The organism is Labilibaculum manganireducens, assembly GCF_002843385.1.
GTDB classification, from domain to species: Bacteria; Bacteroidota; Bacteroidia; order Bacteroidales; family Marinifilaceae; genus Labilibaculum; species Labilibaculum manganireducens.
This window is the reverse complement of the sequence record NZ_MVDE01000002.1, coordinates 1-57,671: the sequence shown is the minus strand read 5'-3', so window position 1 is coordinate 57,671 and position 57,671 is coordinate 1. Positions and strand designations below refer to the sequence as shown.

Annotated in this window: 50 protein-coding genes and 1 tRNA gene (1 of these 51 running past the window's edge); 23 read left to right on the top strand and 28 right to left on the bottom strand. The window is 36.1% G+C overall.

Annotated elements, in window-relative coordinates:
- From BZG01_RS01590 to BZG01_RS01560, 7 genes are all read right to left on the bottom strand, one after another.
- On the bottom strand, nt 1-1,018 hold the 5' portion of the coding sequence (locus tag BZG01_RS01590; protein ID WP_143470805.1) for a hypothetical protein. It extends 29 nt beyond the left edge of the window; the window shows 1,018 of its 1,047 coding nt (coding positions 1-1,018); the start codon lies at nt 1,016-1,018; its stop codon lies beyond the left edge, outside the window.
- Nucleotides 1,019-1,204: 186 nt separating this feature from the next.
- Nucleotides 1,205-1,720, bottom strand: a complete 516-nt coding sequence (locus BZG01_RS01585) for an outer membrane beta-barrel protein (protein ID WP_101308075.1) — start codon at nt 1,718-1,720, stop codon at nt 1,205-1,207.
- Nucleotides 1,721-1,776: 56 nt separating this feature from the next.
- Complete coding sequence (locus tag BZG01_RS01580) at nt 1,777-3,000, bottom strand: hypothetical protein (protein ID WP_101308074.1); 1,224 nt, start codon at nt 2,998-3,000, stop codon at nt 1,777-1,779.
- A 2-nt stretch (nt 3,001-3,002) separates the two neighbouring features.
- Complete coding sequence (locus tag BZG01_RS01575; protein WP_101308073.1) at nt 3,003-3,614, bottom strand: hypothetical protein; 612 nt, start codon at nt 3,612-3,614, stop codon at nt 3,003-3,005.
- 57 nt (nt 3,615-3,671) lie between these two features.
- Complete coding sequence (locus tag BZG01_RS01570) at nt 3,672-4,334, bottom strand: hypothetical protein (RefSeq protein WP_101308072.1); 663 nt, start codon at nt 4,332-4,334, stop codon at nt 3,672-3,674.
- A gap of 65 nt (nt 4,335-4,399) precedes the next feature.
- Complete coding sequence (locus tag BZG01_RS01565) at nt 4,400-6,121, bottom strand: OmpA family protein (protein ID WP_180327167.1); 1,722 nt, start codon at nt 6,119-6,121, stop codon at nt 4,400-4,402.
- Between the two features lie 1,124 nt (nt 6,122-7,245).
- A complete protein-coding gene (locus BZG01_RS01560; protein WP_180327166.1) occupies nt 7,246-10,119 on the bottom strand; it encodes a tetratricopeptide repeat protein in 2,874 nt (957 codons plus the stop codon).
- A gap of 434 nt (nt 10,120-10,553) precedes the next feature.
- On the opposite strand from BZG01_RS01560, the gene BZG01_RS01555 reads away from it, so the two are divergent.
- Complete coding sequence (locus BZG01_RS01555; RefSeq protein ID WP_101308069.1) at nt 10,554-11,216, top strand: phosphoadenylyl-sulfate reductase; 663 nt, start codon at nt 10,554-10,556, stop codon at nt 11,214-11,216.
- A gap of 39 nt (nt 11,217-11,255) precedes the next feature.
- Nucleotides 11,256-12,173 carry an NAD-dependent epimerase/dehydratase family protein gene (locus tag BZG01_RS01550; RefSeq protein ID WP_101308068.1) on the top strand — a complete coding sequence of 306 codons (918 nt, stop codon included), beginning with the start codon at nt 11,256-11,258 and terminating at the stop codon, nt 12,171-12,173.
- A 93-nt stretch (nt 12,174-12,266) separates the two neighbouring features.
- Here the strand turns inward: BZG01_RS01550 and BZG01_RS01545 are convergent, their stop codons facing one another.
- The 7 genes from BZG01_RS01545 to BZG01_RS01515 form a co-directional block, all read right to left on the bottom strand.
- Nucleotides 12,267-13,367 carry an AI-2E family transporter gene (locus BZG01_RS01545; protein WP_101308067.1) on the bottom strand — a complete coding sequence of 367 codons (1,101 nt, stop codon included), beginning with the start codon at nt 13,365-13,367 and terminating at the stop codon, nt 12,267-12,269.
- 125 nt (nt 13,368-13,492) lie between these two features.
- Nucleotides 13,493-15,946, bottom strand: a complete 2,454-nt coding sequence (gene lon, locus BZG01_RS01540; protein WP_101308278.1) for an endopeptidase La — start codon at nt 15,944-15,946, stop codon at nt 13,493-13,495.
- A gap of 189 nt (nt 15,947-16,135) precedes the next feature.
- Entirely contained in the window at nt 16,136-17,326 is a 1,191-nt protein-coding gene (locus tag BZG01_RS01535; protein ID WP_101308066.1) for a GlmU family protein, read from the bottom strand.
- A gap of 102 nt (nt 17,327-17,428) precedes the next feature.
- Complete coding sequence (locus BZG01_RS01530; RefSeq protein WP_101308277.1) at nt 17,429-17,692, bottom strand: type B 50S ribosomal protein L31; 264 nt, start codon at nt 17,690-17,692, stop codon at nt 17,429-17,431.
- 86 nt (nt 17,693-17,778) lie between these two features.
- Nucleotides 17,779-18,993, bottom strand: coding sequence for an N-acetyltransferase (locus BZG01_RS01525; protein WP_180327165.1), 1,215 nt, complete (start codon nt 18,991-18,993; stop codon nt 17,779-17,781).
- A 49-nt stretch (nt 18,994-19,042) separates the two neighbouring features.
- Entirely contained in the window at nt 19,043-19,792 is a 750-nt protein-coding gene (locus BZG01_RS01520) for a Bax inhibitor-1/YccA family protein (RefSeq protein WP_101308065.1), read from the bottom strand.
- Nucleotides 19,793-19,921: 129 nt separating this feature from the next.
- On the bottom strand, nt 19,922-20,596 hold the full coding sequence (locus tag BZG01_RS01515; protein ID WP_101308064.1) for a DNA alkylation repair protein: 675 nt from the start codon (nt 20,594-20,596) through the stop codon (nt 19,922-19,924).
- Nucleotides 20,597-20,731: 135 nt separating this feature from the next.
- Between BZG01_RS01515 and BZG01_RS01510 the strand changes: the two genes are divergently transcribed.
- Nucleotides 20,732-20,807 (top strand) — tRNA-His (locus BZG01_RS01510).
- A gap of 526 nt (nt 20,808-21,333) precedes the next feature.
- Here BZG01_RS01510 and BZG01_RS01505 read toward each other — a convergent pair.
- Complete coding sequence (locus BZG01_RS01505; protein ID WP_101308063.1) at nt 21,334-21,603, bottom strand: hypothetical protein; 270 nt, start codon at nt 21,601-21,603, stop codon at nt 21,334-21,336.
- A gap of 142 nt (nt 21,604-21,745) precedes the next feature.
- Between BZG01_RS01505 and BZG01_RS01500 the strand changes: the two genes are divergently transcribed.
- Nucleotides 21,746-22,138: a terminase gpP N-terminus-related DNA-binding protein gene (locus BZG01_RS01500; RefSeq protein ID WP_101308062.1), complete on the top strand. Its 393-nt coding sequence runs from the start codon at nt 21,746-21,748 to the stop codon at nt 22,136-22,138.
- A 386-nt stretch (nt 22,139-22,524) separates the two neighbouring features.
- Here the strand turns inward: BZG01_RS01500 and BZG01_RS01495 are convergent, their stop codons facing one another.
- Both BZG01_RS01495 and BZG01_RS01490 read right to left on the bottom strand, forming a co-directional pair.
- The gene (locus tag BZG01_RS01495) at nt 22,525-22,749 is read right to left on the bottom strand and encodes a helix-turn-helix domain-containing protein (RefSeq protein ID WP_101308061.1); all 225 of its coding nucleotides are present in this window, start codon (nt 22,747-22,749) and stop codon (nt 22,525-22,527) included.
- A 12-nt stretch (nt 22,750-22,761) separates the two neighbouring features.
- A complete protein-coding gene (locus tag BZG01_RS01490) occupies nt 22,762-23,400 on the bottom strand; it encodes a DUF2975 domain-containing protein (protein WP_101308060.1) in 639 nt (212 codons plus the stop codon).
- Between the two features lie 380 nt (nt 23,401-23,780).
- Here BZG01_RS01490 and BZG01_RS01485 point away from each other — a divergent pair, with 380 nt between their 5' ends.
- The 10 genes from BZG01_RS01485 (at nt 23,781) to BZG01_RS01440 (ending at nt 36,104) form a co-directional block, all read left to right on the top strand.
- Nucleotides 23,781-24,287 (top strand): YkgJ family cysteine cluster protein, encoded by a 507-nt coding sequence (locus tag BZG01_RS01485; protein WP_101308059.1) that lies wholly within the window; start codon nt 23,781-23,783, stop codon nt 24,285-24,287.
- Nucleotides 24,288-24,342: 55 nt separating this feature from the next.
- Entirely contained in the window at nt 24,343-25,368 is a 1,026-nt protein-coding gene (porQ, locus tag BZG01_RS01480) for a type IX secretion system protein PorQ (protein WP_101308058.1), read from the top strand.
- A gap of 148 nt (nt 25,369-25,516) precedes the next feature.
- A complete protein-coding gene (cmk, locus tag BZG01_RS01475; RefSeq protein WP_101308057.1) occupies nt 25,517-26,209 on the top strand; it encodes a (d)CMP kinase in 693 nt (230 codons plus the stop codon).
- A 23-nt stretch (nt 26,210-26,232) separates the two neighbouring features.
- Nucleotides 26,233-28,080, top strand: coding sequence for a 6-phosphofructokinase (gene pfkA, locus BZG01_RS21945; protein WP_101308056.1), 1,848 nt, complete (start codon nt 26,233-26,235; stop codon nt 28,078-28,080).
- Between the two features lie 95 nt (nt 28,081-28,175).
- Nucleotides 28,176-30,650, top strand: a complete 2,475-nt coding sequence (gene priA, locus BZG01_RS01465) for a replication restart helicase PriA (RefSeq protein WP_101308055.1) — start codon at nt 28,176-28,178, stop codon at nt 30,648-30,650.
- A gap of 137 nt (nt 30,651-30,787) precedes the next feature.
- Entirely contained in the window at nt 30,788-31,789 is a 1,002-nt protein-coding gene (locus BZG01_RS01460; RefSeq protein WP_218972978.1) for a bifunctional heptose 7-phosphate kinase/heptose 1-phosphate adenyltransferase, read from the top strand.
- 215 nt (nt 31,790-32,004) lie between these two features.
- On the top strand, nt 32,005-32,808 hold the full coding sequence (locus BZG01_RS01455) for a ParA family protein (protein WP_101308054.1): 804 nt from the start codon (nt 32,005-32,007) through the stop codon (nt 32,806-32,808).
- A gap of 15 nt (nt 32,809-32,823) precedes the next feature.
- Complete coding sequence (locus tag BZG01_RS01450; protein WP_101308053.1) at nt 32,824-33,702, top strand: ParB/RepB/Spo0J family partition protein; 879 nt, start codon at nt 32,824-32,826, stop codon at nt 33,700-33,702.
- Nucleotides 33,703-33,731: 29 nt separating this feature from the next.
- Nucleotides 33,732-34,391: a DUF5683 domain-containing protein gene (locus BZG01_RS01445; protein ID WP_143470804.1), complete on the top strand. Its 660-nt coding sequence runs from the start codon at nt 33,732-33,734 to the stop codon at nt 34,389-34,391.
- 9 nt (nt 34,392-34,400) lie between these two features.
- Complete coding sequence (locus BZG01_RS01440) at nt 34,401-36,104, top strand: lytic transglycosylase domain-containing protein (protein ID WP_101308051.1); 1,704 nt, start codon at nt 34,401-34,403, stop codon at nt 36,102-36,104.
- A gap of 383 nt (nt 36,105-36,487) precedes the next feature.
- Here the strand turns inward: BZG01_RS01440 and BZG01_RS01435 are convergent, their stop codons facing one another.
- The 3 genes from BZG01_RS01435 to BZG01_RS01425 are packed head-to-tail and all read right to left on the bottom strand — an operon-like array spanning nt 36,488 to nt 39,668.
- Nucleotides 36,488-38,002: a GldG family protein gene (locus BZG01_RS01435; protein ID WP_101308050.1), complete on the bottom strand. Its 1,515-nt coding sequence runs from the start codon at nt 38,000-38,002 to the stop codon at nt 36,488-36,490.
- A 10-nt stretch (nt 38,003-38,012) separates the two neighbouring features.
- Nucleotides 38,013-38,732: an ABC transporter permease subunit gene (locus BZG01_RS01430; RefSeq protein ID WP_101308049.1), complete on the bottom strand. Its 720-nt coding sequence runs from the start codon at nt 38,730-38,732 to the stop codon at nt 38,013-38,015.
- A 6-nt stretch (nt 38,733-38,738) separates the two neighbouring features.
- Nucleotides 38,739-39,668, bottom strand: coding sequence for an ABC transporter ATP-binding protein (locus BZG01_RS01425; protein ID WP_101308048.1), 930 nt, complete (start codon nt 39,666-39,668; stop codon nt 38,739-38,741).
- Between the two features lie 168 nt (nt 39,669-39,836).
- On the opposite strand from BZG01_RS01425, the gene hxpB reads away from it, so the two are divergent.
- Nucleotides 39,837-40,490 (top strand): hexitol phosphatase HxpB, encoded by a 654-nt coding sequence (gene hxpB / locus BZG01_RS01420; RefSeq protein WP_101308047.1) that lies wholly within the window; start codon nt 39,837-39,839, stop codon nt 40,488-40,490.
- Here the strand turns inward: hxpB and BZG01_RS01415 are convergent.
- The 6 genes from BZG01_RS01415 to hpt all read right to left on the bottom strand — a co-directional run bounded on the left by BZG01_RS01415 (nt 40,477) and on the right by hpt (nt 48,047).
- Nucleotides 40,477-40,989, bottom strand: a complete 513-nt coding sequence (locus BZG01_RS01415) for a shikimate kinase (protein WP_101308046.1) — start codon at nt 40,987-40,989, stop codon at nt 40,477-40,479. The two genes, hxpB and BZG01_RS01415, sit on opposite strands and share 14 nt — an antisense overlap.
- Before the next feature lie 48 nt (nt 40,990-41,037).
- The gene (locus BZG01_RS01410; protein WP_101308045.1) at nt 41,038-43,629 is read right to left on the bottom strand and encodes a DNA gyrase/topoisomerase IV subunit A; all 2,592 of its coding nucleotides are present in this window, start codon (nt 43,627-43,629) and stop codon (nt 41,038-41,040) included.
- 50 nt (nt 43,630-43,679) lie between these two features.
- Nucleotides 43,680-45,512, bottom strand: coding sequence for a DNA topoisomerase IV subunit B (locus tag BZG01_RS01405; protein ID WP_101308044.1), 1,833 nt, complete (start codon nt 45,510-45,512; stop codon nt 43,680-43,682).
- A 380-nt stretch (nt 45,513-45,892) separates the two neighbouring features.
- Nucleotides 45,893-46,882, bottom strand: coding sequence for a GTPase ObgE (gene obgE, locus BZG01_RS01400; RefSeq protein WP_101308043.1), 990 nt, complete (start codon nt 46,880-46,882; stop codon nt 45,893-45,895).
- Nucleotides 46,883-46,898: 16 nt separating this feature from the next.
- Nucleotides 46,899-47,504 carry an adenylate kinase gene (locus BZG01_RS01395; RefSeq protein WP_101308042.1) on the bottom strand — a complete coding sequence of 202 codons (606 nt, stop codon included), beginning with the start codon at nt 47,502-47,504 and terminating at the stop codon, nt 46,899-46,901.
- The gene (hpt, locus tag BZG01_RS01390; protein WP_101308041.1) at nt 47,505-48,047 is read right to left on the bottom strand and encodes a hypoxanthine phosphoribosyltransferase; all 543 of its coding nucleotides are present in this window, start codon (nt 48,045-48,047) and stop codon (nt 47,505-47,507) included.
- A 294-nt stretch (nt 48,048-48,341) separates the two neighbouring features.
- Here hpt and purE point away from each other — a divergent pair, with 294 nt between their 5' ends.
- The 4 genes from purE to BZG01_RS01370 all read left to right on the top strand — a co-directional run bounded on the left by purE (nt 48,342) and on the right by BZG01_RS01370 (nt 52,595).
- Nucleotides 48,342-48,848, top strand: a complete 507-nt coding sequence (gene purE / locus BZG01_RS01385; RefSeq protein WP_101308040.1) for a 5-(carboxyamino)imidazole ribonucleotide mutase — start codon at nt 48,342-48,344, stop codon at nt 48,846-48,848.
- 286 nt (nt 48,849-49,134) lie between these two features.
- Nucleotides 49,135-49,947, top strand: a complete 813-nt coding sequence (locus BZG01_RS01380; protein WP_101308039.1) for a PorV/PorQ family protein — start codon at nt 49,135-49,137, stop codon at nt 49,945-49,947.
- Between the two features lie 99 nt (nt 49,948-50,046).
- Nucleotides 50,047-51,996, top strand: a complete 1,950-nt coding sequence (locus BZG01_RS01375; RefSeq protein WP_180327164.1) for a helix-hairpin-helix domain-containing protein — start codon at nt 50,047-50,049, stop codon at nt 51,994-51,996.
- 125 nt (nt 51,997-52,121) lie between these two features.
- Complete coding sequence (locus BZG01_RS01370) at nt 52,122-52,595, top strand: PaaI family thioesterase (RefSeq protein WP_101308037.1); 474 nt, start codon at nt 52,122-52,124, stop codon at nt 52,593-52,595.
- 2 nt (nt 52,596-52,597) lie between these two features.
- Here BZG01_RS01370 and BZG01_RS01365 read toward each other — a convergent pair whose 3' ends face one another.
- Nucleotides 52,598-53,503 carry an RluA family pseudouridine synthase gene (locus BZG01_RS01365; RefSeq protein WP_101308036.1) on the bottom strand — a complete coding sequence of 302 codons (906 nt, stop codon included), beginning with the start codon at nt 53,501-53,503 and terminating at the stop codon, nt 52,598-52,600.
- A 362-nt stretch (nt 53,504-53,865) separates the two neighbouring features.
- Here BZG01_RS01365 and ybaK point away from each other — a divergent pair, with 362 nt between their 5' ends.
- The 4 genes from ybaK (at nt 53,866) to BZG01_RS01345 (ending at nt 57,041) form a co-directional block, all read left to right on the top strand.
- Nucleotides 53,866-54,354 carry a Cys-tRNA(Pro) deacylase gene (gene ybaK / locus BZG01_RS01360; protein WP_101308035.1) on the top strand — a complete coding sequence of 163 codons (489 nt, stop codon included), beginning with the start codon at nt 53,866-53,868 and terminating at the stop codon, nt 54,352-54,354.
- Nucleotides 54,351-54,989 (top strand): HAD family hydrolase, encoded by a 639-nt coding sequence (locus tag BZG01_RS01355; protein WP_101308034.1) that lies wholly within the window; start codon nt 54,351-54,353, stop codon nt 54,987-54,989. The genes ybaK and BZG01_RS01355 overlap by 4 nt, the downstream gene beginning before the upstream one ends.
- A gap of 51 nt (nt 54,990-55,040) precedes the next feature.
- The gene (locus tag BZG01_RS01350; protein WP_101308033.1) at nt 55,041-55,694 is read left to right on the top strand and encodes a DUF5020 family protein; all 654 of its coding nucleotides are present in this window, start codon (nt 55,041-55,043) and stop codon (nt 55,692-55,694) included.
- A 66-nt stretch (nt 55,695-55,760) separates the two neighbouring features.
- Nucleotides 55,761-57,041, top strand: a complete 1,281-nt coding sequence (locus BZG01_RS01345) for an NCS2 family permease (RefSeq protein ID WP_245870231.1) — start codon at nt 55,761-55,763, stop codon at nt 57,039-57,041.
- Nucleotides 57,042-57,324: 283 nt separating this feature from the next.
- On the opposite strand, the gene BZG01_RS01340 is transcribed toward BZG01_RS01345, so the two are convergent.
- The coding region (locus BZG01_RS01340; protein WP_143470803.1) for an IS66 family transposase at nt 57,325-57,671 on the bottom strand (347 nt) is incomplete at its 5' end.

The following is a 57,671-nucleotide window of genomic DNA, read 5'->3' as shown; positions in this document are numbered from 1 at the left end:
GCATCTCCGATTTAGTCTGAACAGAACTGGACACAAGTATAATATATGTATCGTAATCTGGAATTTCGATGATTAAAGAAATACCTTCGTCTCCTTCCATTTTACCATACATACACTTTTTCCCACTGTGTGTAAAAACATCCAAATTTCCTTCCTGTCCTGGATTGCCGTTTTTACGTGAAGTTGCAGCTACTCCCAAACTACCGTTCATTCCTTTCATAAACATGGCGCTATAGGTTCCTTCCATATTCATTACCATCATTTTATGGTAATTATTAAAGCTAAAACCATTTGCAATTTTCTGAAACTTTTCATAAGGATACTTTACAGGAACTAAATCTATTGCTTCATCGCCATCACTGTCATCGCTAAATCCTTCGCTCATGCCACCAAATATTTCCTGCTGATACTGATCCTGATCTTCGTATTTAATGTTGGTGGGAGGAGTAAATTTTGAGGCAGACACAGAACTGTTTTTGTCAAATCTGGTTGCTGTTTCAATTGCTTCGATTCCTAGGATCTTGGCTTCCGATTTTAAGGTAACACCTTCGTATATCCAACATTTCGCTCCCATTAGCTTTACTACTTCGCACTCATTCCCCAAAACTTTTTCTTTGCCAACAATCTCGCCACCAAATGCTTCCAACAGATCTTTTCCCATCTTCTTCTTCTCAGCATCGGTCATATTATCAGTGATATTCTGAAAAGGAACTGTTCCTTTCTGCCCTTTATTCTCAATTAAATTAGCAGACCAAAACTGTCCTCCCTTTATAATTGAAATATCATGTGTTTTGGTTTCACTCTTAATTCCAAACATTTTAGTTACGCTTACCGATTTGGTTTCCGTAAAAGATGAATTCCCATAGTTGTCCCACCAAACAGATTTGGTGCCAGTAGTATTTCCGCTGAGTTGATACTCAACATGCCCCGATTTGATGGCATATATTTGACTCTTTTGTTGAGCTGTAGCAACATGCGTCATTAGCAAACACGTTACTATAAGAATAATCTGTTTCATCAGTGAATGAATTTGAATTAAATGTTCTGGTTTATTTGTAAGCATTAAGAAAAAATGGTTGGTGAAAATTTGATTAGAAAGACTTCCTGTTCGGGACTTTTTTATTATGGTTGTTTGGTTGTAAAGTGAATTGGTTGATTGCCCAAACAGGAAATACTAACTAAATGTATCTAATCAAATAAAACTCTAGAAATGGTATAACAATCCTACCCCTGCTGACAAGTAGTTGGTGCTACCAATGGTATATTTCAAATCAGCATTAAAATACATCTTGTCAGAAATTGCAAAGCGACTACCCACACCAATATTTAAACCAACATTACTGTCGGAAACAGAACCACTATCAGATCCAAACCCTTCAAGAACTTCATAACCCTCATAAGTATACTTCAAGAAAGTCATATTCAAACCTCCAATGGCATAAAATGTATTCTTATCATCTGCAGAAAACACATAATGTGCATCAAAATCTAATGTAGACCAATTCAGATTATTTTTCTTTAGATAATAAGTGAATGCAGGAGCAATTTCCCATGTATCACTTGCTAAATAAACACCTTTAGCTTCAATACCCATAGTACTGATATCTGTTGCATACTTAAGACCAGCTCCGGCCAAAATTTTTGAGTCTTGTGCTTTGGTAGTCAGGCTAAAGAATACAGAAAGCACGGTTGCGAATACTAAAATTAACTTGTTTTTCATTTTGTTTACTTTTTACTGGTTTTTAAAAAATTAATTAAGGTTTATTGAATAATAAGCTATTTCGCTTCTATTATTTTATTTAATTCATACATATAATAATGACCAAACATGCCTTCTTTGTCTTCAATTATCTTGGCATAAACTCCAGGTTTATCATTAATCATCCATAGTTTATATTTTTCTTCGGAAGTGCCGACAGACTCAATTACGGTACAATCGAAAGTGCCCGATGGCGTTGTGAGTTTTTCTTGTCCAGCTACCCGAAACGAATTCTCTTGTAATGGATACAGGCGATTGTAATAATTGAAATCTAAAACATTGGGTGGTAATTCCGTTTCATCAGGCAAATTGTATCTGTCGTATCCATAAAAAATAAAATCGATACTTACACTTTGCTCCTCTTTATCGGTCTTAACATCGGCGGTCAGTTTTTTAGTTTCAAAAACGTTTGTCCCCTCTACCAATGTCGAAAAATTATATTCCAATTGACTCGTATTTACTAAAGACATCAGCATTTCGAAAGGATCAGTCCAAGGCAATTTGTTCTCTTCCCCATCATACTTGTAATCTCCATTTGCATCGAAGAAATCGGCTTCGGTAAAAGTTAATCTTTCGATATTTTGAGAATTAGCCTCTGATTTAAGCAAGACTGTTTCTACTCCTGCATTTTCTAAAACCAGTTCTGTTTTACTGATTGTAAGAATTTTATTTTTACCGCCAATCTGGTCTATCCGGCCAATCAACAGCAGGCTTTGTTCTTTTGGATTAAAAATCCACATTCCTCCAGTCCTACCTTCCATTCCTGGCTCTTTCTCGATAAAACTAAAACTATCCGGAGCCTCAAAGATCAATACTCTCGTCACATCTGTATTTTCCTCATCGGCAAATTTCCAAGAACCTATTAAGCCCGATTCTGAATTATTCTTGGCTATTTCATCCATATTTAGTCTGGATAGGAACCATTTCTGATCACCCTTTTCAAAGTTTAGCTCTTTCTGATTCAGATTCATAATTTTACAATCTCCTCCAAAATCTTTATCCATATCCGAGCTCATAATCAATTTCTCTTCTTTCTGATTATGCGACCACGATCCTACATCAATTCCCTGAGTTATAATAGATCCATCAGCTCTGTAATCGATAACAAATAATGGTTCATCAACTTGATCGCCCACCACTATTTTAGTAACCAGCCAGCTTCCACTTATTTTTGAATCCTGAGCATTTGTCACTTTTATCAGCGACAGCAAAACGATAAGAATAATTGTTGCTTTTTTCATTTTTATTTGGATTTAGATGGGTTACCTAACACTTTCACAACTTCATTATAAGCATCTCTAATTTCACTCTCGCTCAAATCAGGCTTCCTTTGTTTGGCTCGTTTTCTGAAATCTTCGTAAGACATAAAATTGGTTTGCTTTTGGAGCTTTTCAAATTCCTTTTCGGCTTCTTTCAGCATTCCTTCCAGTTCGGGACTGGCTTCATCGAACTGCTTTTCAGCCTTTTTCAGTTCCTGATCCAATTGACTTTCCGGCACTGGCTTGTCTGATTTTTCGTCTTCTTTTCCAATAGCTTTATCTGCATTGATGTATGCATTGATGAACTGGAAAGCATCCTCTTTTGTCAAACCACTCTGATCATTCTTCACCTCTTCCAGTATTCCCATTTCGTTCAGCATCTGATCGAAATCGCTTTGATTGGGAGCCTTTAAACTATCTTTCTCATCATACTTTAAGAAAAAATCAATCATGGGTTTGGTCGAATCAATCATATTTTTGTTTGCCTTCATGTAGGTTTCCAGCATCACATCTACTCCTTCTTTTTCCACTTTCCCCTGAGCCAACAAGGCCGAATTGGCGACAAAACAGAGCACTATGACTAAAATTTGTTTCATGCTTTTTTTGTTTAATGATGAATAAATGATCTACCTGTATTATTATGAGTGATTAATTTACAAATCAGAAATGTCCTTGTGAGGAAAATTAGGAAGCTCGAAATAGCTGTCGGCTACAGAAACATCAAACTTGATACTTGTGGCTTCCTTTATGATGGTGATTCCCGCCATACTTGTTACAATCTTCAGCGTTAATCCTTTGTAAATCCATTGTTTAACCCCAAGAAGATCCCATACTTCACAGTCGTAACCAAGAACATCTTCATTATCCATTTGAACTCCACCCATACTTATCATGGTCTCTTTCCCAGCTTCCAGTGCATCTAAATTATTCTGACGCATATAATCAATTAATGGATCTTCTTTTGTGTAAATTATGCTGTGTTTATAATCAACCACATAAATTTTCTCATTATCAATTTTATAAGCATTGCGGGCATTCGTAGTTGTCGATTCTTCTATTCCATTAACATTAATAATGGTGATCGTTTCCGATTTATCCTCAAAATTCATTTCCAAAGCGCCCCATTTTTTAAAATACAGATCTTCTGTTCCTGATCCATTCACATATGGGCCTGATATTGAAGTTTCGTAGTGTACAATGCCAGTCTCCACATTGTAGCGTTTTATGTCTTTACTCTGTAAATCATCGTCCTTATCGCAAGAAAACAACGCGATGCTAAATACAACTAGTGTTAAATACTTTAATCTATTTTTCATGTCTTTTATTTTTTACTTTAAAGTGCTAATCAAGAAGATTACCCTCTTACTATTTTTCGATTTTATTAATTTGGAATCAAATAGAATCCAGTGTTCTCTCGCTGTACAATTGTTGTGGATTTCGCATCCGATCTGCCCAGCCAAAAATCTTCTTCCGATCTCATCATGTCACCGGTATTTCCTTCGTCCAAATCGCAGGTATAAGTACCTCCAATTTCCAAATGATCCGATTTGCTGTGAACAGAACCATCATCATTATAGGTTACATACTTAACTGTCAACCTGTAATTATCACTTTCATCAACATTCAAAACTTCCATCTTACCCAAATTTCCATCCGATGATCCATAGATGATGGTAGTCCCATTTTTTAGCAGAATTCCCGATTGATCGGAAACCGGGATATTCCCATTTGGTAAGCTTTCCATTTTAGTATCAATCGCTTTACGATCCAAAGAATCAAAAATTGAATTGCCTGATGTATTGGGATTGGCAGATGCAGTATTCCCCTCTGTTTTCACGAACTCTACTCTTCGATTGTTCGCTTTTCCCTCTGGTGTGCTGTTGTTATCCAATGGCTTGCTTTCTCCATAACCGGCATAACTCAATCGGTTCGATGAAATTCCCATTTCGATCAATTTCTCCATCACCACTTTGGCTCTTGCTTCCGATAAACTTTTGTTTGAAGCATCATCTCCATCGCTGTCGGTATGACCTTCAACACTGAAATTTAGGTCGGGCTGTTTTTGTAAGAGTTGGAATATTTCATTGATTGGCCCCATCGATTCAGGCTTTAAACTTGCCTTGTTAACATCGAAGCGGATTCCATTACAAATAATTTTACCATCTTGAAGAACGCGATCGTAATATTTTACTCCTCCTTTTGCAATGCGAACATTTTTCACATAGTATGCTTTGTCGTCGGCTAATTTAGCCCAATAAGCCTGCAGGCTGATTCCCGTTGGATTTGCTTCATAATGTGGAATATTTATCAAGCGGGTGTCATCCATATACACTTTCAACTTGCCTTTTGTATAGGCTATCGATACATGAATCCAACGCGCTTTATCATTCCATGTATAATCCAAATCCGGGTGTTCTCCTGAAACGTCGCTATTCTCAACAGAAATATGTTTGTAGCCTATTTCAATTTCCTGACCACTATTCTTCTGATTTTTCAGATCGTATAAGTATACCGAAAATCGATTGCCATTCGCTGGCTTGTAAAAATCAAACTCAACCGTAAAAATTTCAGGAAGATAATCTTCACTTGCATTCTTCAGATATGGAACAACCGTAGGGGTTCCATCCATAAACATCATCACATTTTCGCCATTTACACTTGCTATTTCAACCTGCCCTTTCACCAAATCCCAACGACTAGGAAATTCACCATTCTCCTCTGTTACTGCAGGACTATCTTCAAAAATCACTACATCACCTGGAACGAAATCGAATTTATTCCAAACTACATTTGGCTTTTTAGCAACTTGCTTTTCTACTCTCTCGTTACTATTATTCCCATCATTTCCATTTGAGTCTTCTTTCTTATCTGAGGTATTTTTTGGCTCTTCGTTCGCAGCTTTCTTTTTCTTCTTCTTTTTACCGAATAAACTTCCAATACCTTCTTCCAGTTTATCGAAGCCTTTATCTACGCCTCGTTCTATTTTATTATTAGCACGACGTGTACCTTGTTTCTTTACTACTTTTTCCGGCTCTACAACTTGTCCGTTTACCAAACTAAAGCTAAGCGCAAACAAAAACGTTATGAATATTCCTTTTTTCATGTTTCCTATTTTTTGGTTTCGATTACATTGTAAATGTATGGCGACAATCATTTTTTAAATAGGTGTATTGTTCCATTCGTATGGTTAGATGTTCTACACTTTGATTATCTGACACTTAACCTTTTGGATTTTGACATAAAACAATTATTCTCTACTTCCATAGGGGATCTAATTAAGAGAAGAAATAAGCTTGCTGGTAGCGGAGAAACCTATTAATCAAAAGGTGTTTTAAACAATAAAAAGATAGAGTTTACAGGCATTACCGCCGATAGGAGATTTGTTTTTCGGGGCTTGATGTTCCCTTAAATCTGGATTTAGAATTGCACGAATGAAAACATCAGTATAAGAAATGTTCCAGAATCTGCTATAAATGTTCCAATAGTAGTATAACCTTCTGATAATATGCTTTATATCATCTAAATATAAAACAACTTATTCTTTAAGATTGTAGTGCTTTGTGTTTTAAATATTCGCAAAAATATCTTTTACCGATAATTTTTACTTTTTTCATTTAAAAGGAGGCTATTTTAAAATGTGAAATTTGGCTTGAAGATAGGCAAGTGGTAAAATTTAGGTAAGTACAATTCACAGTCTACTTTCTCGAGTTGCCTACTGCATAATTCCCTTACGAAAAAAAACAATCCGAGTAAGTCATTTTGCTTTCCTAGTTCAACTCTGCAAGCGAATTCCCTTACTCGTGAATATAAAAACTCTACTCGGATACTCGAACCATTTACTCGTAAAGCAAAAAACAGCTACTCGCTCTACTTATTTATTACTAGGCTTACAATTTAGCTTACTCGATAAATGAAAATAAATACTCGCTAAGTAGATTGCCTCGCCATACTATAAAACTTTTCTTTAAAAGCGAAGGCTATTCCATTTTAAATCGATCATAAACTATTACGAACATTATAGGTATAATGCCTTGTGAAGAAAGAAAAATAAAATGAGGGTGTCCAAAAAGTATAGTTCCATTGTCATTCTGAGCTTGCCGAAGAATCTTTCACTCTGAAAAACAGATGTTTCGACTTCGCTCAACATGACAATCCGATACAAAATATTACTTTTTGGACACCCTCAGTATTATACTATTTAGTGTCGCACCTAGCTTATTATCGAGTTTAGATACATGTTTCGCTATGTGATTTCACATATTCAGAAGGAGTGCAGCCTTGAATCTCTTTAAAACATTTGGAAAAATACGAGGTGTCGTTAAATCCGGTGGCAAAACAGATATCACTAATAGTCACATCTGGCTGTAATAGCATTTCCGCTGCCACTTTTACCCTTTGAGTTCGAATAAAAGCGGTAGCCGACAGTCCGGTTAATGCTTTTAGTTTTCGATGAAGTTGAGTTCTACTCATAAGCGCAAGTTCGCAAAACTGATCGACACTAAAATCGGGATTCGCTAATTGATCCTCCAAAACTTGCTGTAATGTTCTGGCAAATTTTTCTTCTTCGGATGGAAACACAATATTTAAAGGACTGATAACTATTTCATTTTGATACTTTTTCTGCATCTCTTTTCTTGTGGCAATTAGTCTTTCCACCTTAACGATTAAAGCCTGAGCATTAAATGGTTTTACGATGTAATCATCTGCGCCGGATTTAAGACCATCCAATTCATTGTCATCACCAACTTTGGCAGTCAATAAAATAATGGGTATGTGATTGGTTTTTACATCTGCTTTTAAGCAGGAACAAAGTTCAACACCACCAACTTTTGGCATCATTACATCCGAAATAATCAAATCAGGAATATATTCGATTGCCATCTTAACACCAATTTCCCCGTCATCAGCTTCTAAAATTTTGTATTTATGAATAAAGTACGTTTTGATGTATTTCCGCATATCTAAATTATCCTCAACAAGCAACAATACGGGCAAATCTTCAATTTTCACCTCGTTTTCTTCTTCCGGGTTCAAATCTGAATTTACTTCATAAAACTGCTCCTCTTTTTTTGCCAGAGGCAAAAGTGATATTTCGTTTGCCTTAAAATGATCTTTAGATGTTGGCAACAACAATTCAAATTGAATGATTTGATTATTGGAACAACTAACCTTTATGGGGGCGCGGTAAAGAGTACACAGTTCCTTCACTAAAGAAAGTCCAATTCCCGTTCCCTGCGTTTCATTTTCACCGGCACGGTAAAAACGATCAAAGATATGCGGCAATTGCTCTTTGGTTAATGTGCAGCCTGAATTACTTACGGTGATTTTAATATGATCATTAAACGCAGCAAGCTTCAGTTCCACATTGCCATTTCCAGGAACAAACTTAAATGCATTGGATAATAAATTGGTAATTATTATTTCGACAATATTCGTATCGAACCAAACATCTCCTGATTCATTTATTTCCAATTGATAATTTATCTTTTTCTCAGATGCCTGATAAGTAAACGAATTTGAAATTCCTTTTAGTAATGTTGACAAATTGCCTTCCTGCGCAGCAATAGCAAAATGACCTGCATCAATTTTAGAAAGGTTTAACAGTTGATCAACCAATGCAAGTAATCTATTGGTATTACGCAGAATCAGTTTCATCTCTTCCTGCTCCTCATTACAATGAGGCCGTGCCAAGTGCTTTTCTACCGGACCTGTAATTAAGGTTAAAGGTGTTCTAAATTCATGGGAGATACTGCTAAAGAATTTTGATTTCATCTGGTTAACAATCTGTAACTCTCTTGAAACCTTTTGTTTGTTCTTGTATAAATAATAAAAAAATGCAGCCAATCCTCCAAAGAGCAAAAGCAGAACTCCAAACTGATTTCTCTGCATTTTTTTTGATTCTCCAATCAATTGATTTCTGGTATTCAACAGCTCAATCTGGTGTGTTTTATTTTCCGATTGATATTTAAATTCCAAATCATTCATTACGCGAACTGATTCGCTGTTGTATAACGAATCGGTATAATTTTTATGCAATAACAGAGCATCACTTGCCTCCCTATATCTTCCTGTTGCATAATAGATTTCATACAAAATCTTATTCGCAAACATGAGATTATCAACAGAATGAATTTCTTTTGAAATTAATCTTCCTTCCAACAAATTCTTTTCAGCTTCCTTGTATCGTTTTAACTTCGAACAAACATTACCATGTTGAATTAGTATCGTACTTAAGTAACGCTTATCATTTCTTGTTCGTTGCAAAGCGAGTGCCTGCTCAAAATACACATAAGCTTTCTCATATTCATTTTGAAACATTTTCACTTGCCCCAAAAGCTGATAACAAATTCCCTCACCAATAGGATTCCCACGTAATTTTGACAGCTCCAGCGATTTATTAATATAGTAATTGGCCGAATCAGCTTCCTGCAAATCGAGATAGGCTTCGCCAACATTCCCATAACTAATCTCCAAATGATATTTGTTGTCGCTGCTTAAGCCATATTTTAAAGATTCCCGAAAATAGGATAAGGCCTTTTCATATTCTTTTTGCACCAAATAGATATTTCCAATTCCGTTTTCGGCGATGGCTTTTCCATAAAAGTTGTCGGTGTATTTTGTAGTATTAATTGACGAAACAAAATAATTAAGAGCCTCTTCATTCCGATCCGTTTTTCGACAGACAACCCCCAACTCATTATAGATTCTGCCTAATTTATAGTAATCTTTTATTTTATGAGCAAAGGGCAGTGACTTTTGATAGTAATATTTAGCAGAATCGTAACCGTGTGTATATCGATGGTTTACTCCTATCCGATAATAAATTTCTGCCAGGCCGGTAGTATCCTCATCAGTTTTAATTTTATTCAAAAGCAGATGCAAATAAGACGGATATTCATCTTTTAAAATTTTCCGGTTATCAGATACAAGGCCAATTACACTATCAGAATTTTTCATTTTTCCTTCAACCATAACCAGCCCATTTATGGTTGCTTTCAAGCTGTCTAAATCATGAAACCGGGCTTTCTTATAATCATCCTTAGCATAAGCTTCAGTAATTAATATCGTGAAAAGAAAGAAAAGAAAAATTTGTTTTATCATATTATCAATTATAAATCTTCTTAAAAAAACGACTAAAAAATATCCGTTAAATATAACACCAATCCTAAAAAGCAACCAAACTCCGTAAAAAATTGCCCTAAACATTCTGAATGAGTGAATTTAAGCCAAAAATAATGCACATGCAAATATACGACAGAACTTAACAAAACAATAATCTTAGTGTGAGTTTTAAACCTAAAATACTCCAAATTCATCAAACATTAATCCTAATTAAATATTTACCCCACTACTTTTAATAAAATTGACTGAAACCTTACACTGCAACTTATTTTATAAGTTCAGATTTTACCGGTTACCCGAACTTACTCTCCGATCAAAATCTCCCTGATTTGGAATATTTATTAGTATCTTTACCATCCTTTACATACACATTTACCCGCCTTAGGATATAGCAAGGCAAAAGGACTTTTACAATGGATTTTGAAAGCATAAAAAGGAAACTGAAACAATACAAAGCCGAAGGAAAGACGATGTTTACCACATCTTCTTTTCAATCGCACAGTCTTGTTTTACTTCATATCATCAGCCGAATAGACAATACAATACCTGTTTATTTTATCAATACCGGATTTTTATTCCCTGAAACCATTCAGTTTAAAGATCAAATCGCCGAAGAATTTGGATTGAAAATTATCGATGCAAAATCTTCAATACCAAAAGCACAACAAAAAGATGCGAAAGGAAATTTTCTTTTCACCTCTGATCCTGATTACTGTTGTTTCCTAAATAAAGTGCAACCTCTGGATGGTGTTTTGGCTGATCACGATGTTTGGATCAATGGTGTTCGGGCAGATCAGTCGGCTGTTCGAAAAGCGATGAACATAGAACAGGATGCTCCTCATGGTGTCATCCGGTTTCATCCAATGTTAGACTGGAGCAAGCAGGAAATTTACAAGTACATTAAAGAGCACAATCTTCCCCGTCATCCGCTCGAAGCAAAAGGTTACGACAGCATTGGCTGTGAACCCTGCACACGAAAAATGACTTTGGGAGATGATCGGTCGGCACGATGGTTTGGAATGAAAAAAACCGAATGCGGTTTAAATACCGATTTGGTGATTAAAAAAGACAAATAATAATTGAAGCTAATAATCCGAAATTAAAACACAGATACAATGAGAGTATTAATTACAGGTGGTGCCGGTTACATTGGCACCGAATTATGCATAAAATTGAATCAGAACCCTGATGTAAAAGAAATTATTGTATTGGATAATCTGCATCAGGCCAACTTCAATCTGTTTTTACACTCCCAAATAAAACCTGGTAAACTAACTTTTGTTAGAGGTGAACTTTTGGATTCAAGAACTCTCGATAAAATTATTAAGGATGTAGATGTTGTTTATCATCTTGCTGCTGAAAATTCGGACAACGATAAGCTTCATCATCTTCATGAACAGGTTAATAACTGGGGAACCGCTGAGTTGGTTTATGCCATAGAAGAAAGCAACGTAAAACAGTTGGTATACGTTAGTTCAACAGCTGTTTACGGTTATTCTGATAATGAATTTGATATTTATTCAATTCCTGAACCAACTACTTCGTTGGGAAGTTCTACTTTAAGAGGCGAACAGCATGTTGAACGAATCATGTCGAAAATAAACACTCAGATTATTCGTTTGGGAAATGTTTTTGGTTACGGCGTAAGTATGAATATGAAAGGGATTCTAAACAGCTTACTTTTCGATTCTCACTTTGTTGGTCGTATTTCTATCCACGGAAGCGGGAACCAAAAACGTCCGTTTATTTCTTTGGAAAAAACCAGTAGTATTTTAGCCAACCTTTTGGGTGGAAAATTAGATTCAGGAGTTTACAATTTGGTGGAATACAACAAATCAATTATGGATTTAGTGGAAGTGATGCAAGTGCAAAATCCAGACATGGAAATGATTTTCACCAACCAACATCTTGAACTTCCACAACAATTGGTTACTGTTGATGAGCGAATTATGAAATTGTACGAAGGAGAAAAATTAGGATTTGAAGAAGAACTAAAAATACTAAAAGAGCATTTTGAGGCTTCAAGCCTATAAAAGCTATTGATATACCTTTGTTGTCAGATACAAAAAAGCTTGATTCGAGAATGAATCAAGCTTTTTTTGTTTTATGGATAACCTGCATCCCAACTAAATTTTTTCCGTCAGTTTCTTTACAAACCGGTATTTGTTAAAAAACTCTTTTGCAATAACACGCATAATTGTGTAAGATGGTATTGCCAGCATCATTCCTAAAATACCTGCCATACTTCCTGCCATGATAATCACAATAAATATCTCGAGAGGATGAGCATTTACACTATTGGAATAAATTAAGGGCTGAAACAAAATATTATCGATCACCTGAACCGTTGCAAATACAATCGCCATATATCCTAACAAAGGAACAATTCCTGTATAAAAATCAACATCTAAATTGGTCGCAATTCCAATAATCATACCAAAACAGGCTCCGATGATTGGCCCAATGTAAGGAATCACATTCATGATACCTGCAAACAAGCCGATTACAACTGCGGTACTAAAAGGCAAACCAACAATGGTAAGACCAATGGTTACCATAAAGCCAACGAGTATCACTTCAAAAAACAGTCCTACAAAATAGCGCATTAACAATTTTTTGATCGAATCCAATACATGGCGAACGCCTTCTTCGTTGCGGGCCGGAACCAAAACCACAACTCCCTCGGTAAACAAACTGCTGTCCTTCAAAAAGAAAAAAGTAATGAAAGAGATCGAAAACAAAGCAATAAATGCATTTCCCAAAGTACCAACCAGCGAACTAAAAATATCTGAAACATCAGATATTTTCACAAATGATGAAATATTTTTAACCAGAACTGCTTTCAGGTCAAAAGCCTCGCCATTAGCAGAATACTTTACAACAAATGCTTCTATTCTTTGCATTGGTTCTTCAAGACTTTGAACTGCGGCATTCACATCTATATTTGATAGATCCTGGGCCTGCGATGCAATCATTGGAATGAAGGTGCGGAAGAACATGATCATGACCATCCACAAAAGAATGAGTGTTATCCCCGCCGATAAAACCGAAGGGAATTGCCATTTCTTAATTTTTAAACCATTTAAAAAGTCGACAACCGGACGTCCGATGAAAGAAAGAACAACCGAAATTAAAACGTAAGTTACTATGTTACTGAAATACCAAAACAATAGCCCTAACAAGATTAAACCAAGAGCTACAATAAAATATTTTCCTTTTTCATTCATAGGTAGACAATGTGTTTTGAAATTAAATTGGTATATCAGTTTAAAAGTAAGAAATTTTATGGTTTCAAGGAACCGAAACAAAAAAAGGCTTTCTTTCGAAAGCCTTTTTCTAAATCTACTCCAAATTATAATTTTATGGGATTATCTACCTTTTGCTTCATCAAGGCAATATCCAAAACTTCCATAATCTCATCAACAAAGTGGAATTTAAGACCTTTTAAATAAATCTCTTTAATTTCCTCAATGTCTTTTTTATTCTGGTTACAAAGAATAATTTCCTTAATTCCGGCTCTCTTAGCTGCCAAAATTTTCTCCTTAATTCCTCCTACAGGCAATACTTTTCCGCGAAGTGTTATTTCACCTGTCATAGCCAGATGTTTTTTCACTTTACGCTGTGTGAAAATTGAAGCCATTGCAGTTACCATAGTCACACCAGCCGAAGGTCCGTCTTTTGGAATCGCCCCTTCGGGTACGTGAACATGAAGGTTCCACTCATCAAAAGTTTCCTTTTTAATTCCCAATGCACCACAGTGCGCTCTCAAATATTCTTGTGCCAGTAGTGCCGATTCTTTCATTACATCGCCCAAGTTCCCGGTAAGGGTTAATTTCCCTTTTCCAGCCGACAGACTCGATTCGATGAACAAGATTTCTCCGCCAACCGAAGTCCAGGCCAAACCTGTAACTACACCGGCATATTCATTCCCTTGATATTTATCGCGGTTAAAGATTGGTGCACCTAAAAATTCTTTCAGATCTTCAATCTTTATATTAATATCATATTCTTCGTCCATTGCCACCTTACGGGCAATACGCCTCATTAACTTGGCAATTCGTTGATCCAATGCTCTTACACCCGACTCACGGGTATATTTATCGATGATTTCGGCAATTACCTCCTTCGAGATTTTAATATTATCAGCAGTAATCCCATGATTCTCCATTTGCTTTGGAATCAAATGAGTCTTGGCAATCTGTACTTTTTCTTCCTGAATGTAACCACTTACATCAATCATTTCCATACGATCGCGAAGAGGAGCTGAAATCGCCCCAATATTATTGGCCGTTGCTACAAACATCACATTCGACAAATCGTAGTCTACATCCAAAAAGTTATCATGAAATGCACTATTCTGCTCAGGATCAAGAACCTCCAATAAAGCCGAAGATGGATCTCCTCTAAAATCATTACTTACTTTATCAATCTCATCCAAAATAAAAACAGGATTGGATGAACCGGCTTTTTTCATTCCCTGAATAATTCTTCCCGGCATTGCACCAATATATGTCTTTCTGTGACCACGAATTTCTGACTCATCATGCAATCCGCCTAGAGACATTCTGGCATACTTTCGATCCAAGGCTCTCGCAATTGATTTTCCTAAAGATGTTTTACCTACGCCCGGAGGTCCGTACAAACATAAAATCGGTGATTTTAAATCCCCTTTTAGTTTTAATACAGCCAAATGCTCAATAATTCTGTCTTTTACTTTTTCCAAACCAAAGTGATCCTGATCCAGAATTCTTTGAGCTCTTTTCAAGTTAAAATTATCCTTGGTGCATTCGCTCCATGGTAAATCAAGCAGCTCCTCAAGGTAATTTAATTGCACCGAATATTCTGCAGAAGCAGGATTCAGACGCTGTAGTTTATTCAATTCTTTTTCAAAAACAGCAGCAACTTCGTCGGTCCATTTTTTTGTTTGTGCCCTTTCTTCCAACTCTTCTACATCCTGATCGTTTGGCCCTCCGCCCAATTCATCCTGAATGGTTTTCATTTGCTGGTGCAGCAAGTATTCTCTTTGCTGCTGATCCATATCGGTTTTCACCTTGGTCTGAATATCATCTTTCAGCTCCAAAACCTGCACTTCACGAACCAATAACTCCAAAAGTTTCATTGCTCTGCCGGCAATCTCCTCAATCTCAAGCAACTTCTGTTTCTGGTTGTGCTTAATTTCAGAATTACTTGAAATAAAGTTGATTAGAAACGAAGATCCTTCGATATTCTTGATTGCAAAACTAGCCTCATTAGGAATGTGCGGCGACAATTTGATCACCTTAACGGCCATATCCTTAACAGAAGATATAAGAGCTTTAAACTCATTATCTTCCTCAACAGGACGAATATCTTTCAGCGTTTTAATCTTAGCAATGTGGTAAGGCTCCTCTGAAATTATTTCCTGCAACTCAAATCTCTTTTTACCTTGTAAAATAACAGTGGTAGAACCATCAGGCATTTCCAAAATTTTGATAATTTGAGCTACCGTTCCAATTTTATAAATATCATCGAAATGCGGATCTTCAACACTCAAATCTATTTGAGTGGCTGCTCCCAACATCCCCTTCTTGCTGTATACTTCACGAACTAATTTCAAGGATTTCTCTCTTCCTACCGAAATAGGAATTACTACGCCAGGAAATAAAACCGTGTTACGAAGAGGCAAAATTGGCAAACTGTCAGGAACAACTAGTTCGTCCAGCGCATTTTCATCCTCATCGGTTATAATTGGAATAAAATCTGAATCTTCGTCCATCATATTCGTCAATGCGATATCGCTTATATTGATTTCAATCTTTCTGCTCATTATTTCGCTTGTCATGTTCTCATTACTCACTATAAAGAAAACAAACTTATGTCCTGTAAAAAATGACAAAATGTCTGTTTCCACCAAAATTAATTGGTCACTGTTTACTTGGCAATAGCTATGCCAAAATAAAAAATGAGTTCTATCAGTTAACAGAAAGAACTCATATTAATATAATAAGGATTTGTGCTAAAATGATTTCCGATACTCTTTGGTCATTTCAAATACGTTTGTTAATATATTTTTCTCCACCTCATTAAATTCCAAACCTCTGCGCTGCATTACCAAATCAGCAACTTCGAAAGTTGCTTTTAAGCGATATTCCTTAAAACCATGATTGCCGCCCATTGCAAAAGAGGGAATGAAATTACGGGGAAAGCCTGCTCCAAACACATTGGCACTTACACCAATAACAGTCCCGGTATTCAACATAGTATTAATACCGCATTTAGAGTGATCGCCCATAATAGTACCACAAAACTGCAAGCCTGTTTTTTCAAAACTTTCACTTGAGTAGTTCCACAACTTCACTTCCGAATAATTGTTTTTCAAATTTGAATTATTCGTATCAGCACCAATATTACACCATTCGCCCAATACTGCATTTCCTAAAAAACCATCATGTGCTTTGCTCGAATAACCAAACAACACCACATTATTTAATTCTCCGCCACATTTGCAGTAGGGACCTAATGTAGTTGCACCATACACTTTGGCACCCATTTTTAATTCTGCATGTTCGCACATGGCCAAAGGACCACGCACCAAACATCCTTCCATAATAACTGCATCTTTTCCAATGTAAATTGGGCCGTCAACAGCATTAAGACATGCAAATTCTACTTTTGCTCCTACTTCAAGAAATATATTCTCCTTTCCAAGAACATTTACCGTATCACTTATCGTCTGCGATTGTCTTCCTTTGGTCAGCAATTCAAAATCGGCACGAAGAGCCTTGTCATTACTTCCAAATATATCGTAAGGCATTGCGATTCGATCAACAGCCTGTTTATACACAACTTTAACTTTTGCTTCAATTCCTTCCTTGTTCACTAACTCAAGGTCAGCAGCCAAAAAATTAGCAGCCAGAATAACTCCATCCTTTGCAAGATACTCTCCCACTTTTAAATTCCAAATTGCATCTTTCAACCTCTCATCCGGAAGTACCGAACCATTAATCAATACATTTTGTTCCTGAACAAAGATTGGATATTTTACAGATAAATAATCCTGCGTAAAATGACTTAAGCTGGCTGTAAGATATTTCTCCCATTTTTCACGAATGCTTAAAATGCCAACCCGAATCTCGGATACCGGACGGGTAAATGTGAGTGGACGCAGATCATTCCAAGTCCCATCATCAAAAAGAATATAATTCATTGTAGTAGTAATTTAAATCCGAAGGATTTTTATGTATGATCAAAAATAAAAAAAAGCCTCGAATAATCGAGGCTTTTTCTTAATATGGTAGATTTTTTAATCTTACTTCTTGTTACCGTCCATGTGTTTCTTGTAACGATTCATGAACTTATCAACACGACCAGCAGTATCTACTAATGTCATCTTACCTGTGTAGAAAGGGTGAGATGTATTAGAGATCTCAAGCTTAATAACTGGGTACTCAATGCCTTCGAACTCAATAGTTTCTTTAGTTCTAGCAGTCGACTTAGCAATAAAAACAGTTTCGTTTGACATGTCTTTAAAAGCTACAAGACGGTAATTTTCCGGATGTATTCCTTGTTTCATTTTAATATCCTTTAGTTTCTTATAATCTACTTCCAATAGGCTGCAAAGGTAAATATTGTAATCTGTTTTGCAAAAGAATAAATAAATTATTCTCCTCTTTCCACTACTTTTTTCTCTTTTGCCTTACTTCCCCTGTTTTCCAGAGGGATAATAGGTGTCCGTTTAAAAGGTTTATTAGGGTCAAAAAGCAAACGATAGGTATAATGCGTTTTCATTTTCACACCACCAACCGACTCATAAATAGAAATCATTTTCGGATTAAAGTCTCCCACCCACGAAAGTTCCACTTCTTTATAATGCGGTTTTCTCTTCATCACTTTATCCATGTGCCAGAAGATTGCCGACTCCACCCCAAATCTTTGATATTTAGGAACAACACCCATTATTGAGATTCGAGCGCGGGTAATTGCTTTCTTTTTTAAATTATATAAAAATTTCAGTTTACTCCAGAAATTAAATTTACCATCCATCTTTATCAAGATCTGATTGATATCCGGCATCATCACAAAAAATGCAATTGGATTTCCTTCATGATAAGCAAACCAAATGAATTCTTCCTCAACTACTCCTTTTCCATCAAGAGCCATTTTACGGATATCCTCAGGATCTATCGGCGAGAAATTATCATGAAATTTCCATGCTTCATTATAAATTGCAATTAAATCCTGAATGTATTTTTCCGATTTTGCATATGAAAAATGCTCAAAAGTAAATCCCGGCTTTTTAGCAACCCACTCTGCAATTTTCCAAAATCGTTCAGGGAAAGGCTTTTTTAAATCAAGATGATAGCTATACTGCTCGAAGAACACCTTAAAGCCATACTCCTCGAAAAATACCTTGTAATATTTTTGATGATATGGCATTCCGTATCCCTGAGGCATAAAACCATCAACCAAAAGTCCCCAATGATTATCATTTTCGCCAAAATTCACCGGACCATCCATGGCTTCCATACCACGCACAGTTAACCACTCTTTTGCTGTATCAAACAAAAGAAAAGCTGCCTTCTTGTCATTTACACATTCAAAAAAACCACATCCGCCTGTCGGCTGATCAAAAGAAAAAGCTTTATTGGTGTTAATAAACGCAGCTATGCGGCCAATTACTTTTCCTTCATCGTTTTGCAATATCCATCGACCTGCCTCACCATGCTTAAAGAATGAATTTTCCTTCGGATCAAATATTCCTTCAATCTCAGCATCCAACGGACACGCATAATTGGAATCATCCTTATAAATGGTTCTGGCAATATCTAAAAAATCTTTTTGATGCGTCTGATCTAAAACTTCAACTATCCTCACTCGATTCGTTTTAATTTAAGTTTTGTAATTTGGGGTTTCAATGTAAATTTTATCGTCTTGCCAATTTCGAGAGCAATCTCAACAATTCAACATACAACCAAACCAATGTTACCATCAGCCCAAATGCACCATACCACTCCATATATTTTGGAGCTCCGGATTGGGCACCTTTTTCAATAAAATCGAAATCTAAAACCAGATTAAGTGCAGCTATAACAACAATAAACAGGCTGATCCCAATACTTAGTAAATCAGAACCATTTGCGATATTTAAGCCAATGCCAAACATGCTCAAAATCCAGTTCAACATGTAAAATATAAAGATACCACCTGTAGCTGCAATAACTCCAGACTTAAATTTTTCTGTTGCTTTAATTAATCCTGATTTATAGGCAAAAAGCATTGCAAGCAAAGTGGCAAATGTTAAACCAACCGCCTGCACTACAATACCAGGATAGGCCGAATTCATCATTGCTGATAAACCTCCCAACATTAAACCTTCGGCTAAAGCATAAAAAGGAGCTGTGTAAGGAGACCAAACCGGCTTAAAAGCAGTAGCAACAGCAAGAATTAAGCCTGCAATAGCTCCACCTATTAACCACGGCATTACCACCGATGAATCCATAGAATCATTGTATAATCCCCATGTATAACTTGCTGCAGCTACAAGGAAAAACAGTAACAAACCAACTTTATTTACGGTTCCGTTTACCGTCATTGCTTCACTGTACGATCCACTTCTTGAAGCGTAAAAAATCTTTTCGCTTAGAACAGGATTTGAACTTTTTGTATATCCCATATGTGTTAACTATTAATCTTTAAAATCTATTCTTAAATGTTGCAAAAATTTGTCTCAAATTTACTTTGTTTAATTTTCTTTTCCTAGATGTGAATGCCATATCACATCATAAAATATCTTAAAAAACACTTACAAATTAAGTTCATATTGAAGATCAGCCCAAATCTCTTTCCAATCCTCATCCTCTCTCTTTAATTCGCAAACCAAAGCAACAAGCTTATTTACAACAACATCTCCTCTTCGGGCAATTTTTCCCAAGGCTCTTTTTACCTGATTCAAAAAGTAAGCATCCTCGAATTTCTTTGGAAGCATTTCTATAAAATCGATAAACAGCCTGTCACTCTCCTCTTTTTTATCCATTGCCAGGCGTCCAACAACCATTACTGCACACACCTGTTTTGAGGCATCCTCACTTTTCACCCACTCTTTAACAAGCTCTTTTATATTAGGCAGATACTGAAAAAGATTCATACTAGCCTGCTCCAATAATTCATTTGAATCCATCTCGGCGAACCAACGCTCTAACTGATCTCCTGTCACTTTTTCCGGTTCTTCGAGAAGAGTTGCCACAATTTTCGATTCGCGAAAGCCTTTTGTCCACAATTTATGCGCTAAAAGATGATCCTTCTGATAATCTTTCCCAATTTCCCGCAAATTTACAATTGTTGCTCCCAATGATTTTGGGTATTTCAATCCAAATTTTTTCATTTCATGATGTGTCTCACCATTACGAAGAATTTGAATTTTCTTGAAAATTTCCTGAAACAATTCTTCTGTTTCTTTTCTATCGATAAAAAAATCCATTTTACTAAAATTAGTTAACTGCCTGCAAAGGTAGAGTTTATAATCCTTTCAGAATATATTTTTATATTTTTTTCATTAAACACTTGGATAATAATTAAAGATTTCTCTATATTTGCACCGCATTAGAGCAAAAATGGTGATTGTAGCTCAGTTGGTTAGAGCGCTGGATTGTGGTTCCAGAGGTCGCCGGTTCGAGACCGGTCTTTCACCCAAAGTAAAACGCAAATAACAGTATTCCTGTTGTTTGCGTTTTTTATTTTTTGCCCGTTACAGATCTCGTACCAAAAAATGGGACAAGAGGAAAAGTTGAGGGATTTAATTTTAAGTATTTTTTATCGTCAAAAAAAACTCAACATATCTATACTAAAATCTATCTAGAACAACACAAAAGGTAATTGTTTTGAAATCAGGTAATTATAGTCACTTCTGTTAAAAACTCATCCTACAACTCCAGAAACGAAACCTGTAATTGTTAAAATAATATTTCATCGGAATTCTCTCGCTACACTTCTACATTGTCTTTTGTTATTGGCAAGAAATTGAAGAATTCAATGATAAAGTCCAAGAATAAGATAACCAAACCCAATATACAGCCAACAATAATATCACAAAAAATAATACAACCAAGAGTCTGTCAATCACTTTGGCTCTTGTACTAAAAACATCATAATTATTCATCTTAATCATACTTACATTACAAAAACACGAAAAAAAGCAAAAGTGCGATTTTTAATTTCTCAGTCATGTTCTACATTAAACAACTCTTTTTTATTTATTGGCCTGGGTGGAGTATTATATAAATCTTCAGGATTACATTCAAAAAAATCAGCAAGCCTTATAATTACTTCAGAAGGAAAATCTTTTGATGAACCCTCCGGCGCATTAAGAATTCTGCTAACATGCTCTCTTGTTCTACCCATCATTAGTGCAATTGCTTTTCTGAGCGCAGCTCCTTCCTTGGCTTTTAAATTCCCCAATCGATCATTGATGTTAAATTTTTTTTGCATTGAATACCGCTATTTTAAAACTATTGCTTAATTTGTGCGCTAGAGATCACATAACTCTTATTCTATTTCATAATAAAGATTATAAATTTCACAAAGCTGTCCAAATTAAATAGACACTTTTTGATTAAATAATTCACACCTCATGTCAAAAGGCGATATTATAAAAACATTAATTACGGAATCGGGGTTGCCAATTACTGAAATTGCAAGAAGAATTAATGTTGACAGGCGAACAATATATGCCTATATGAAGAAAGACAATTGGAAACCTGAGACCTTAAAACAGATTTCAATTGCCTGTAATAAAGATGCCAACTATTTGCTAAAAAAAATATTGGACAGCAACACTAAGCAAGAAGAAGACAAACAGATAAAAATAGAAGAACCAGATGTAATTTATCACAATACAAAAAAAATAAACGATCTTTTAAACGAAAATGCAGTCCTCCTGCACAAATTGGTAGAATTACAGGAGAAACACATTTTACTGCATGAGGAGTATTTACAATTAAAAAAAAACAATTCCGCCAAGTAATAATTCGCACAGACCATTTCCTCTAAATTCAATTCTAAAACAGATATTTTAGAAACTCAACACATTGAAAACATTAGTCTGAAAGAGATTATTAATTACATCGAGGCAACAACAACAACAACAACAACAACAACAACAACAACAACTCCACCTACGCTTAGGACTTAAAAATTTTAACTGACTCAAACCTGACAGACATATTTTTTAGACATAAGAATATTGGAGCTATTGCAAACACCAATTATGAATCTCGTAAACAATTATAATTTTATTGCAGAATCTCTTACCAACAACAAACCTGCAGAAACGGCTTTAAGCTAATTTTTTAGTTTTTATTCGAAAAATAAAAATCACGTAAATTCCATCAATGAAAATTTCAACCCATATTAATTTGGGGAATTATCTTCACACGGTATATAATCCAAAATATCAGCTGGTTTGCAATGGAGTTCCCGACAAATAGCTTCCAATGTAGAAAAACGAATGGCTTTCGCTTTACCACTCTTCAGGATAGATAAATTGGCTACCGTTATCCCAATTCGATCTGCAAGCTCTTTCGAACTCATCTTTCGCTTGGCCAGCATCACATCTAAATTTGTTATTATAGGCATAATTGAAATTCCTTAGATGACTAAATCACTTTCTTCTTTCATTTCAATTCCTGCTTTATACACTTGAGCAATTGCAAGAACTATCAAAGCTGGAAAAATCCCAAACAATACACTAAAATCAGGATTAACATGTATTGCTATATCCATAACATGCAGGTCTTTCAAAAAAAGATATGAATAAATAGTGGATTCAATAAACATATAAATACAAAAAATAATTAAAACTAGCCCAACCCTCTTAATTCGAGTGTAATTTTTACGAACAAAGAACAGATTACTCTTTGAAGCCAATGATATTGATTCAAACACCTCCTTTAATTGCCTTGTTAAGAACACCGCAACACCAAACAACATAAACTGATCTAACCAACTTAGAATCCAATAACTTAGATTATCTATTTCAAGAACACGTGGCAAAATATAAAACTCACCCACACCATTAAACTTACTACCATCAAGCATTGTAAAACTAGTCGGAAGTTCTACAAAACTTGAAATAACCTTAAATCTCATTTCTACCGCTCCATCCCAATCAAAAATTAAATCCATAAAAAATGACAACACAGCACCAACCAAGCCTAAAAGACTGATTATATAGAATAAATAAAAAGATGATGCTAAATGCTTTAAAACTCTTCGGTTACTTTTCATAGCAATAATATATTAAATAATGAACATACGAATTTAAGAAATATATTTCTGTTTTACAACAATTTATTATCGTTTATCAGTAATTTGTCATTAAAATACAAGCACAATGCTTTTTAATTTAACATGCCACTACATTAAATGCGCAACCAAAAGCCAAAGAGTAAATTACCTTACCACAACCTAAGCTATTCGCATCCGCTTCGGCTTACATCTCATTAGAATTACTAAAACCAATAATCTCATCCATGTAATTCCGATTTTTACGGCTATTTTTGTACTCATTAAAATTCTCAATTTCCAAAGAAGAGTTGAGATATCTATTATTAGCGGATTATTTCTCTCGCAAACGAAACTGAAACTTCAAAAAATAGAATTAGATAATGGGCAAAATAAAGATCGATTTGGAGTTGTTGAAGCAGAATGCAAAAAATACCGAAACTGCTACCAAAGAATTATTCACCAGACTTAAAAAAAAGAAACCCAAACAATTGGATTCTATTGTTCACACACTTCACGATGAAGTATTCGAAGATCTGGATTGCCTGGAATGTGCCAATTGCTGCAAGAGCATTAGTCCGATTGTTATCGATAAGGACATTGAACGCCTGGCAAAACAGTTTAGAATGAAACCTTCCGAGTTCATCAATCAATATTTATATATGGACAATGAAAACGATTATGTGTTTAAGGAAACCCCTTGTCCGTTTTTGATGCCAGACAATTACTGCATGGTTTATGAAAATCGTCCCCGTGCCTGCCGCGAATATCCGCATACCGATCGCAAACGCTTTTATCAAATACTCGATCTTACATTAAAAAATACACATTACTGTCCTGCAGTTTACGAAGTAGTCGATCGCCTTAAAAAGAAAAAAGAACAACTGTAAGCAAGAATCTTTTCATTCGGATTTCTATCTTTAGGATGCCTAAGCCATCAATTCTATGAATAAAACAGCAATTCTAATCGTCATTTCTCTTCTTGCAAGTCTTACGCTGAAAGGCCAAAGTGGTGGAGAAAACATCTACGAATTCCTGAATTTAGGAAGTTCAGCCAGAGTTACTGCCATGGGAGGAGATCAAATTGCATTAAGCGATATTGATGCAGATTACTCTTTTTACAATCCTGCAGCCCTCCATCCCGATTTGGATCAAAAAGTGGCATTGAATTACGTAAATTACCTAACTGATATCAATTACGGATACGCCTCCTACACCAAGGATTATGCTAAAATCGGCACCTTTTCATTGGCGATGCATTACGTAAACTATGGAAAATTTACCGAAGCAAACGAATTTGGAGAAATAACTGGCAATTTTAAAGCTTCCGATTACGCGCTGATTATTAGTTATGGCAGGCAATTGAATAAGAATATTCGTGTGGGAGCTTCAATTAAACCAGTTTATTCGGCCTTGGAAAAATACAGCTCTTTTGGTTTGGCTGCCGATTTGGCCTTGATCTACGACAGTTCCGATGAACTATTCAGAGCCTCGATTGTGGCACGAAATTTTGGTTATCAGATAAAAGCTTACTACGGATCGCATCGGGAAGATCTTCCGAATGAAGTATTAATTGGACTGAGCACCAAACTGCAGCATGCTCCTTTCCGTTTTGCAATCAACTACCGCCATCTTGAAGAATTTGATCTGACTTACGAATCCGAATTAAATAGCACTGACGATTCTTTTTCAAAATCAGGCAAAGACAGTTTCTCCGACAAAGCTCTGAAACACTTTATTTTAGGTACAGAGTTTTTGCCATCGAAGAACTTTAGTATTCGGCTGGGGTACAACTTTCAGCGAAGAATGGAACTTAAAGTTGATGAAAAAACTTCGACTGTTGGATTCACTTGGGGATTTGGAGTTAAAGTATCGCGTTTCCAGGTTAGTTTTGCCTCGGCAAAGTATCATTTGGCAGGTGCAAGCAATCATTTCTCAATCAGCACCCGATTAAGCGACTTTAATTTCTAAAAAAAATAATTCAAATTGCGCATTTCAATCGTTTACAGGAGACTATAATCTTTTACACCCCCTATTTTTAGTTCCAAATCTCATATTTTGATCGATTTTCTTTATACTTTTGTACCCAATTGCACAAAAAAATCGAGCAATAAATAGAATGGATATACCTGAAAAGAAACTAATTATAGCAATCGACGGACATTCGTCGTGCGGAAAAAGTACTGTTGCCAAGGATTTGGCAAAAAAAATTAAATACACTTATATTGACAGTGGCGCAATGTATCGGGTGGTTACTCTTTTTGCAATGAGAAACAACTTAATTTCCGGCGACAAAGTAGATGAAAATAAGCTGGCTCATTTAATCGATCAGGTAAACATCTCTTTTCAGTACAATACTGAAAAACAGCGTCACGAGACTTATTTAAATGCTGAATTGGTTGAAGATGAGATTCGCCAAATGGCTGTTTCGAACAACGTAAGTCTGATTGCGAAAATCAAATTTGTGCGTGAGAAAATGGTGGCTTTTCAGCGTGAATTAAGCAAGGAAGGTGGAGTTATAATGGACGGCAGGGATATTGGAACTGTGGTTTTCCCAAATGCCGATTTAAAAATATTTATGACTGCCGATGTGGAAATAAGAGCCATTCGCCGTTATAAAGAACTAAAAGATAAAGGAGAAAACATTTCATTGGACGAAATCAGAGAGAACGTTTCAAAAAGAGATTATATCGATGAAAACCGTGATGAAAGTCCGCTCCGAAAAGCTGAGGATGCAATTGTACTCAACAACAGCCATTTGACTCCGGACGAACAATTGGATTGGATTGTTGATCGCATGAATGAGCTGTAAGTAATCAACAGACAGGATAAAAAATGAATATTGAAATTGATCCTAACGCCGGATTCTGCTTTGGTGTTGTAAATGCCATAAATAAAGCGGAAGAAATACTGAAAGAGGACAATCAACTCTTCTGTATTGGTGATATCGTTCACAACAATATCGAAGTTGATCGTCTTAATGCTCAAGGGTTACAAGCCATCAATCACGATCAGTTTTCGAAACTATCAGGAAAAAAAGTTTTATTTAGAGCACATGGAGAGCCTCCAACCTCTTACGAAACAGCAAAAAATCAAAATATTGAAATTATTGATGCTTCGTGCCCGGTAGTTTTAAACCTGCAAAAAAAGATAAAAAAAGCATACCGGGAGATTAAGAAGTCAAACGGTCAAATAATTATATACGGTAAAAAAGGTCATGCCGAGGTAAATGGTTTAGTCGGTCAAACCGAAGGCAAGGCAATTGTTGTTGAAAATACAGATGATTTAAAATTGGTGAACTTCAGCTTGCCGGTTGTTCTGTTTTCGCAAACAACAAAAACCATTTCAGGCTTTGCCGAAATTTCAGAATATCTGAAAAAAGAATGCAAAAACAGCCTTAGCATTAATGATACAATTTGCAGGAAGGTATCGAATCGTGTTCCCTTACTTAAGGATTTTGCAGGCAAACACGATGTGATCATTTTTGTGAGCGGAAAAAAAAGTTCGAACGGAAAATTACTGTTCGATGTCTGTAAAAGAACAAATCGGAACAGTTACTTTATCACTTGCCCTGATGAGTTGAATATGGACTGGTTTGCGAATGCAAAATCGGTTGGTGTAAGCGGAGCAACATCCACTCCCACCTGGCTGATGAATGATACAATTGAAAAAATAAAACTTGAAAATAAAAACGATTTAAGCATGTCTAAAATTAAGAAAATTGGAGTTTTAACTTCAGGAGGCGATGCTCCGGGAATGAATGCAGCCATCAGAGCTGTTGTTCGTGCTGCTATCTATAACAAAATTGAAGTTGTAGGTGTACTGCAAGGATACGAAGGCTTAATTCATGGTGATTTTAAGAAAATGAAATCTCATGATGTAAGCAACATTATTCAAAAAGGCGGAACCATTCTTCGTTCGGCCAGAAGTGAAGAATTCAGAACTGTTGAGGGAAGAAAAAAAGCGCATGAGCAAATGATTGCCAATAAAATAGATGCTCTTGTGGTTATTGGTGGTGACGGTACATTTTCCGGAGCCCGAATTTTTACACAGGAATTTGATATCCCTGTAGTGGGAATTCCAGGTACTATTGACAATGATTTGTTTGGTACCGATTACACGATTGGTTACGACACGGCAATCAACACAGTAATTGACGCTGTTGATAAAATCCGCGATACTGCAAGTGCTCACAACCGTTTGTTCTTTATTGAAGTAATGGGTCGTGATGCTGGTTTTATTGCTTTGCGAAGTGGAATTGCAACAGGAGCTGAAGCTATTTTAATTCCTGAAAAAGAAACCCACACTCAGGAATTGCAAAAATATCTTGAAAAAGGATATAAAGAACACAAATCAAGTGGTATTGTAATTGTAGCCGAAGGTGACAAATCTGGTGGCGCTTACACAATTGCAAAGGAAATTGGAAAAGAACATCCTGAGTACGACATTAGAGTATCTGTTTTGGGACACATGCAAAGAGGTGGTTCTCCATCGGCTTTCGACCGTGTAACTGCATCTACTTTAGGTGTTGCCGCAGTTGAAGCCTTACTGGATGATCAAAAGAGTATTATGGTTGGAATTGTTAACGGTGAGGTTTCACACGTTTCATTCAACAAAACCATTAAAAACAAGAAGAAAGTTAAGGATTCACTGATGAGTCTTAACGATATTCTTTCTATCTAAATTTTCTGAAAACGGTGGTTTTTGTTCATGCTTATTTTCCAGTTATGATGAGATTCTAATCAGAACTCATAACTTTGGGGAAAAAGAACACACGAATGAACAAAACTACCAAATTTGCAGATATCATACTGCCACTTCCATTGGCCCGGCTTTTTACCTACTCTATTCCCGAGGAACTAAAAGCTGATTTGGCCATTGGAAAAAGGGTAGTTGTTCCTTTCGGCAGTAAAAAATTCTACACCGGAATTGTAAAAAACATTCACAACACAGCTCCTGCAGATTATTCAACTAAGGACATTATTACCTGTCTCGATGAATCTCCGATTATCAATTCATTTCAATTCAATTTTTGGGAGTGGATATCACAATATTACCAATGTACTTTAGGTGACGTTTTTAAAGCGGCACTTCCTTCAGGATTAAAGCTGGAAAGCCAAACCAAGATAACTGCAAACGAAGATTTTCAGACTTTGGAAGCTCTTAGCAAAACCGAGGAGCAAATTTTGAATGTACTAAAGCATTCAAAAGACGTGAATATTTCTGCCTTAAATCAGGCCACAGGATTAAAAAATACGCTTCCTCAAGTAAAATCACTACTCGAAAAAGGAGCTGTTTCCATCGAAGAACAAATTATTAACCATTACAAGGAAAAGAAAAAGGAGTTTGTTCGATTGGCATCTGATTTTAGCGAATCGGAAATGGGCGATCTGATTAATGACTTAAAAAGAGCAAAAAAGCAACAGGAGATACTCCTCTCCTATCTTAATCTTTCCAAACACTACTTCGAAGAAAATGCTCTAAAAGTTTCAGTCCCCGAACTTTTAAAGTCAACAGCAGCTTCCAAAAGCGTTTTAAAAAGTTTGGTGGAAAAAAGCATTCTTGAAATTTACCATGAGAAACTGGATAGAATCGATCTGTCACATGCCGAAACTTCAGGACTTAAAGAATTGAATGAATATCAGGAAAAAGCAATTGCTGAGATCCGTGAAAACTTTGAAGAGAAGAACTGTGTACTGCTCCACGGAGTCACCTCAAGTGGAAAAACAGAAATATACATCCATCTGATTCAGGAGCAGTTACAACTTGGGAAACAGGTACTTTACCTGTTGCCGGAAATTGCTTTAACAACTCAGATCATCAATCGGCTGCGAACTGTATTTGGAAATAAAGTGGGAATCTACCATTCAAAATTCAACGATGCCGAACGGGTAGAAATCTACAACAACATCAATCAAAACAATCCTGATACTGCCTATCAGGTAATTTTAGGTGTTCGTTCATCAATATTTTTGCCTTTCAAAAATTTAGGATTAATAATTGTCGATGAAGAACATGAAAACACGTACAAACAATTCGATCCGGCTCCACGATACCACGCACGAGATGCTTCTATTTATCTGGCTCATCTGCATCAGGCAAAAACTTTATTGGGCACTGCCACACCCGCAATAGAAACCTACTACAATGCCAAAACGGGCAAATACGGTTTGGTAGAATTGTTTCAGCGTCACCAGAATCTGGAAATGCCTGAAATAATTATTGCTGATGTAAAGGAAGCCAAACGGAAAAAACAGATGAAATCGATGTTCTCTCCTGAGTTGATGCAAATGATGGAGACTTGCCTGAAAAATAAGGAACAGATTATTTTATTTCAAAACAGAAGAGGATATTCACCCTATCTGGAATGCAAAAGCTGCGGGTGGGTTCCTCATTGCCCAAACTGTGCTGTAAGCTTAACATACCACCGATTCAACAATCAGTTGGTTTGCCATTACTGTGCTCACAGTATTCATCCGCCAACCAGCTGTGAACATTGCAGTTCAACCGAAATTGAAGACAAAGGTTTTGGAACTGAAAAAATTGAAGAGGAATTAACGGGTTTCTTTCCTGATGCAAGAATTGCAAGAATGGATTTGGATACCACCCGAAAAAAGATGGCCTATGAAAAGCTCATTTACAAATTCGAAAATCAGGAACTCGATATTTTAGTGGGCACACAAATGGTTTCGAAGGGGCTCGATTTTGATAATGTGAGTTTGGTTGGTGTGCTAAATGCCGACTCAATGCTAAATTACCCGGATTTTCGTGCCTACGAACGGAGTTTTCAGATGATGGCTCAGGTTTCCGGACGTGCCGGACGAAAAAAGAAAAGAGGCAAAGTACTGATACAAACTTATACTCCCGAACACCCAATCATAAAAAATGTAATCGAAAACGATTATATTTCGATGTACTCCGATCAATTGGCAGAAAGAAAAGAATTTATTTATCCGCCTTTTTACCGCTTAATCAACATCTGTTTAAAACACAAAAACCAAACTCTGGTAAATCAGGCATCAGAAACCTTGGCAAAATCTTTACGGAAAATTTTTGGCATTCGTGTATTTGGGCCTCAATCGCCTGTTATTAACCGAATTCAAAACTTATACATCGTTAATATCCTTTTAAAAATAGAAAAGAAAAGTTCCCCATCTAAAGCCAAATGGATTTTAAATCAACATGCAAATCATCTAAAAAGCATGGATCAATTTAAATCTATTCAAATTAATTTTGACGTCGATCCAATGTAAACGACATCGGTTTCAGGCATTTAAAATTTGTAATCGAACTTCCCAAATGTGTTAAAAATACATAAGGAATGTGCTAAAAATTCGCGAACACACGAATTTGTTTATCTTTGCTGACATAATTCAAAAACCAGGAAATAGTGAATAAAATTGAATTAGAACAAACATTCGAATCCTTCTCCAAATTAAATGTGCTGGTTATCGGCGACGTTATGGTTGACGCCTACGTTTGGGGTAAAGTAGATCGGATATCACCAGAGGCACCGGTACCAATTGTTTCTTGCGTTAAACACGAAAGCAGATTAGGTGGAGCAGCAAACGTAGCTCTAAACATCAAATCGTTAGGTGCAAGCCCTATTCTTTGTTCAGTAATTGGTGAGGATGAAAAAGGCAAAGAATTTCTAAATCTTTTAACTGAGATTGAAGAAGAGCAATATGGAATAGTTGTTAGCAACAAACGGAGAACAACGGTAAAAACACGCTTCATAAGCAACAACCAACACCTTATTCGTGTTGATGAGGAAGATACTCATGAATTAGCGGATGAAATAGAAACTGAGTTTATTGATCACATCAAAAGCTTAATCGAGAAACATGAAATTCATGCGATTATTTTTGAAGATTACGACAAAGGTGTGATCACCAAAAACCTGATTGATGAAATCACCAATCTTGCTAACAGTAAAGCAATTCCTGTTTTGGCAGATCCTAAAAAACGTCATTACAACGACTATAAAAATGTAAGCCTTTTCAAACCAAACTTCAAAGAATTTGTGGAAGGTTCCAATCTTCTGCTTGAAAAAGGAGATATTCAAGGATTATTCGACGAAGCCAAGAAGTTTCAGAATAAGATGGGCATTAAAAAACTATTTATTACTTTATCAGAGTTAGGCGTTTTTATCAGCAATGAAAAAACCTACGAACACATTCCGGCAGTAGTTAGACAAATTGCTGATGTTTCAGGAGCCGGCGATACTGTAATCAGCGTTGCGGCCTTGTGTTTGGCCACCGGTATGAATGCAAGACAAATTGCTGCAATCTCGAACCTTGCAGGAGGAATTGTATGTGAAATTCCTGTTGTTGTACCTATTAACAAAGATCAACTTTTAGCTGAAAGCAGTAAGATAATCGACAAACTTTAGAAAAGCGTACAAGTTATTTTTCAATTATGAAAAGCGTTCATCCCCAAGGAGTTCTGTTTCCTTATGGTTTTAGCCTTGCAGCACTATAATATGTTGATAATTCTCTTGCATTTGTTACTATTTTAGATCGCTTCAAAATTTTAAATATGCTTTAAAATAGTATCTTTGGAACAAGTTCATTTTTATAATATAAAACCTTGTAATCAGAATTGTTTATGGCTAAAATAATTGCTCTGGCAAACCAAAAAGGAGGGGTTGGAAAAACCACTACAGCAATAAATCTTGCTTCAAGTCTTGCTGTTTTGGAGTATAAGGTTTTAATTGTTGATGCTGATCCGCAGGCAAATTCGACCTCAGGCATTGGCTTTGATGTTCGAAACATTGAAAAAAGCATTTACGAATGTATTGTTGATGGAATTGAACCTAAAGAAGCCATTTTGCATAGCGAGATTGAAGGATTTGATATTCTTCCTTCGCACATTGACTTGGTAGGTGCTGAAATTGAGATGTTGAATCTTGCAAATCGTGAGCAAATCTTATTGAAAGTTCTTGAAAAATTAAGTCCTGATTATGATTTTATTCTAATTGACTGTTCGCCTTCACTTGGTTTAATTACCGTGAATGCGCTGACAGCAGCTAATTCAATAATCATTCCTGTTCAGTGTGAATATTTTGCATTGGAAGGTTTGGGAAAACTTCTGAATACGATTAAAATTATTCAGAACCGTTTAAATCCGGATTTGGAAATTGAAGGATTTCTTTTGACGATGTATGATAGCCGTTTACGATTATCTAATCAAGTTGTAAGTGAAGTTAAAAAACACTTTCAGGATATGGTTTTCGAAACAATCATTCAGCGTAACACTAAGCTAGGTGAGGCTCCAAGTTACGGTAAACCAGCAATTCTTTACGATGCAGAATCGGCCGGAGCAGTTAATTACTTAAATTTGGCTCGTGAATTATTGAAAAATAATAACCTGACAAAAACAAACACCAAAGCAAAACTCATTAGCGAATAATATTGAAATAGTAAGATGGTAAAAAAGAGCGCATTAGGAAGAGGATTAGGAGCACTTATTAATGATATCGATGATGTTCAGGCAAGACCTGAAAAAGATTTAAGTAACGAAATCGAGATCTCAAAAATTGAAGCAAATCCCTATCAGCCAAGAACCAAATTTGATGAGGAAGCTTTGAATGAATTGGCTCAATCTATTAAAGAATTAGGAATTGTTCAGCCAATTACGGTTCGAAAAATTCATAATAACTCCTACCAGCTTATTGCCGGAGAAAGACGTTATCGGGCAGCTAAAATTGCCGGACTAACAAAAATTCCAGCTTACGTTCGATTGGCTGAAGATGATAAAATGCTGGAACTTGCCTTGGTTGAAAATATCCAACGTGAAGATCTTGATTCTATTGAAATTGCCATTAGTTACCAAAGATTAATTGAAGAGTGCAAACTGACACAAGAGAGTTTATCTGACCGTGTTGGCAAAAAACGCTCTACAGTTTCAAATTATTTACGACTCCTAAGACTACCTGCTGAAATTCAAAAAGGAATTCGCGAGAAAAAACTACTTATGGGCCATGCCCGCGCATTGGTAAATGTTGATGATCCAAGAACTCAACTGGAAATTTTTCAAGTAACCGTTGAAAATGATTTCTCAGTTCGAAAAGTTGAAGAATTGGTTCGTAATTTCAACCAAACAACTGAAGAAAAACCTGCTCCGGAGAAAGTGACAGCGCTTCCTAAAGAGTATGAATCTTTAAAAGATCACTTAGCCAATCATTTTAGTGCAAAAGTTGATCTTAAACGCACCAAAAACGGCAAAGGAAAAATCATTATCCCATTTACATCCGATGACGATTTAGAACGTATCCTAGCAGTATTGGATCAAATGAAATCATAAGTTAGTTGAAACTTTTAAAATTTTAAACATTGAATAATTTGCGCCTGGTAATTATCCTTGGGCTGATCTTTCTTATGCTTTTTGGCAAGTCAAACAATGCCATTTCTCAGCAATTAGTAGAAGCAGACACTGTAGCGGTAGAATCAATTGTTAAAGTTCATTCTCCTCATAAAGCAACCATGTACTCTGTTATATTTCCTGGTTTAGGACAAGCATACAACAAAAAGTACTGGAAGATACCTATTCTTTACGCAGGGATTGGGGTAACAGTTTATGCCATTAACTGGAATACCAAAAATTATAAAAAATACAAAAGTGGCTTTAAAGATTTTTCTGAATTTTACGATTGGAAAGCTCTCTCTGAAGAAGAAAAACTAGTGACCGAAAAACCTACTGCGGATAGTTACCAGAAAATTCTGGAAAATGATTGGGAAGAAACGGATTCACGTACAGATACCTGGTTTAAAACCACTTTGCAAAATGGTAAAGACTCTTATAAGCACGATCGCGATCTTAGCTATATCATTTTGGTCGGAGTTTACGTACTAAATATTGTTGATGCTGCGGTTGATGCACATTTTACCAATTTTAATGTGAACAATGACTTGACTATTAAAGTAGAACCAGCGGTTAGTTATTCTGCTTTTTCGGGCAATTCTCTTGGCTTTAGATGCCAAATTACCTTTTAAAAAACAATGATGAAAAGAAAACAATATATTTTACCCCTTATTTTTTTAGGGACAGCATTTGCTTGCAGCACTACCAAACAGTCAAGTTCGGAACAGACATTCAAGACAGAATCAGAAATTGAACAAGTAACTCTTTCTGAAATTGACACCTTATCGAAAGTTGCAGTAAATGTAATTGAGGAAACTGAAAAGGACTCTTTGGATTTTCTGAAAATTAATCCGGTGGATGTTCGCTGGGATTTGAATGACAGTATTAATACAACCTTCTCAAACAACTTAGACAGTCTGCTTTATTCGTGGTACGCAAAAAATACATTTAAAACAAGAAAATACGTTCAGGACTCCATTTCGGTTCAAACAGAAAAAATTCCCGATTCCGTTTATATCAAACGATTGGAACAAATTCCTTCTATAATCGATTTATCTTACAATAAAATCGTGCGAAACTACATCGAATTGTATTCGCAAAGAAGAAGATCTCAGGTTGAAATGATGATGGGAATGTCAGAATATTATTTCCCGATTATCGAAGAGATTTTGGACAAAGAAGGTCTGCCTCAGGAATTAAAATATTTACCCATCATCGAATCGGCTTTAAATCCAAAAGCACTATCCAGAGCCGGAGCCAGTGGTTTATGGCAATTTATGTATGGAACCGGCAGAATGTATAAGCTTGACATTAATACTTTTATTGATGAGCGAAGAGATCCTGTAAAAGCCAGTTATGCCGCAGTAAAATATCTGAAGGATATGTACCGGGTTTACGGAAATTGGCATTTGGTAATTGCTGCCTACAACTGTGGCCCAGGAAATGTTAATAAAGCAATAAGACGAAGTGGCGGTAAGAAAAACTATTGGGATATCTATTTTCATTTACCAAAAGAAACAAGAGGATATGTACCTGCATTTATAGCCGCTCTTTATACTTTTAATTACCACAAAGAGCATCAGTTATTCCCGCAACCATCAAATTTGCCTGTTGCATGCGACACATTGCTTATTAGTGAACAACTTCACTTTGATCAGGTTGCCAACGTAATCAACATTTCAAAAGAACAATTAAGAGAATTAAATCCTCAATACAGAGCTGATATTATACCTGCCAGTAAAAATGGTTATGCATTAAAAATCCCTCTGGAATACACCTCTAAGTTTATAGATAATCAAGACTCTATTTTTGCTTACAAAAAGGAGTATTATTTTAGCATGAAAGATAAAGTGGTAAATCCTAATGACCGTTACCAAAAGTTTGCCCACGTTGCACCCAAGGATAAAGCCAAGGTGTATTACAAAGTAAAATCGGGTGATGCCATAGGACTTATTGCTTCCTGGTTTCACGTTAGAACGTCGGATCTCAGATATTGGAATAACGTAAGAAGAAACTTAATTAAAGTTGGCCAAAAACTAGTGCTGTATGTTCCTAAAGGAAAAGAATCCTATTATAGTAGTTTCAATACAATGAGTTACAGTCAGAAACAAGCTACATTGGGCAAAACAGTTGCATCAACAACACAAACCAGTGCGAAATCAACTCCTACTGCTAACAGTAACGAATCATACATTTATTATACCGTGAAAAGAGGTGACAACTTCTGGACTATCGCCAAGAAATTTCCGGGCATTTCCAACTCCGACATTATGAAAATTAATAATATAAAAGATGATGGAAGTCTTAAAGTGGGGCAAAAATTGAAGATTCAACCCAAAAGCTAAAAATTAATCCTGTTAAAACAATATAAAATAAAAAAAACGAAGTACTTGCTTCGTTTTTTTTATGTTGTTTTATTAACAATACTAAATGTTTTATTAACAACGATTAGATGTCTTTATTTTAATTCCATTTAAATAACACTACTAAAAAGCGCTGTACATCCATATTTTGCAGACCAACAACATTTTTATCACAACAAACAATTCAAACATTAATCAAAAAATTTTGATCGGAAAGGAATATATAATTAAATTGCAATTAATAAATAAAATCAGACTCGATCTGACTTATTTATCCCGATTTATTGATATGCTAATAAGCTTCTGGTATATTCTTTCCCGGAATTGCCAGAAGCCGGGATAAAACAACTCTTCCTACACCCGTTCTACTTTATAAAACCAGGTTTCATTCTTTTAGTTCGCTTCCTTCGTCTTCTTTCAAAACGGAACAAACCATATGCAATTATTAGCACAAGTGGAAGTAAGAAATTAAGATATTTTAAAAAGAAAACTCTGGCATCGGTAATTTCTTTTATTGGGCGTGAAGAAACGCCTTTTGTTCTTAACGACATCAACCCGGTATCATCACTTAGCCAATCTACCGCATTCGCTAAAAAATTAATATTATCTCTCTGAATAGCAATTTTACTGGCACCTAAACCATTTACAATAAAATTTCCATCACCTACAACACAAATTCGCGCTTCTTTTTCACCACCCATATTTCCTCTTATTGTAGCCGCAACGGTTAAATCCGGATAAAGAAAATCCTGTGCACGCCATATTCTTCCAATATTAAAACTAATTGGTGCTTTTAATTTCCCCGAAATGTCGGATGTAAAGGCAAGAGGCTGATAGTTCATCGTACTATCACCTATGAAACTAATCGGGCTTGCAAACTGCAACACAACCGTTTCTATACCATCTGTAATCGTATGGTTTGAAAATTTTGATATCACAGGCAAAAAAGGAAAATTAATTTGCTGTGGATAGGAAAAATATCCTTGCTGCTGAACCGTTACGGTTCCACATTTTTTATCCACAATAAAAGAATCATCTACATACAAGCCTTTGGTTTGCAGCCATGTTTCCAAACCGGTATTTACCGAAACGCCAATTCCATCATTCAACATTCCGTTTACCCGCTCAATAGCTATAAATAAATTCCCTCCGCCAGCTAGATATTTATCCAGACGTGATAATTGTGTTGATGAAATGGTTGCCATGGGCCCAATTAACATCAAAGACTTGTAATTCGAAAGATCAGGCTCAGATAACAAATGAATCTGCTTAACATCGTACAAAATGGATAATTCGGCAATGGCCTGTTCCAATTTTCCAAGTGCAGGCTCACCGTGTCCAACAATGTAGCCAATTTTAGGTTTATCCTTAATGGTTAGTCTTTTAATTAAGGTAGACAAAGTATATTCCATAACTATTCCAGGTTTAATTAATGGAATAATTTCTGACTTATCTCCAACTTGAATAGACATTCCCAAAAAGACTCTTTGCACCTTAATCTGATCTTTTTCCCGAACTTCCAACGGCACTGGATTGATTCCGGCCTCGATGGCCTCTTGTTCCAACTCCTCATTCACATTGGGGTTGATAAATTCAAAATCAATTTTCTTCTTACTGTAATTATTATATTCTGTTAAAAGGTTTTTCAGATCCTGTACCGTCCTGTTAACGTCCGGAGGCAGATTATCAGACACATACAAAGTTATTATAATAGGTGTCTCCACCTCTCTTAAAATACGTTTGGTTGATCGATCCAATGTATATCTCTTATCCTCGGTAAAATCAGCCCGAAAGAAAAAAACCGAAGAAATAAAATTCAGGATGATTAAAATTCCTGCTACAACTAAACTGCTGTATATTATATTTTTTCTTTTAGTCATAAATCAGGATTTACAGATTGCGATTTGATAAAATCATTTTTGACGTAAAAAGACAGAAAAACACAAGAGAGAAGAAATAAATCAGATCTTTTGTATCAACAACACCTCTTGATATTGATTCAAAATGAGTTGAAAGACTCATATAACTAAAGAAACTCCCAAGGAAACCAACAAAATTCGAAGCCAACACATCAAAAATAATGTGAAAGAATATGCCTATAGATAAGGCTGTTAAAGAAGCAATTATTGGATTGGAGGCAATACAGGAGGCAAGCAATCCAATACTAATATAAACCATACTCATAAGCAATAAACCCACGTATCCCAATAAAATTGCCGAATGATCTACCGGACCAATTGCCCATAAAGTGAAATAATAAATTACTGTTGGAGCCAGAGCTATTGCAATTAGCAGCAAAGTGGACAAAAACTTACCAAAAATTAATTGCCAATCGCTCACGGGTTTAGTAAGAAGGAGCTCAAGTGTTCCTGCCTTTAATTCCCCCGCAATTGAACGCATAGTAAGAGCCGGAATAAAAATAAACAAACTCCAGTAAGCAACAGTAAAAAATGTATTGAGATTAGCTTGCCCTACAAAAAAGACATCTGCCCCGTAAATCCAAGTAAAAAAACCACTAAATCCTAAAAAAATAACGATTAATACATAAGCTGTTAATGAATCAAAAAAGGTGCTTAGCTCCCGGCTGGCAATGTGCAAAATCTGTTTCATAAAAATCTAATGAAGGGTTAATATCCTAAATATATCCTCCAGTTTTTTTTCTGTAGGCGTCAGCTCAGTAATGTAATAATTATTTCGAACACAAGTATCAAATATTGCTTTAACTGATGTTGTATTGGGCAAAGACTGTATCTCAAACAATTGTTTATCAACATCAATAATATCAATAGAATCGATGGTTTCAATCTCAAATAAGGATTCAAAAATATGGTCAATATCGCCTCCTTGTACTCCCAATTTCAGGATCTCATTTCCCTGAGCTTGCTTCCTTAATTCTGCAGCGGTTCCGTCCACTACAATTCTACCATTATTAATGATTAAAATACGATCGCAGGTAGCTTCAACCTCTGCTAAAATATGAGAACTTAAGATAACCGTTTTTTCCTTTCCAATACGCTTGATAAGCTCCCGAATCTCAACAATCTGGTTTGGATCAAGCCCAGTTGTCGGCTCATCAAGAATTAAGATATCCGGATCATGAATTAAAGCCTGCGCCAACCCTACTCTTTGCTGATAACCTTTTGACAGCTCACCAATTAATTTGTGTTTTTCCCCTTCTAAACCACATGTCCGAATCATATCCAATATCCTTTCAGGAATAAGATATTTAGGTATCCCATGAATTTTCGCAATGAATTCCAGAAAATCGATAATGTTCATTTCCTGGTACAATGGATTATTTTCGGCCAGATATCCAATATTTTTCTTAATGATTTCGGGATGATCATGAATAGAGTAACCACCAACCAATATGTCTCCTTCTTCAGGTTTAATAAAACATGCCATTGCTTTCATGGTAGTGGTTTTTCCTGCTCCGTTAGGACCCAAAAAACCTAAAACCTCTCCTGCTTTCACACGAAAAGATACATTATCAACAGCCTTTTGAGGACCATATCTTTTGGTAAGATGTTCAACAACAATATCCATATACGAAAAATCTAATTGTATCTAACAAATTTAGAAAAAAGCCCATCTATCCAACTGAACTGTCAGCGATTTAACAATTATTAACAGTAAATAATCAGATGTGATTGCTGCCTTCTCTATCGTATACTTAAAATAAGTATTTTTGCAAGCTAAATGTAAAATGTAACTATGATTAAAGCAGTAATTTTTGATATGGATGGTCTTTTGATTAATTCAGAACCATTCTGGCAGGAGAGTGAAACAAAAGTATTCTCTTCACTTGGACTTGATGTTAACAATAAAATGTTTGAACAGTTCATGGGAAAAAGAATAGACGAGGTAGTTGAAGTAATGTATAAAATGACGCCCTGGAATCATGTTTCGAAAGGGAAAGTTACAGAAGATATTGTTGAAAATGTTATTCGTTTGGTATTGGAAAAAGGAGCTTGTTTGGATGGCGTGAATAAAACTCTGAAAAATTTACAACAGGCTTCCTTTAAAATTGGACTCGCCTCATCCTCGAAAATGAGAATTATCTCAGCTGTTTTGGAAAAACTACAACTTCAAGATTATTTCGAAGTAGTTCATTCGGCCGAATTTGAAAAATATGGAAAACCACATCCACAGGTTTTTATAACAACAGCGGAATTACTCGGCATTCATCCTTCAGAATGTGTAGTTTTCGAAGATTCTTTAAATGGCGTAATCTCTGCTCTTGCAGCTAGTATGAAATGCATTGCAGTTCCTGAGAAAAATGCCTGTAATCTTGATAAATTTATCATCGCAAATAAAGTTCTTGGTAGTTTGAATGATTTTGAGATTCCTCAACTTACGGATTTATAATTGGATCTAGAATTACGATAAAGTCTTCTAATTCCAAGTTACCAGAGACCATTTTATACTGTGCCTTTTCGTAAAAAGGCATTCTGGTCTTTAAATGCCTTACGATGTAGTCCAGAAGTTCATCCTGTGAGAAATTTTTCACCAAAGGACGCTCGGTATCTGAGTTCGTAATTCGCTCCCGAAGCAACGAAGGACTGCATTCGATAAACAAAGTAACCCCCAAGCGATTCATCTCCTCCATGTTGTTGTTGAAACATGGAGCTCCGCCACCGGTAGCTACAATAAGATTTTCTGTATCGGAAATTGATTTCAATGCATCATGTTCCCGTTGGCGAAAACCTGATTCTCCGAATTTTTCGAAAATTTTTGGGATCGTTAAATTCTCTCTCTTTTCAATCAGAGTATCAAGATCTGCAAAATGAAAACCATAATGAGCCGCAATCATCTTACCCCAGCGTGATTTACCACAGCCCATATATCCAATCAAAAAAATCTTCATTTCAAAATTTTAAATAAATCAAGGAATAAGAATTCGCTGAAAAGAAAATTAATCTTGATTATTTTCAGCGTTATCATCAACCTCAACGCCTTCAATATTTTCATCTTCCTCTTCGCGAGGTAAAGGCTCAATTTCTTTGATTTCAGAAATTTCGTAAATTGATAATCTTTTTCCTCTTGCTTTGTATGATTTTACACCTATAAACTCATCTCCATCTACAATTTCATTAGGCCGGTCTTCATTTTTGCCACCATATGAAATTTCGAATCTTGGATACTGCTCATCGGTTAAGCAAACAAGTCTGTTAGCAGGATTTTCACCTAAGAAACTTACCTCTTTGCCATTTCCTTCCATGGTAAAGCGTTTTAGGTAGTAATAATCCTGATCAGCATCAAAAAAGACAGCAGACCAAATTTTTTCATCGTCATATTTTTCAATAATACTGATGTTATCAGGATAGTGATTACTTAAATCGAAGCTTGTAAAATGAAACGATGATGCTCTTGTTACAACAAGAATTTTGTCATCTCCTGTAAATTCGCCAATAAAATCACCTCTTTGATCTGTATTTATACGTAAAACATCCGGATCAAACCATATTTTTCGTCCTCCCAAAGTAGAAACCCCTTCTTGTTTCAGAGTAATCTTATGGACGTCATTTCTGGATAATATATTCCCCATTGAAGCACGTCCCTTAACAGCCAATTCTGCAAAATCAAATTCAAAAACTGTTTTTTTCAAACGAGCCTTTGGCTTTAAAACAACGCGAATAACTTCAGCCTCACCATTTGGATTCGCACTAAAGTACAGAATTCGTGAACCATCGGTAGATTTGGTGATATCGTACTCCTTGTCACGAGTAATACTGGTAACAGAAAAACGTTTTACGTAAGAGTTTCCAGCCTTGCCATCCCGATAAGCTACATTATAAATAGTTCTTTTATCATTCTTTCTGAACACTGCAATGTGCAGCAGGTTCTTTCCAACAAAACACTTATCAGCAACCTTGGTCACAAAATAAGTACCGTCTTTTCTAATCACAATAATGTCATCGATATCAGAACAATCACAGATGTACTCATCCTTCTTCAGACCTGTTCCAATAAAGCCTTCCTCTCTGTTAACGTATAATTTTTCGTTGGCAACCACTACTTTGGTTGCTACAATATTTTCGAAACTTCTAATTTCAGTTTTTCTTTCCCGCCCAATTCCATATTTTTTCTTTATGGATTTATAGTACCTGATTGTGAAAGGAATAATATTTGCCAAATGAACTTCAATTTCCGCTATCTCATCTTCAATAGATTGAATAAAATCCTTGGCTTTATTAATATCGAATTTAGAAATTCTTTTAATTTTAATCTCAGTCAACCGTACAACATCATCACGGGTTACAGCACGCATTAAGTGTGCCGTAAAGGGTTTTAAACCAGTATCGATAGTTTCAATAACCTCTTCCCATGTTTCACACTCCTCAATGTCCCGATAGATTCTGTTTTCAATAAAAATTCGCTCCAAAGAAGCATAATGCCATGACTCTTCGAGTTCATTTTTGCGTATTTCAAGCTCGAGTTTCAGTAAAGCAACCGTATTATCGGCAGCCCGTCTTAAAATTTCGGCAACACCAATAAATTTCGGTTTATCATTCTCAACAATACATGAATTGGGAGAAATAGAAATTTCACAATCTGTAAAAGCATAAAGAGCATCAATGGTATTATCAGAAGAAATACCATTGGCCAAATGAATCTGGATTTCTACAAATTCAGCCGTATTGTCATCAATCTTTTTGATCTTAATTTTCCCTTTATCATTTGCTTTGATAATGGATTCAATTACGCTTGATGTTGTTTTTCCAAATGGGATTTCCGTGATTTTAAGAGTCCGGTTATCGAACTTTTCAATTCTAGCTCTCACTTTCACCGCACCACCACGCAAACCATCATTGTAACGGCTTACTTCAACCAATCCAGCTGTTGGGAAATCCGGATAAAGTTCAAACTCCTCACCACTCAGGTAGGACACACAAGCATCAATTAATTCGTTGAAATTATGTGGTAAAATTTTGGATGCCAGTCCAACCGCAATACCTTCTACCCCTTGCGCCAATAATAATGGAAATTTTACCGGAAGCGTTATTGGTTCTTTGTTACGCCCGTCGTAAGATTGTTTCCAATTGGTTGTTTTTGGATTAAAAAGAACCTCCAAAGCAAATTTGGATAAACGTGCTTCAATATATCTTGGTGCAGCGGCAGAATCACCGGTAAGAATATTTCCCCAGTTTCCCTGCATATCAATCAACAAATCTTTTTGTCCCAGCTGAACCAGCGCATCTCCAATTGAAGCATCGCCATGAGGATGATACTGCATGGTGTTACCAATAATATTGGCTACCTTATTGTATCGCCCATCATCCAGTTGCTTCATGGCATGCAAAATTCTTCGCTGAACAGGCTTTAACCCATCATTTATATAGGGTACAGCTCGTTCTAAAATCACATAGGATGCATAATCCAGAAACCAATTTTGATACATCCCTGAAAGATATGTCACATTCCTCATTGTTTCGGAGTGCACGCCATTCACATCATTATCCATTTCCTCTGGGATTTCCATACCATTTGTCTCGTCGTTACTCATAGAGGTATTTGGGTTTATTTAGTTCTAAAAAATCGATTGATGAAATTTGCTTAAAGCTCATCTCTTTCAATATGAAGATTACCGATGATAAATTCTTGTCTTAAAGGAGTATTTTTCCCCATGTAGAATTCCAGCATGTCCGGAACAGAATCATCTTTCTTCATCACAACAGGATCAAGCCTGATGTCTTTACCAATAAAGTGTTTAAATTCACTTGGTGAGATTTCACCTAAACCTTTAAATCGGGTTATTTCAGGGTTAGCACCAACACTTTTCATTGCCTTCACTCTTTCCTCTTCGGAGTAACAATAATGAGTTATTTTTTTATTCCGAACGCGAAACAGCGGTGTTTGTAAAATATACAAATGTCCGCTTCTTACAACATCAGGGAAAAACTGCAGAAAGAAAGTAATCAACAACAAGCGAATATGCATTCCATCTACATCGGCATCGGTTGCAATAATCACATTGTTATAGCGCAGACCTTCCAATCCATCCTCGATATTTAATGCTGCCTGCAACAGATTGAATTCTTCATTCTCGTAAACAATCTTTTTCGTTAATCCATATGTATTTAAGGGTTTCCCTTTTAAACTAAAAACAGCCTGAGTATTTACATCCCTGGATTTGGTGATTGATCCACTTGCCGAATCTCCCTCGGTAATAAAAAGAGAAGCTTCTGATTTTTGTTCGTGTTTTGTATCAAAATGAACCCGGCAATCACGTAATTTTTTATTGTGTAGGCTGGCTGTTTTTGCTCGTTCTTTGGCAATTTTTTTTATGCCTGAAATGGCCTTTCGCTCTTTTTCTGACTCAATAATTTTCTGGAGAATAGCCTCGGCTACACTTGGGTTTTTATGCAGATAATTATCCAAATTAGAAGTCACGAAATCCATTATAAAATTCCGAACGGACGGTCCTTCCGGACCTATATCTTTAGAACCCAATTTTGTTTTCGTTTGTGATTCAAAAACCGGCTCCTGTACTTTAATACTAATTGCTGATATAATAGAAGTCCTGATATCTGATGTATCAAAATCCTTTTTAAAGAAATCCCGAATCCCTTTCACCAAGGCTTCTCTAAATGCAGCAAGGTGAGTTCCCCCTTGCGTTGTATGCTGTCCGTTTACAAAGGAATAGTACTCTTCGCCATACTGTCTGCCATGGGTCATAGCAACTTCGATATCCTCACCTTTCAAATGAATGATATCATATAATCCTTCCGAATTCATATTCTCATTCAAAAGATCAAGCAATCCATTTTTCGAAAAGAATCTTTGACCATTAAAGTAAATAGACAGTCCTGCGTTTAGATAAACGTAGTTTTTAAGCAGTGTTTCTATATATTCCGAAATAAACCGATAATTTAAAAACAACTCCTCGTCAGGATGAAAAACAATTTTCACACCATTTTTTTCCTCGGTAGGCTGAATGTCATTTTCCTCAACAAGAACACCTCTTGAGAAAACAGCTTTCTTAACCTCTCCTTCGCGAAAAGATTCAATAATAAACTGATCGGACAAGGCATTTACGGCCTTTATCCCCACTCCATTAAGACCTACGGATTTTTTAAATACTTCAGAATCGTATTTTGCTCCTGTATTCATTTTAGAAGTTACATCAATTAACTTCCCTAGGGGAATACCCCGGCCAAAATCACGAACAGTTACGTTCCTGTCTGTAATACTAACTTCGATTGATTTGCCCACTCCCATAGCAAACTCATCAATTGAGTTATCAATTACTTCTTTCAATAAAATATAAATACCGTCATCATGAGAAGATCCATCGCCAAGTTTCCCGATATACATACCAGGGCGTTTGCGAATGTGTTCTTTCCAATCTAATGTACGGATTGAGTCTTCAGAATATTTTGCAGTCATGAAAAATCGCGTTTTTACAAATATAGTTAAAAGAACCATTCGTTAGGAAGTAGTTTATCAACAGCCTGTTGAAATGCCCTTACTTAAAGCAATATTCCGGAAATAAAGCCATTCCTATTTCCCTAAAAATCAACGAAAAAAGATATTGCAATACCCAGTAATTCAGAACAAACACAAATAAAATTCAATCTAAAAAACTTAATTGTATTGACTATTGCCTTTTTTTTTAGTTTTGCTAAATCAAAAGAAAGACAAAGGAATAAAGAAAATAAACACTGGAAGAATTGAAAACAATGCAAAATTACTGATGTAAAAAAAGCTTCTTTCTCATCAGTAATTGGAGAAAGAAGCCCTAAGTTATTTTAATGCTGTAAAAGCTTTTACTCGTTAATAGCTTTCCAAAGCATATCTTTTAATTCGGTAAGTCCTTTTTGAGCCACTGAAGAAATAAAAACATGAGGTATTTCAGGTAAATCCTGTTTCATCTCATCAATCAACTCCTGATCCAACATATCTGATTTTGTAATTGCCAGCAATCTCTGTTTGTCCAGAAGTTCCGGATTAAACTGTTTTAGTTCGTTCAACAGAATTTTGTATTCATTATGAATGTCGTCGCTATCGGCAGCTACCATAAACAGAAGAACCGAATTTCTCTCAATGTGCCGTAAAAACCGCAATCCTAGTCCACGCCCTTCGTGAGCACCTTCAATAATACCAGGAATATCTGCCATCACAAATGAGCGATTATCACGGTAAGACACGATACCTAAATTAGGAACCAACGTGGTAAAAGGATAATCAGCAATTTTAGGTTTTGCCGCAGATACAACAGAAAGCAAGGTAGATTTACCCACACTTGGAAAACCAACTAAACCAACATCTGCAAGAACCTTTAATTCTAGTATTACCGGTCGTTCCACTCTTTCTTCTCCGCTTTGAGCATAACGAGGTGTTTGATTTGTTGAAGATCTGAAATTCCAGTTTCCAAGACCTCCACGACCACCTTTCACTAAGATTTTCTCTTCACCATCTTCGGTTACATCAAAAATAACTTCACCAGTTTCAGCATCGCGGGCAACAGTACCCAATGGCACCTCAATCACCTTATCCTCTCCTTCCTTACCTGTACTTCGGCTCTGTCCACCATCGCCTCCATCACCAGAAAAGACGTGGCGACTGTATTTTAAATGCACCAGAGTCCAAAGCTGCTTGTTTGCACGTATGATAACATGTCCTCCCCGGCCACCATCACCACCATCCGGTCCACCGGTCATTGTCAACTTATCCCTGAAAAGGTGAGTTGACCCGGCACCTCCTGCACCCGAACGACAAAATATTTTTACGTAATCAACAAAATTAGACCCAGCCATAATATATATTTTTAATCTATTGTACTTCAACAGGAACTAATTGTCCCGCTAAACATTTTTCCAGCAATAAGCTAATTCGTTCAAGTACATCATCTAATGATCCTATTGCATCGAGAGAGTGATACACACCTTTTTCTTTATACCGCTTTGCAATCGGTGCAGTAACATTTTCATAAATCCGAAGGCGTTTTTCAATTACTTCTCTTCCTGAATCATCCAGCCGACCGGAAGATTCGCCTCTTTTTAAAAGTCGTTGAATTAATTCTTCTTCTTCCACTTTTAATTCGATAACTATATCAACAACACTGTCCCTTTTAGCAAGCATTCCGTCAAACACATCAATCTGACCTTCGTGACGTGGCATGCCATCGTATACAAAACCCTTTGCTTCTATATTGCTGTCTAAAAATTTCTCAACAATTCGATAAGCTAATTTATCCGGAAAAAAATTTCCTCCATCAATCAATCTTTTTGCTTCCAATCCTTCGGGTGTTGCCTGCTTAATTTCTTCTCTGCACACATCGCCTGTAGAAAGGTGAATCAACCCATATTTTTTCTGAAGCAACTTAGATTGAGTTCCTTTTCCCGAACCTGGAGGTCCAAACAAAACAATGTTCAACATTTACTTTTCAATTACAGTATACACATCCGGAAGGTTTCTACCCATTCCATCGTAATCCAATCCTCTTCCAACAATAAAATCATTCGGTATTTCCATACCTACGTAATTTAATTTCACATCACGAATCAAAGCATCTGGTTTAAACAACATGGTTGCAATCAAAACTTCTTTGGCTTCGTAATCTTTAATTTGTTCCAGTGTATTTGTGATCGTAATTCCTGTATCAACAATATCTTCCAACAACACAACCGTTCTGTCTTTTAAATCTTCTGTAAAACCCATTAGTTTTTTCACTTTCCCAGTTGTTCCCATTCCATCGTATGAGGACAATCTCATAAAAGTAATCTGAGCATTTTCAACAGTTATCTGCTTCATCAAATCTGATGCAAACATGAAAGAACCATTTAAAATACAAATAAATAAAGGATTGGTCCCAGCAAGATCCTTATTCATTTTTTCAGCCATTTCGGCAATTACATTGTCAATATCCTCAGAAGGAATAGACACTCTAAATTCTCGATCCAGAAGTTTTACAGTTTTCATTGATTCAATTTTTGTCTTAGTTGTCCGATTTCCCCCAACAAGATTTCCCTTGAAATATCGGGCGTTTAAGGCAATGCCCTAAAATATCGTAAAATAAATATGTCTCACTCTAAAAAAACAGAAATAAAAAATGTTCCAATTCCACAGTGCTACATACATATTTTTTTTTCAATTTTACGTTTGAAAAAATAGTCAACAATGCAAGCAACATTGGAATTAAAACAATTCCTTAATTTTTGCTGCAAAAGTACAATTTTTTGTCATTTTATTTACCAAATCCACGAATAAAACCATATGAAAGCAAAAGTAAGTATCATAATGGGAAGTACATCTGACCTTCCGGTTATGGAAAAAGCCGCCAAAGTCTTAAACGACTTCAAAATCCCTTTCGAGATTCATGCATTATCTGCTCACAGAACACCTGAAGAAGTTGAGAAATTTGCCAAAGGAGCATTCGATCGTGGAATAAAAGCCATTATTGCCGGAGCAGGAATGGCAGCACATCTGCCTGGTGTAATTGCTGCAATGACACCAGTACCGGTAATTGGAGTACCAATCAATGCATCCTTAGATGGTATGGATGCGCTTTTAAGTATTGCTCAAATGCCTCCGGGAATTCCTGTTGCAACAGTTGGCATTAACGGTGCTATGAATGCAGGTATTCTTGCCGGACAAATGCTTGCCATAGGGGATAGCGAATTACAAAAAGATGTTATCGCGTTTAAAGAAAGTCTTAAAGAAAAAATCGTTAAAGCGAACGAAGAATTATCTTCTGTCAAATACGAATTCAAGACCAATTAGGAAACAAAATAAAAATTTAAAAATAAAACCACAAAACATAATTCTGTTTTGTGGTTTTTTTTATTATATTTATCACCGATGTAATCCTGATTAACATTTAAACAATGCAATTCAGCTTATAACAAACAATCAGTGCTTATAAGATCACACAATTACTATTTTCAACAATAATATTATTTCATAGATTCAAGAGTATCAATACATTAAAATTATTTCGAAACAGATAATGATCATAAGAGAAAAGGTGTTCATTTACTCTTTCTATGACTTGGACAATAATCTCAGGATGAAAAAAACGTATCTGCTTCTTCTTCTTTTACTCCCAATTCATTTATTCGCATCAAATGAAAATCATTTAGCTGGTGCCCGCTCGCATGCAATGGGAAATTCAAGTGTTGCATTATTAGATATTTGGGCAGGTTTCCACAATCAGGCAATACTGGCAAAATTGGATGAAAAATCTTTTGGAGCGTACTACGAAAATCGGTTTGAAGTAAAAGAACTAAGCACGAAAGCATTTCATTTTAACTATCCGACTCAACTGGGAACTTTCAGCATGACTTATACACAATTTGGTTTTAATCTATATAAAGAAACCAAAATTGGTATCGCTTATTCCCGTGCTTTAGGGAAACACTTTTGGGCAGGATTGCAATTTGATCAAATCCGACAAGAATTGAATCAATCCTACGGATCACAGAGCAAATACACATTCGAAGCTGGAATTCTCGCAGAAATATTTCCTGATATTTACTTAGGCTTTCATATTTTCAACCCAAGTCAAACAAATTTCACCACTGCAGATTATGAAGATAAAATTCCCTGTACTGCAAGATTTGGTCTTTCGTGGAAGTTGTCCGATCAAACGATTATCACCTCTGAAATTGAAAAGGATTTGGATCATGACATGAGAAGCAAATTTGGCATTGAATATGGAATAACTGAAAAAATATCTCTACGCGCAGGAGTATACAATCATCCGAATTCAATCAGCATGGGAATGGGATTTTCTTTTAAAATTGTGAAAGCCAACATTTCCTTTTCCCGGCATCCGGTATTGGGTTATACTCCTTCGGCTGATATCAATATAACCTTTTAGTTTGTGCGCATGAATTCCTCAAAACATTTAATAATCCTCTTGTGTTTACTTTGCTGCGCACTAATAACCAAATCCCAAAATACAGCGTCACAAAATGATTTGATTGAAAATTTAATTGAATCAATTGCAGAACAAAGCGAAGAAGATTTGGATTACTCGAATCTGCTCGACGAATTAAACATCCTTTTAACTGATCCAATAAATTTAAATAGTGCGAATGAAAGTGATCTTAACAAGCTGTTTATTCTCAATAAAAATCAAATCGCCAATTTCATTAAATACAGAGAAAGTACCGGCCAAATATTTAGTCTTTATGAATTACAGCTAATACCCGGATTTTCATCGGAAACTATTCGAACCATTGCTCCATTTGTTAGTCTAAAACAAATGGCACAAGACACTCTCAGCAGAAGAAAAAAAGCAAAGCACATTCTACTTTTAAAATCAGAAAGAACAATTGAGGAAGAAAAAGGCTACACTACTGAAAATACAAACTCAAGATATCTTGGAAACCCATGGAAATATTATTCGCGCTACCAATATACATCTCCTGAAAAAAATGTCTCTTTTGGTTTCACCTCCGAAAAAGACAAAGGAGAACCGTTTTTTGAAGCAAAAAATAAGAATGGTTTCGATTTTTACTCAGCCTACATTCAATACAATTCCAAAGGGATTTTAAAACAAGTAAATCTTGGTGATTATCAGATCAAATTTGGACAAGGATTGAGCATTTGGTCTGGATTGGGAGGTGGCAAATCCTCTTTAACAACCCATAACGCATATAAATCTCAAGGAATTAAAAGCTATAAATCTACTGATGAAAACCAGTTTCATCGTGGCATATCGTTACTATTAGAACCTCTTAAAAATGTAAATTTTGCGCTGTTCACCTCCTACAAAAAGAAAGATGGCACTCTTCAATCCGATTCCATAAAACCTTTTATTTCCAGCATTGTAAACACAGGCTTTCATAGAAATTACAGCGAATTTGAAAAAAAACACAAATTGGAAGAAATGATTTTTGGCACCTATTTATCGGCCAATCTGAAAAAGATAGAACTGGGAATATCTTTTCTGCAATCTAAATATACACCTGAAATAAAAGGAACCGATGCTGCTTACAATTTTTACGGCCTTAAGGGAAGTGACAACCGTAATATTAGTCTTTACTACGAAACTCAATTTCGATCGATACACTTATACGGAGAAATAGCGCAAAGCAAATCAGGAGGCAAGGCACTTTTGCAAGGGGCAAATATACAGGCTCACCCACAGCTTAACTTCGAACTGATCTACCGAAAATACGATCCGGATTATCATGCCTTATTCTCGAATGCATTTGCAGAACAAAGTAAAACTCAAAACGAAGAAGGTTTTTACATGGGGGTAGAATTTCATCCTTATCCAAAATGGACTCTAAAAGCTTATTACGATCAGTTCGAATTTCCATGGCTGAGATATTCAGCCAACTCGCCCAGTGAAGGACATGAATATTTCTCACAACTTGAATTTACTCCTAACAATTCGGTTTCGGTTTATTTTAGGTACAAGCAGGAAAGCAAACCAGAAAACGACAGCTCAGGTGTTATCAAAAGTCTGGTCGACCAGAAGAAAAATCAATACCGTCTTCATTTATCGGCAAAACTGAATGAGAATTGGGAAATTAGAAACCGAATTGAAATCTCACAATACCAAAAGGAAAATATCATTGAAAATGGTTATCTCCTTTATCAGGATTTAATCTATCACTTTACAAACAAACCTATTTCCCTGAATATTCGTTACGCTTTATTCGACACAGATTCTTTTAATTCGAGAATTTACGCGTACGAAAATGACATTCTTTACGCCTACTCCGTGCCCGCCTGCTATCTAAAAGGAAATCGTTTTTACATCAATTTTAATTGGGAATTAAACAGGCATCTTAAATTATACGCGAGATATTCTCAAACAAAATATTCCAACCAAACAAGCATAGGCTCGGGCAATTCAGAAATCAATGGCGACACAAAATCAGAAATCAAATTACTCCTCAAATTTCGTTTTTAAGACCGATAATTAAATGAATTGCACGACAAGTTTGTTGCACTCCTTCGCTTTGTTCATTTATACATCGGCAATAATTTCGCAATTAAAGAATCCTTTCTTACTTTCGAACCCCAAATTCAATAAGCATGAAAAAAATAATCAATCCTTATATCGAAACCGAAAATGGAAACTGCTTTGGCTGCTCCTCAAAAAATGAACAAGGTTTGCAAATGGAATTCTTCGAAGATGGCAATTTTATTGTCTCGCACTGGAATCCGAAAGCTCATTTGTCGGGTTTCAAAAATGTATTGCACGGAGGAGTTCAGACTACTATTCTTGATGAAATTGCTTGCTGGGTAGTATTTGTAAAATGCCAAACCAGTGGAGTAACCACAGCCTTAAATGCAAAATTCAGAAGCTCTGCTTTTACAGATAAAGGATTGCTGACAGTGCGGGCTCAATTAATTTCTCAAGAAAAGAAATTTGCGAACATTCATGCTGAAATATTGGATGAAAATGGAAAAGTCTGCTCTGAAGCCGAGGTACAGTATATGATATTTCCTCCTGAAATGGCAAAGAAAAAGTTTGGATATCCAGGAATCGAAGCATTCTATGAGTAAAATTACACCAGATTAAAATCGTCTTTGTATTTCTCCCATCGTTTTTCTTCCATCTCCATAAAACGGCCGAACTTATAAGGTGGATCTATCGATATATCCATCTTCTCGTTTGTAACCGGATGATGAAACTGAAGCCCTGTTGCGCACAGGAACAATCCTTTCCTGCGCAAAATCTCACCTTCACTTCCATATAGTTTATCGCCCAAAATTGGAGTTCCCATTCCTGCCATATGAATTCTCAACTGATGAGTTCTTCCTGTTTTTGGAAACAAATGAACCATATTTAAGGTTTGATTGCGAATCGAATTATTTCTTTGAATTACCCGAAACGAACTAACCGCATCCTTACCATCAACAGGCATATCAACCTTACCTTTATCAGGCAAACTGCCGATAACTACTGCTGTATATTGCTTGCTGACAGTTCTATTTTCGAATTGCGCTCCTAAGCACTTAATTGCATGGGATGTTTTTGCTATCAATAACAATCCACAAGTAGGATTATCCAAACGATGAACCGGACGAAAAACCGTCAAAGCATCAATACATGTTGAATGCTTTAAATTAAACGGCAAAGTATTTTGTATAGTGCGAAATAAATTTCCACTTACCGAAATGCCAGCAGGTTTATTAATCACAGCAATATGCTCATCTTCATAAATTACCTCGAGTTCCAATTCAAATACCTTTGCCGGAGGCAATTCCAAATCACACATGTCAATTCGTTGCCCTGATTCTACCCACAAACCAGTTTTTGCAACAACTCCATTCACCAGTACCATCCCCTTCTTTATTGCCTTTTTCATTCCCTGATGAGATGAAACTGAAACAAAAACAGAAGGAGCATAATCCTGCAAACGAATATCGCCTATACCCTCTGGAACAATATGCGTTTCGATTACTTTCACAATATTTTAGTATAAGTTTCTATACCTGAAAGATAAAACAAAATCAGGACAGTATTTGCCTTAGATCGACACCCGATAAAAAATTGTCATAATTCTGTAACAACACGATTCAAACACCTAATCTGCTTTCTCTTAAATATGTAATTTTAATTCTTAACAAATTAAAACAATACTATTATTTCCTCCTGCAAACCTTTGTTTCTGACAAATATCAGTTTTTTAATGAGCAGACAAAAAAGTTTTTAATTTTGAAATTTAAAAAATTTACTACTTTTGCGCCTTATTATAAAGGCATCATCTGGGAAACTGGTAGTTTCCAGTAAAAAAGCAATTGTTTTTTTAACTGGCCAAAAAACAAAAGGATGAAAAAGACAAATGCGGCCCGCATTTTAGATCGGGCAAAAATTGAATACGAAATTATCGATTACGATTTGGATCCAATAGAATTGGGAGCCGAACGCGTAGCTGAAAAAACAGGTCAGCATATTCAATTTATCTTCAAAACACTTGTCCTTACCGGAGATAAAACTGGCACAATTGTCGCTTGCATTCCCGGAGCCTCCGAACTTGATCTTAAAGCATTCGCAGCTCTTAGCGGCAATAAAAAATGTGCAATGGTTCCCATGAAAAATATTCAGGAACTAACAGGCTATATTCGTGGTGGCTGTTCTCCGCTGGGAATGAAAAAAGATTATCCTATCTTTATGGATATGAGTGCTCTTAAGCTTGACTACGTGTTAATCAGTGCCGGCATCAGAGGCAAACAACTAAAGCTAAATCCACATGATCTGCTAAAAGTATCAGGTGCAGTAACCGGAGCGATAGCTACCCTAAAATCCCAAACTACATGATAAAAAATAAAGCGATTATTTGGGATTACAACGGAACACTTTTGGATGATCTTTCAATAGGTCTTCAAAGCATCAACGAGATGCTGATAAAAAGAGAGCTTCCTATATTAAGCAAGGAAAGCTATAGAGACGTTTTTACTTTTCCGGTAAAAAAATATTACGAATCTGTTGGATTCAATTTTGAAAAGGAAGATTGGGACATGGTTGCAACAGAATTTATCTCCAATTACAAATCCTTACTACCTGAATCAAGCATATTTCCTGAAGCTATTCAGCTTCTTTCCCATTTTTCGTCCTTAGGTAAAAAACAATTTATCCTGTCGGCAATGGAACAGAACATGCTGAACGCTTCGGTTGCAAGTGAAAATATTGGCAGTTTTTTCTCCGAAATTTCCGGCATTGATAATATTTATGCCAGCTCTAAAATTGCAAATGGAATTAAAATGATTGAAAGTCATCAGCTTACTCCGAAAGATGTTTGCCTGTTTGGTGACACGACCCACGACTACGAAGTTGCTCAGGAATTAGGCTGTAGTTGTATATTAATTGCTGCAGGTCATCAATCCATCAAAAAATTAAAAGAGACTGGTTGCCCTATTGTGGTCAATCACCTTAACGATATTATAAAGAATTAAAACAACCATTTTTAGTAACTACTATTTTCAAACCTAAACAATCATTTTAAGATGAAAAAATTACTTGTAATCTTCGCTGTTCTGGCTTCCTTCGCAGTGAATGCTCAAAACTTTCAGTTGCACCGCGATTTCGACAGAGATCAATTCACGTCTACTTTCGAAATGTTTAAAATGGACAAATGGGGTAACACGTTTACTTTCGTAGATTTTGATTACGATGCAGAAAACGGAATCAACCAAGGTTATTTTGAGATTGCCCGTGTATTAAAAACAGAAAAAATGCCTTTCGGTATTCACATTGAATACAATGGTGGTGTTGGAAATGCAGAAACTCCAATTGGAGATTTTGGGTACACAATTAACAACGCATGGATTTTAGGTTTAAACTATGCAAAAGGTGGTGCAAAATCTGGATTCTCAACTTATGCAGGTTACAAAGCAATTAAAAATGCTGACGAGGCTAACTTCCAAATCACTGGAACCTGGTATGTAAACTTCTTAGAAGGTAAAATGACTTTCTCAGGATTTGCAGATCTTTGGACTGAAAACGGTTTATCTGATGACACTGTATTCTTAACTGAGCCTCAGATTTGGTACAACGTTTCTAAAAACTTATCTCTTGGTAGTGAGGTAGAGATCTCAAACAATTTTGCCGGTGACGATTTTAAAGTTCGCCCTACTTTAGCTGTAAAATGGAATTTCTAATCGAAAAACTAATTATAAACAACCATGTTAGATAAATTTTTTAATATCACTGGGCAAGGTTCAAACATGAAGACAGAGATTGTCGCCGGTTTAACCACTTTTGCCACTATGGCCTATATTTTGGCTGTAAATCCATACTTTCTCTCCGTTGCAGGAATGGATTATGGTGCTGTAATGACTGCAACTGCATTATCTGCAGTGATTGCTACATTAGTTATGGCATTGGTTGCTAAACTTCCTTTTGCTTTGGCTCCGGGGATGGGACTAAATGCCTTTTTCGCATTCACCGTATGTGGTGTAATGGGATGCAGCTGGCAGTTAGCTCTTACCGCAGTATTTGCAGAAGGTATCATCTTTCTTTTACTTACGTTCTTTAACGTTCGCGAAGCCATTATCAACTCAATTCCTACCAATATTAAACATGCTATTTCGGTAGGTATTGGTTTGTTTATTGCTTTTATCGGATTAGCGCATAAAGATGTTGCAATTATTGTACAAGGACAAGGAGTTCCTGTTCACTTGGGAAATCTTCATTCTGCAGGGGCATTGCTTTGTATTTTAGGCATCATTGTAATTGGTATACTTTTGGTTCGTAACGTAAAAGGTGCAATTTTAATTGGACTTCTTGCTGTAACTGTTGTTGGATTGATTCCAGGATTAGATGTTACCAGCCTTCCTAAAGATGGTGGTTTAGTTAGTCTTCCTCCATCATTAGAGCCTATCTTTTTCAAATTTGTAGGATTTGAGGAGGTTCTATCCTGGAAGTTTGTTTCGATTCTATTCGTTTTCCTTTTTGTAGATATGTTCGACACTGTTGGAACCCTTGTTGGTGTATCATCAAAAGCAAATCTTTTGGATTCAGAAGGAAGAGTACCCCGTGTTAAGCAAGCTCTTTTTGCTGATGCTATTGGTACTACTGCAGGTGCAGTATTGGGAACATCAACTGTAACAACTTACGTTGAAAGTGCTGCCGGTGTAGCCGAAGGCGGAAAAACTGGTATGACCTCATTGGTTGTGGCATTCATGTTCTTTCTGGCCTTATTCTTCACGCCGCTTTTCACAATGATTCCTGCGGCTGCAAGTTCATCAGTTCTTGTAATCATCGGTATTTTCATGATGAGTCCAATCACAAAAATTAACTTTGATGATTACTCAGAATTCATTCCTGCTTTCCTTACCATGATTATGATGCCTCTTGCATACAGCATTGCAGAAGGTATTGCATTCGGTATGCTTTCCTATGTAATTTTAAAAGTACTAACTGGTCGTTACAAGGAACTAAACATTGCAATGATTTGTATTTCCTTTTTATTTGTACTGAAATACATTTATAATATTGGTGAGTAATCGCAGTTTCTCATATTCTAAAACCCTTTTCACTCTTATGTGGAAAGGGTTTTTCTTTTGCCAAAATTCTGGATCGGATCAAACCAGTTTCAGCAATAGCAAAATTCTATTACATCCTCTTGTCAACCATTCCCCCACCGTACTAATGCAAGTTTTTTTTTTGATTTCGAGAACAAACACCTACCCCCTCTAAATGTAAGCGTCTCCGGGTCGCCACTCCGTCAAAAAAAAACACCCCGTCAAATTTTGGTTCAAAATTGACGGGGTATTAAAATATCAGATATTACTCAGCCCACTTATCAGGAAGCAAGTTTCTCATTTGTTCGTTGGTCATGGTTTGGTGTTCTGCCAGATGCTGTATCACATCTTTGAAATAAGAAAAGGCATTCACATTGTTCAGTCTGCATGAAATAGCCAGAGAATATAGTTTCGCAGTTCTGGCAGCTCCAGCATTAGAGCCACAGAAAAGCGAATTGCGACGACTAATGCTAATGTAACGCATTGGTCGTTCAATCCTATTATTATCCAAATCGTAATCTGTAGATATTATAATATTGTAAATCGATTCCAGTTCGTTGAGACAGTATGCAGTGGCTTTATTTAAAATATGGTTGGGTAGTATTTCAGGGT

Bases quoted from the DNA above. Each gene is read 5' to 3' on its own strand.
- hxpB (WP_101308047.1), top strand. From the start codon at position 39,837: ATGATTAAAGCAGTAATTTTTGATATGGATGGTCTTTTGATTAATTCA.
- BZG01_RS01520 (WP_101308065.1), bottom strand. From the start codon at position 19,792: ATGGGATATACAAAAAGTTCAAATCCTGTTCTAAGCGAAAAGATTTTT.
- BZG01_RS01455 (WP_101308054.1), top strand. From the start codon at position 32,005: ATGGCTAAAATAATTGCTCTGGCAAACCAAAAAGGAGGGGTTGGAAAA.
- BZG01_RS01580 (WP_101308074.1), bottom strand. From the start codon at position 3,000: ATGAAAAAAGCAACAATTATTCTTATCGTTTTGCTGTCGCTGATAAAA.
- BZG01_RS01425 (WP_101308048.1), bottom strand. From the start codon at position 39,668: ATGGATATTGTTGTTGAACATCTTACCAAAAGATATGGTCCTCAAAAG.
- BZG01_RS01545 (WP_101308067.1), bottom strand. From the start codon at position 13,367: ATGAATGAAAAAGGAAAATATTTTATTGTAGCTCTTGGTTTAATCTTG.
- cmk (WP_101308057.1), top strand. From the start codon at position 25,517: ATGGATATACCTGAAAAGAAACTAATTATAGCAATCGACGGACATTCG.
- BZG01_RS01395 (WP_101308042.1), bottom strand. From the start codon at position 47,504: ATGTTGAACATTGTTTTGTTTGGACCTCCAGGTTCGGGAAAAGGAACT.
- BZG01_RS01555 (WP_101308069.1), top strand. From the start codon at position 10,554: ATGGATTTTGAAAGCATAAAAAGGAAACTGAAACAATACAAAGCCGAA.
- BZG01_RS01415 (WP_101308046.1), bottom strand. From the start codon at position 40,989: ATGAAGATTTTTTTGATTGGATATATGGGCTGTGGTAAATCACGCTGG.
- lon (WP_101308278.1), bottom strand. From the start codon at position 15,946: ATGAGCAGAAAGATTGAAATCAATATAAGCGATATCGCATTGACGAAT.
- BZG01_RS01530 (WP_101308277.1), bottom strand. From the start codon at position 17,692: ATGAAACAAGGAATACATCCGGAAAATTACCGTCTTGTAGCTTTTAAA.
- pfkA (WP_101308056.1), top strand. From the start codon at position 26,233: ATGAATATTGAAATTGATCCTAACGCCGGATTCTGCTTTGGTGTTGTA.
- BZG01_RS01560 (WP_180327166.1), bottom strand. From the start codon at position 10,119: ATGATAAAACAAATTTTTCTTTTCTTTCTTTTCACGATATTAATTACT.
- porQ (WP_101308058.1), top strand. From the start codon at position 24,343: ATGAATAAAACAGCAATTCTAATCGTCATTTCTCTTCTTGCAAGTCTT.
- BZG01_RS01515 (WP_101308064.1), bottom strand. From the start codon at position 20,596: ATGGATTTTTTTATCGATAGAAAAGAAACAGAAGAATTGTTTCAGGAA.
- BZG01_RS01370 (WP_101308037.1), top strand. From the start codon at position 52,122: ATGAAAAAAATAATCAATCCTTATATCGAAACCGAAAATGGAAACTGC.
- BZG01_RS01570 (WP_101308072.1), bottom strand. From the start codon at position 4,334: ATGAAAAATAGATTAAAGTATTTAACACTAGTTGTATTTAGCATCGCG.
- BZG01_RS01585 (WP_101308075.1), bottom strand. From the start codon at position 1,720: ATGAAAAACAAGTTAATTTTAGTATTCGCAACCGTGCTTTCTGTATTC.
- BZG01_RS01565 (WP_180327167.1), bottom strand. From the start codon at position 6,121: ATGAAAAAAGGAATATTCATAACGTTTTTGTTTGCGCTTAGCTTTAGT.
- BZG01_RS01575 (WP_101308073.1), bottom strand. From the start codon at position 3,614: ATGAAACAAATTTTAGTCATAGTGCTCTGTTTTGTCGCCAATTCGGCC.
- BZG01_RS01345 (WP_245870231.1), top strand. From the start codon at position 55,761: ATGAAGACAGAGATTGTCGCCGGTTTAACCACTTTTGCCACTATGGCC.
- BZG01_RS01485 (WP_101308059.1), top strand. From the start codon at position 23,781: ATGGGCAAAATAAAGATCGATTTGGAGTTGTTGAAGCAGAATGCAAAA.
- BZG01_RS01490 (WP_101308060.1), bottom strand. From the start codon at position 23,400: ATGAAAAGTAACCGAAGAGTTTTAAAGCATTTAGCATCATCTTTTTAT.
- hpt (WP_101308041.1), bottom strand. From the start codon at position 48,047: ATGAAAACTGTAAAACTTCTGGATCGAGAATTTAGAGTGTCTATTCCT.
- ybaK (WP_101308035.1), top strand. From the start codon at position 53,866: ATGAAAAAGACAAATGCGGCCCGCATTTTAGATCGGGCAAAAATTGAA.
- BZG01_RS01350 (WP_101308033.1), top strand. From the start codon at position 55,041: ATGAAAAAATTACTTGTAATCTTCGCTGTTCTGGCTTCCTTCGCAGTG.
- priA (WP_101308055.1), top strand. From the start codon at position 28,176: ATGAACAAAACTACCAAATTTGCAGATATCATACTGCCACTTCCATTG.
- BZG01_RS01355 (WP_101308034.1), top strand. From the start codon at position 54,351: ATGATAAAAAATAAAGCGATTATTTGGGATTACAACGGAACACTTTTG.
- BZG01_RS01405 (WP_101308044.1), bottom strand. From the start codon at position 45,512: ATGACTGCAAAATATTCTGAAGACTCAATCCGTACATTAGATTGGAAA.
- obgE (WP_101308043.1), bottom strand. From the start codon at position 46,882: ATGGCTGGGTCTAATTTTGTTGATTACGTAAAAATATTTTGTCGTTCG.
- BZG01_RS01435 (WP_101308050.1), bottom strand. From the start codon at position 38,002: ATGACTAAAAGAAAAAATATAATATACAGCAGTTTAGTTGTAGCAGGA.
- BZG01_RS01430 (WP_101308049.1), bottom strand. From the start codon at position 38,732: ATGAAACAGATTTTGCACATTGCCAGCCGGGAGCTAAGCACCTTTTTT.
- BZG01_RS01495 (WP_101308061.1), bottom strand. From the start codon at position 22,749: ATGCCTATAATAACAAATTTAGATGTGATGCTGGCCAAGCGAAAGATG.
- BZG01_RS01505 (WP_101308063.1), bottom strand. From the start codon at position 21,603: ATGCAAAAAAAATTTAACATCAATGATCGATTGGGGAATTTAAAAGCC.
- purE (WP_101308040.1), top strand. From the start codon at position 48,342: ATGAAAGCAAAAGTAAGTATCATAATGGGAAGTACATCTGACCTTCCG.
- BZG01_RS01450 (WP_101308053.1), top strand. From the start codon at position 32,824: ATGGTAAAAAAGAGCGCATTAGGAAGAGGATTAGGAGCACTTATTAAT.
- BZG01_RS01500 (WP_101308062.1), top strand. From the start codon at position 21,746: ATGTCAAAAGGCGATATTATAAAAACATTAATTACGGAATCGGGGTTG.
- BZG01_RS01535 (WP_101308066.1), bottom strand. From the start codon at position 17,326: ATGAATTATATTCTTTTTGATGATGGGACTTGGAATGATCTGCGTCCA.
- BZG01_RS01550 (WP_101308068.1), top strand. From the start codon at position 11,256: ATGAGAGTATTAATTACAGGTGGTGCCGGTTACATTGGCACCGAATTA.
- BZG01_RS01380 (WP_101308039.1), top strand. From the start codon at position 49,135: ATGAAAAAAACGTATCTGCTTCTTCTTCTTTTACTCCCAATTCATTTA.
- BZG01_RS01410 (WP_101308045.1), bottom strand. From the start codon at position 43,629: ATGAGTAACGACGAGACAAATGGTATGGAAATCCCAGAGGAAATGGAT.
- BZG01_RS01440 (WP_101308051.1), top strand. From the start codon at position 34,401: ATGAAAAGAAAACAATATATTTTACCCCTTATTTTTTTAGGGACAGCA.